56 protein-coding genes, 1 tRNA gene, 1 other RNA gene, 2 pseudogenes and 1 other annotated feature (1 of these 61 only partly in view) are annotated in these 55110 nt (G+C 57.4%); of the genes and pseudogenes, 31 read left to right on the forward strand and 29 right to left on the reverse strand.

From position 1 onward, the window contains the following. From FT726_RS09735 to FT726_RS09760, 6 genes and pseudogenes are all read right to left on the reverse strand, one after another. Positions 1–784, reverse strand: a pseudogene (locus FT726_RS09735) (DNA phosphorothioation-dependent restriction protein DptH); the annotation flags it as partial. After that, positions 765–2087 carry a DNA phosphorothioation-dependent restriction protein DptG gene (gene dptG / locus FT726_RS09740; protein WP_346302758.1) on the reverse strand — a complete coding sequence of 441 codons (1323 nt, stop codon included), beginning with the start codon at positions 2085–2087 and terminating at the stop codon, positions 765–767. The pseudogene FT726_RS09735 and the gene dptG, both read right to left, overlap by 20 nt. A 4-nt stretch (positions 2088–2091) precedes the next feature. Beyond that, positions 2092–3738, reverse strand: coding sequence for a DNA phosphorothioation-dependent restriction protein DptF (gene dptF, locus FT726_RS09745; protein WP_346302759.1), 1647 nt, complete (start codon positions 3736–3738; stop codon positions 2092–2094). Positions 3739–4015: 277 nt separating this feature from the next. Next, positions 4016–5219: pseudogene (locus FT726_RS09750) on the reverse strand (tyrosine-type recombinase/integrase). 174 nt (positions 5220–5393) lie between these two features. Further along, positions 5394–5470 (reverse strand) — tRNA-Arg (locus FT726_RS09755). Between the two features lie 170 nt (positions 5471–5640). Next, positions 5641–6144, reverse strand: coding sequence for a DUF1198 family protein (locus FT726_RS09760; RefSeq protein WP_346302760.1), 504 nt, complete (start codon positions 6142–6144; stop codon positions 5641–5643). Between the two features lie 176 nt (positions 6145–6320). On the opposite strand from FT726_RS09760, the gene folD reads away from it, so the two are divergent. After that, positions 6321–7187, forward strand: coding sequence for a bifunctional methylenetetrahydrofolate dehydrogenase/methenyltetrahydrofolate cyclohydrolase FolD (folD, locus tag FT726_RS09765; RefSeq protein WP_288422863.1), 867 nt, complete (start codon positions 6321–6323; stop codon positions 7185–7187). After that, entirely contained in the window at positions 7187–7399 is a 213-nt protein-coding gene (gene ybcJ, locus FT726_RS09770; RefSeq protein ID WP_010618497.1) for a ribosome-associated protein YbcJ, read from the forward strand. The genes folD and ybcJ overlap by 1 nt, the downstream gene beginning before the upstream one ends. An 82-nt stretch (positions 7400–7481) precedes the next feature. Here ybcJ and cysS read toward each other — a convergent pair whose 3' ends face one another. After that, positions 7482–8867: a cysteine--tRNA ligase gene (cysS, locus tag FT726_RS09775; RefSeq protein WP_346302761.1), complete on the reverse strand. Its 1386-nt coding sequence runs from the start codon at positions 8865–8867 to the stop codon at positions 7482–7484. A 218-nt stretch (positions 8868–9085) separates the two neighbouring features. Between cysS and ppiB the strand changes: the two genes are divergently transcribed. The 4 genes from ppiB to purK all read left to right on the forward strand — a co-directional run bounded on the left by ppiB (position 9086) and on the right by purK (position 12000). Continuing rightward, a complete protein-coding gene (gene ppiB, locus FT726_RS09780; RefSeq protein WP_021508631.1) occupies positions 9086–9580 on the forward strand; it encodes a peptidylprolyl isomerase B in 495 nt (164 codons plus the stop codon). Continuing rightward, positions 9580–10296 carry a UDP-2,3-diacylglucosamine diphosphatase gene (locus FT726_RS09785; RefSeq protein ID WP_262264317.1) on the forward strand — a complete coding sequence of 239 codons (717 nt, stop codon included), beginning with the start codon at positions 9580–9582 and terminating at the stop codon, positions 10294–10296. The genes ppiB and FT726_RS09785 overlap by 1 nt, the downstream gene beginning before the upstream one ends. Positions 10297–10429: 133 nt before the next feature. After that, positions 10430–10939, forward strand: a complete 510-nt coding sequence (purE, locus tag FT726_RS09790; protein WP_058769411.1) for a 5-(carboxyamino)imidazole ribonucleotide mutase — start codon at positions 10430–10432, stop codon at positions 10937–10939. Then, the gene (purK, locus tag FT726_RS09795; protein WP_288422870.1) at positions 10936–12000 is read left to right on the forward strand and encodes a 5-(carboxyamino)imidazole ribonucleotide synthase; all 1065 of its coding nucleotides are present in this window, start codon (positions 10936–10938) and stop codon (positions 11998–12000) included. Before purE ends, purK begins: the two co-directional genes overlap by 4 nt. A gap of 161 nt (positions 12001–12161) precedes the next feature. Here the strand turns inward: purK and ybbP are convergent, their stop codons facing one another. Further along, positions 12162–14579, reverse strand: coding sequence for a putative ABC transporter permease subunit YbbP (gene ybbP, locus FT726_RS09800; protein ID WP_346302762.1), 2418 nt, complete (start codon positions 14577–14579; stop codon positions 12162–12164). Next, positions 14576–15262, reverse strand: coding sequence for a putative ABC transporter ATP-binding protein YbbA (gene ybbA, locus FT726_RS09805; RefSeq protein WP_021508636.1), 687 nt, complete (start codon positions 15260–15262; stop codon positions 14576–14578). Before ybbA ends, ybbP begins: the two co-directional genes overlap by 4 nt. Here ybbA and tesA point away from each other — a divergent pair. The 5 genes from tesA (at position 15230) to FT726_RS09830 (ending at position 19032) form a co-directional block, all read left to right on the forward strand. Continuing rightward, a complete protein-coding gene (gene tesA, locus FT726_RS09810) occupies positions 15230–15856 on the forward strand; it encodes a multifunctional acyl-CoA thioesterase I/protease I/lysophospholipase L1 (protein WP_021508637.1) in 627 nt (208 codons plus the stop codon). The two genes, ybbA and tesA, sit on opposite strands and share 33 nt — an antisense overlap. 31 nt (positions 15857–15887) lie before the next feature. Beyond that, on the forward strand, positions 15888–16661 hold the full coding sequence (locus tag FT726_RS09815) for an SDR family oxidoreductase (RefSeq protein ID WP_058781232.1): 774 nt from the start codon (positions 15888–15890) through the stop codon (positions 16659–16661). A gap of 79 nt (positions 16662–16740) precedes the next feature. Next, positions 16741–17595, forward strand: a complete 855-nt coding sequence (locus FT726_RS09820) for a co-chaperone YbbN (RefSeq protein WP_021508639.1) — start codon at positions 16741–16743, stop codon at positions 17593–17595. A gap of 64 nt (positions 17596–17659) precedes the next feature. Next, complete coding sequence (locus tag FT726_RS09825; protein WP_021508640.1) at positions 17660–18574, forward strand: SPFH domain-containing protein; 915 nt, start codon at positions 17660–17662, stop codon at positions 18572–18574. Then, on the forward strand, positions 18574–19032 hold the full coding sequence (locus FT726_RS09830; protein ID WP_058775251.1) for an NfeD family protein: 459 nt from the start codon (positions 18574–18576) through the stop codon (positions 19030–19032). Before FT726_RS09825 ends, FT726_RS09830 begins: the two co-directional genes overlap by 1 nt. Here the strand turns inward: FT726_RS09830 and cueR are convergent. Continuing rightward, on the reverse strand, positions 19008–19424 hold the full coding sequence (gene cueR / locus FT726_RS09835; protein WP_021508642.1) for a Cu(I)-responsive transcriptional regulator: 417 nt from the start codon (positions 19422–19424) through the stop codon (positions 19008–19010). The genes FT726_RS09830 and cueR overlap by 25 nt on opposite strands. 95 nt (positions 19425–19519) lie before the next feature. On the opposite strand from cueR, the gene copA reads away from it, so the two are divergent. The 3 genes from copA to ybaK all read left to right on the forward strand — a co-directional run bounded on the left by copA (position 19520) and on the right by ybaK (position 23541). Then, complete coding sequence (gene copA / locus FT726_RS09840) at positions 19520–22030, forward strand: copper-exporting P-type ATPase CopA (protein ID WP_346302771.1); 2511 nt, start codon at positions 19520–19522, stop codon at positions 22028–22030. 68 nt (positions 22031–22098) lie between these two features. After that, the gene (locus FT726_RS09845; RefSeq protein ID WP_346302763.1) at positions 22099–22899 is read left to right on the forward strand and encodes a TraB/GumN family protein; all 801 of its coding nucleotides are present in this window, start codon (positions 22099–22101) and stop codon (positions 22897–22899) included. A gap of 162 nt (positions 22900–23061) precedes the next feature. Next, positions 23062–23541 (forward strand): Cys-tRNA(Pro)/Cys-tRNA(Cys) deacylase YbaK, encoded by a 480-nt coding sequence (gene ybaK / locus FT726_RS09850; RefSeq protein ID WP_021508645.1) that lies wholly within the window; start codon positions 23062–23064, stop codon positions 23539–23541. On the opposite strand, the gene FT726_RS09855 is transcribed toward ybaK, so the two are convergent. Then, positions 23538–24407: a LysR family transcriptional regulator gene (locus FT726_RS09855; RefSeq protein ID WP_021508646.1), complete on the reverse strand. Its 870-nt coding sequence runs from the start codon at positions 24405–24407 to the stop codon at positions 23538–23540. The genes ybaK and FT726_RS09855 overlap by 4 nt on opposite strands. 90 nt (positions 24408–24497) lie before the next feature. Between FT726_RS09855 and FT726_RS09860 the strand changes: the two genes are divergently transcribed. Then, a complete protein-coding gene (locus FT726_RS09860) occupies positions 24498–24929 on the forward strand; it encodes a multidrug/biocide efflux PACE transporter (protein WP_021508647.1) in 432 nt (143 codons plus the stop codon). 34 nt (positions 24930–24963) lie between these two features. On the opposite strand, the gene ushA is transcribed toward FT726_RS09860, so the two are convergent. Further along, a complete protein-coding gene (gene ushA / locus FT726_RS09865; RefSeq protein ID WP_346302764.1) occupies positions 24964–26715 on the reverse strand; it encodes a bifunctional UDP-sugar hydrolase/5'-nucleotidase UshA in 1752 nt (583 codons plus the stop codon). Between the two features lie 164 nt (positions 26716–26879). Here ushA and FT726_RS09870 point away from each other — a divergent pair, with 164 nt between their 5' ends. Together FT726_RS09870 and ybaL are read left to right on the forward strand one after the other, a co-directional pair. Then, positions 26880–28079 (forward strand): MFS transporter, encoded by a 1200-nt coding sequence (locus tag FT726_RS09870; RefSeq protein ID WP_058769404.1) that lies wholly within the window; start codon positions 26880–26882, stop codon positions 28077–28079. A gap of 219 nt (positions 28080–28298) precedes the next feature. Then, positions 28299–29987 (forward strand): YbaL family putative K(+) efflux transporter, encoded by a 1689-nt coding sequence (ybaL, locus tag FT726_RS09875; protein WP_021508650.1) that lies wholly within the window; start codon positions 28299–28301, stop codon positions 29985–29987. A gap of 188 nt (positions 29988–30175) precedes the next feature. On the opposite strand, the gene FT726_RS09880 is transcribed toward ybaL, so the two are convergent. The 4 genes from FT726_RS09880 to FT726_RS09895 form a co-directional block, all read right to left on the reverse strand. Further along, positions 30176–31477 carry an inosine/guanosine kinase gene (locus tag FT726_RS09880; protein WP_021507224.1) on the reverse strand — a complete coding sequence of 434 codons (1302 nt, stop codon included), beginning with the start codon at positions 31475–31477 and terminating at the stop codon, positions 30176–30178. A 58-nt stretch (positions 31478–31535) separates the two neighbouring features. After that, entirely contained in the window at positions 31536–32495 is a 960-nt protein-coding gene (gene hemH, locus FT726_RS09885) for a ferrochelatase (RefSeq protein WP_021507223.1), read from the reverse strand. A gap of 115 nt (positions 32496–32610) precedes the next feature. After that, complete coding sequence (adk, locus tag FT726_RS09890) at positions 32611–33255, reverse strand: adenylate kinase (protein WP_021507222.1); 645 nt, start codon at positions 33253–33255, stop codon at positions 32611–32613. A 151-nt stretch (positions 33256–33406) separates the two neighbouring features. After that, complete coding sequence (locus FT726_RS09895; RefSeq protein WP_288423015.1) at positions 33407–34234, reverse strand: DUF6024 family protein; 828 nt, start codon at positions 34232–34234, stop codon at positions 33407–33409. Between the two features lie 189 nt (positions 34235–34423). Here FT726_RS09895 and FT726_RS09900 point away from each other — a divergent pair, with 189 nt between their 5' ends. Next, positions 34424–35293, forward strand: a complete 870-nt coding sequence (locus FT726_RS09900) for a LysR substrate-binding domain-containing protein (protein ID WP_058769402.1) — start codon at positions 34424–34426, stop codon at positions 35291–35293. A 172-nt stretch (positions 35294–35465) separates the two neighbouring features. Here FT726_RS09900 and htpG read toward each other — a convergent pair whose 3' ends face one another. The 6 genes from htpG to FT726_RS09930 all read right to left on the reverse strand — a co-directional run bounded on the left by htpG (position 35466) and on the right by FT726_RS09930 (position 41737). Next, positions 35466–37340: a molecular chaperone HtpG gene (gene htpG / locus FT726_RS09905; protein WP_346302765.1), complete on the reverse strand. Its 1875-nt coding sequence runs from the start codon at positions 37338–37340 to the stop codon at positions 35466–35468. A 100-nt stretch (positions 37341–37440) separates the two neighbouring features. After that, positions 37441–38046 (reverse strand): recombination mediator RecR, encoded by a 606-nt coding sequence (gene recR, locus FT726_RS09910; RefSeq protein ID WP_031279660.1) that lies wholly within the window; start codon positions 38044–38046, stop codon positions 37441–37443. Continuing rightward, a complete protein-coding gene (locus FT726_RS09915) occupies positions 38046–38375 on the reverse strand; it encodes a YbaB/EbfC family nucleoid-associated protein (RefSeq protein ID WP_010616869.1) in 330 nt (109 codons plus the stop codon). Before FT726_RS09915 ends, recR begins: the two co-directional genes overlap by 1 nt. A gap of 49 nt (positions 38376–38424) precedes the next feature. Further along, positions 38425–40404 (reverse strand): DNA polymerase III subunit gamma/tau, encoded by a 1980-nt coding sequence (dnaX, locus tag FT726_RS09920; RefSeq protein ID WP_132466464.1) that lies wholly within the window; start codon positions 40402–40404, stop codon positions 38425–38427. After that, positions 39022–39083 (reverse strand) — a sequence feature (DnaX frameshifting element). (Overlaps the previous gene by 62 nt.) Positions 40405–40651: 247 nt before the next feature. Further along, positions 40652–41203, reverse strand: a complete 552-nt coding sequence (gene apt, locus FT726_RS09925; RefSeq protein ID WP_031279659.1) for an adenine phosphoribosyltransferase — start codon at positions 41201–41203, stop codon at positions 40652–40654. A 150-nt stretch (positions 41204–41353) separates the two neighbouring features. Then, positions 41354–41737: a DUF454 family protein gene (locus FT726_RS09930; RefSeq protein ID WP_021507215.1), complete on the reverse strand. Its 384-nt coding sequence runs from the start codon at positions 41735–41737 to the stop codon at positions 41354–41356. A 58-nt stretch (positions 41738–41795) separates the two neighbouring features. Between FT726_RS09930 and priC the strand changes: the two genes are divergently transcribed. From priC to rsmS, 3 genes are read left to right on the forward strand one after another with little or no spacing between them, the layout of a single operon-like run. After that, on the forward strand, positions 41796–42305 hold the full coding sequence (gene priC, locus FT726_RS09935; RefSeq protein ID WP_021507214.1) for a primosomal replication protein PriC: 510 nt from the start codon (positions 41796–41798) through the stop codon (positions 42303–42305). A 49-nt stretch (positions 42306–42354) separates the two neighbouring features. Then, positions 42355–42600, forward strand: a complete 246-nt coding sequence (locus tag FT726_RS09940) for a GlsB/YeaQ/YmgE family stress response membrane protein (protein WP_010616865.1) — start codon at positions 42355–42357, stop codon at positions 42598–42600. Between the two features lie 8 nt (positions 42601–42608). Further along, complete coding sequence (rsmS, locus tag FT726_RS09945; RefSeq protein ID WP_072209946.1) at positions 42609–42764, forward strand: pleiotropic regulatory protein RsmS; 156 nt, start codon at positions 42609–42611, stop codon at positions 42762–42764. Here the strand turns inward: rsmS and acrR are convergent. Beyond that, on the reverse strand, positions 42761–43399 hold the full coding sequence (acrR, locus tag FT726_RS09950; protein ID WP_031279658.1) for a multidrug efflux transporter transcriptional repressor AcrR: 639 nt from the start codon (positions 43397–43399) through the stop codon (positions 42761–42763). The two genes, rsmS and acrR, sit on opposite strands and share 4 nt — an antisense overlap. A 142-nt stretch (positions 43400–43541) precedes the next feature. Here acrR and FT726_RS09955 point away from each other — a divergent pair, with 142 nt between their 5' ends. From FT726_RS09955 to ykgO, 4 genes are all read left to right on the forward strand, one after another. Continuing rightward, positions 43542–44732: an efflux RND transporter periplasmic adaptor subunit gene (locus FT726_RS09955; protein ID WP_058757947.1), complete on the forward strand. Its 1191-nt coding sequence runs from the start codon at positions 43542–43544 to the stop codon at positions 44730–44732. Positions 44733–44749: 17 nt separating this feature from the next. Next, positions 44750–47899: a multidrug efflux RND transporter permease subunit AcrB gene (locus FT726_RS09960; RefSeq protein WP_021507209.1), complete on the forward strand. Its 3150-nt coding sequence runs from the start codon at positions 44750–44752 to the stop codon at positions 47897–47899. Between the two features lie 160 nt (positions 47900–48059). Further along, the gene (locus tag FT726_RS09965) at positions 48060–48317 is read left to right on the forward strand and encodes a type B 50S ribosomal protein L31 (RefSeq protein WP_021507208.1); all 258 of its coding nucleotides are present in this window, start codon (positions 48060–48062) and stop codon (positions 48315–48317) included. Between the two features lie 15 nt (positions 48318–48332). Continuing rightward, positions 48333–48473 (forward strand): type B 50S ribosomal protein L36, encoded by a 141-nt coding sequence (gene ykgO / locus FT726_RS09970; RefSeq protein ID WP_010616859.1) that lies wholly within the window; start codon positions 48333–48335, stop codon positions 48471–48473. 44 nt (positions 48474–48517) lie between these two features. Here the strand turns inward: ykgO and FT726_RS09975 are convergent, their stop codons facing one another. From FT726_RS09975 to FT726_RS09985, 3 genes are read right to left on the reverse strand one after another with little or no spacing between them, the layout of a single operon-like run. Beyond that, a complete protein-coding gene (locus FT726_RS09975; RefSeq protein ID WP_058769397.1) occupies positions 48518–49396 on the reverse strand; it encodes a metal ABC transporter substrate-binding protein in 879 nt (292 codons plus the stop codon). Between the two features lie 21 nt (positions 49397–49417). Further along, positions 49418–50257 (reverse strand): metal ABC transporter permease, encoded by an 840-nt coding sequence (locus tag FT726_RS09980; protein WP_021507206.1) that lies wholly within the window; start codon positions 50255–50257, stop codon positions 49418–49420. Beyond that, positions 50254–50910: a metal ABC transporter ATP-binding protein gene (locus FT726_RS09985; RefSeq protein WP_021507205.1), complete on the reverse strand. Its 657-nt coding sequence runs from the start codon at positions 50908–50910 to the stop codon at positions 50254–50256. The genes FT726_RS09980 and FT726_RS09985 overlap by 4 nt, the downstream gene beginning before the upstream one ends. 327 nt (positions 50911–51237) lie before the next feature. Here FT726_RS09985 and FT726_RS09990 point away from each other — a divergent pair, with 327 nt between their 5' ends. From FT726_RS09990 to FT726_RS10000, 3 genes are all read left to right on the forward strand, one after another. After that, positions 51238–51591 (forward strand): hypothetical protein, encoded by a 354-nt coding sequence (locus tag FT726_RS09990; RefSeq protein WP_031279656.1) that lies wholly within the window; start codon positions 51238–51240, stop codon positions 51589–51591. 145 nt (positions 51592–51736) lie between these two features. Continuing rightward, positions 51737–52114 (forward strand): Hha toxicity modulator TomB, encoded by a 378-nt coding sequence (gene tomB, locus FT726_RS09995; protein ID WP_021313568.1) that lies wholly within the window; start codon positions 51737–51739, stop codon positions 52112–52114. Positions 52115–52138: 24 nt separating this feature from the next. Beyond that, positions 52139–52357: an HHA domain-containing protein gene (locus FT726_RS10000; protein ID WP_021507203.1), complete on the forward strand. Its 219-nt coding sequence runs from the start codon at positions 52139–52141 to the stop codon at positions 52355–52357. 128 nt (positions 52358–52485) lie between these two features. Here FT726_RS10000 and ffs read toward each other — a convergent pair. Next, an RNA gene (ffs, locus tag FT726_RS10005) (signal recognition particle sRNA small type) lies at positions 52486–52582 on the reverse strand. Between the two features lie 175 nt (positions 52583–52757). On the opposite strand from ffs, the gene FT726_RS10010 reads away from it, so the two are divergent. Then, positions 52758–53069, forward strand: a complete 312-nt coding sequence (locus FT726_RS10010; protein WP_021507202.1) for an MGMT family protein — start codon at positions 52758–52760, stop codon at positions 53067–53069. A 167-nt stretch (positions 53070–53236) separates the two neighbouring features. On the opposite strand, the gene FT726_RS10015 is transcribed toward FT726_RS10010, so the two are convergent. After that, complete coding sequence (locus FT726_RS10015; RefSeq protein WP_021507201.1) at positions 53237–53794, reverse strand: YbaY family lipoprotein; 558 nt, start codon at positions 53792–53794, stop codon at positions 53237–53239. Positions 53795–53809: 15 nt separating this feature from the next. Between FT726_RS10015 and FT726_RS10020 the strand changes: the two genes are divergently transcribed. Together FT726_RS10020 and tesB are read left to right on the forward strand one after the other, a co-directional pair. Continuing rightward, on the forward strand, positions 53810–54001 hold the full coding sequence (locus FT726_RS10020) for a hypothetical protein (protein WP_153010201.1): 192 nt from the start codon (positions 53810–53812) through the stop codon (positions 53999–54001). Then, positions 53998–54861: an acyl-CoA thioesterase II gene (gene tesB, locus FT726_RS10025; RefSeq protein ID WP_058757950.1), complete on the forward strand. Its 864-nt coding sequence runs from the start codon at positions 53998–54000 to the stop codon at positions 54859–54861. The genes FT726_RS10020 and tesB overlap by 4 nt, the downstream gene beginning before the upstream one ends. Positions 54862–54933: 72 nt before the next feature. On the opposite strand, the gene amtB is transcribed toward tesB, so the two are convergent. Beyond that, a protein-coding gene (amtB, locus tag FT726_RS10030; RefSeq protein ID WP_058757951.1) for an ammonium transporter AmtB crosses the window boundary here: on the reverse strand, positions 54934–55110 show its 3' portion. The gene runs 1113 nt beyond the window's last position; 177 of the gene's 1290 nt are visible here — the last part of the coding sequence; its start codon lies beyond the right edge, outside the window — the gene reads right to left on this strand; it ends in the stop codon at positions 54934–54936.

Genomic DNA, 55110 nt, shown 5'->3' on the forward strand with positions numbered 1-55110 from the left:
AATCCAGTTCACGCCAGTCATCTTTATCGACAAAATGTTCCTGAATGAATTTTGTACTAAATTCAGTTAATACATTCTCCAACTGCCCACTGTAGCGTTCAACGCTATCTTCTATCTGCCGATACAATTTCCTATTTTCATTCAATCTGGTGCGTAGTTGTTTTTGGCTGTAGTTAAGTAGTTCATCGTCTCTAAAAAGGTGAAGCTCGGAAAAATCCAGATGCCCGTCATCTAGCAGGCGATATAGAGAAGAGAAACCAAATACTGTGGCGCCTTCATCCAATACAGTCGCGAGCTGATCATCTAGCAAGCAGCGAGACAATTCTGAACGGTTACTACCAGCAGTTATGAGTTTTCCAAGTTGGCAGCTGAAGGTTTTTGGGTACCAAATTGCATCCGGGGCCGCCACATCTTTCGTACTATTAATCAGTGTATCAAGCATACTGTTGTGAATAATCAACAGTGCTGTTTTGGCAAAAACACCGCTTCGTCCTGAAACTTCATCACGAAGATGTGAAATATAGTTTTCCGTGAATGCTGGAGCTACAACTCCGTGCAGTACTGGAATAAGCTGAATTCCATTGCAGGATAAGTAGTAAACCTTCTGCCCTGGTGCAATCTCCAACTGATTTCCCTCAGACAGAGAAGCAAATGCCTGCCAGAGTTTTAAACTATTCTCTGGGTCGGGAGATTTGAACTGATAACGTTCACCAGCTTCGATTGTACCCCCAACCCAGTCGATGAAGGTCTCCGCCAAGTAGGTTTCATACTGTTTTACGGACATATACGGCATCTCCACTGTCACTCATTCGTTCTACATTTCCCATACGCTCGTAAAAAGCTACCAATGTTTGCGCCGACTGGTTATCTAGATAAAAACCACGCTTTTCAAAACCGCGTAATAGTTCATGAAGCCGGAGTTTGTCATTTTTACCTACAGTGAGATTAGTCAGTAACAACAAGCGATCTTGATTGAGCACCAACACTTTCCCAGCACGGCCACGCACCTGAATAAAATCATTACAGATCTGATTTTCGAGTTCGTTAACATAATTTCGATTCACGGTAGCACGATCATTTTTTTTACCCTGAAACTGTTCAACCGAAACAGACAATAACTGTTCAAATGCATTTTCAATGTTTGTAGCGAATTCACGATGAGGGAGGCCGCGAACTAAAATAAATTCTTGTAAATAAGAGTTGAGTGCATTTAATACCTGAGAATATGAGTCTGAATGATTAAGTGTATCCTGATAAATCTGCCATAATGGCCGTTTTTTATGTCCTTTCCCCCATTGCAAAACTTCCAGAGCAGAAAGTATTGGAAAAAGCTTTTCGCTTTGACTGGCGAAAAGTTTATAGCCATAACGCTTCACTTTTTCTCGTTCGGAACTGGCTTTCTCGCTATCAAGTATAAAAAAAAGCGATTTGCTTTTCGGTTCACCGTCTTGCCAGTTGTCCACATTGAGTGCCAATTGAGCACACCAAGAAAATGCATATAAGCGCAGAGTATTGGTTAATTCCTGCAAAAGGTATTGCGGGTGTTCAGCCAGAAATGCCAAGTCGTCCTGAAAGCATTCTACCATATATGGGAGATAGGATTGTTCTTCCGCAAACGGCCCTCTTCCCAATAACTTTACTTTTTCATTTAGCTTATTCAGCATTTGCTGCTCAATAAAGTTCAGCCTGTCCTGTATAGGATAATTAAGACTAAAATCCCCCATTAAGTTAGCAAACAACGTGCCAAGACGTTTATCCGCAGTTGACCCTGCACTTATTTTTTCGCCAGAATATTGAGCATGAAAGAGCAAAAAAAGTGGAGAAACTCGGAAAATATCTTGGTTAGAAAAATACATACGCTCTAACACCGGCCAAAATTCAGGCTCATCAAGCAGCTCCTGAATGTGAGCTTTACAATCATCACGGAATTGGTCGGGTTCATAAGCTTCAATTTTGCGTTTTAAGGCATAGCTAAGGGCTAAGCCGGTGACAAATTGCCAGCTAATATCGTTATTTTTATTTCGCACTGGCAGATAACTATCTAGCTGATTGTTACCTACTTTTAATTCGGTTGCGATAGGATACATTTTACTATCCCTCCATGCCGCTAATAGTGATCATATCGTCATCCGCCTTGGCACGATAAATTCGTTTTCCGCCATCGTAAAATTTAATTTCTTTACTTGATTTAGCCTGTTCAGCAATAAGCTCTACAATTTCATCCAGCAGTATAATGGCATTTTTATCATATTTATTTGGCCGATAGCCATTATTCAGTTTGTCCAACAGCTCAAAAAGATTAAGGCCGATATGGACATACGGTAATGAGGTTTCACCAACTTTTAAATAGACATCAAAGCCGGTTGAGTGAGCAGTATGTTTGTTGCGAATTGCATCCCAGTCGGGTCTTACTTCTACAGGAGCAGTTATTTTGACGCCACCAAACTCTCCCAGAAAGAAATCTTCTTTATGTATACTTAATTCAGGTGCTTTACGGTTGGCGTAGCGCTGAATGCCAGCGATAAGTTCGAATGCATAAAAACGATTCAATATTTTTTTCTGTTCTGAATCTGCAGTGTAATTTTTATGCTGGTGCCAAATTTTTGAGTAGCGTTCGAACAGTGATTCGTTGAAAAATGCGGAAAACTTTCGATGATAGTTATTTCCCAGTGATTCGTGTTGTAATAGCCAAAAAAGTCGAATCAAAGAGACAGCATCCCCGGGCTTGACGTTCTGCCGGTCAAACTTAATGTGCAAAGGTTCAAGTTCGGTCAGAAAATCATCAAGTTCGTCGTCAACCAGCCCAAGCTCATAGCGCAAAATAAACTGATCCAGTTCATAGCTGTGCAATCTGGAGGGATCAAAATCGGAAACTTTTTTGATCAGATCATTTTCTTCACTATTAAAGAGGTTATCAAATAAATAACCGGGACCAGTTAGCAGATGATGCAAAAAATCCAACAATGTTCTTGTTGTAACAAACTGGTCTTTAATTAATCGAGACTTAAATAGCTGAGTAATTAAAACATCCTGAACTCCAGACATGCAAAGCAGATTAAAGTTAGCAACTGTAATCAAATCAGATTGCGTTGCTTCATTTCGTCTAAAAATAGTATAAAACAAATTACCATCATCTTTTCCAGTTAACTTAATTAGCAGTTTTTTTATAAATGATGAATACTGTCCTTCTTCATTAAATTGGAATTTTGGGTAATTTTCAAAATCAGAAAAATAACAATTCCCACTATTAAATGGACCGCTGTTTTTTGTCTGCTTAGATAAAAACTCATCAATGACTAAGCGAAGCGACTCATGACGATCAGTACCCTCTCTGGCAAAATTGGCCAGCATCCCTGTATTGACGCCTATCAACAATGGACATGATTGCTGATGGTTGTCGAACAAATTGTTCAAAGCATCAATGGCAGTTTGTTGAGGCGCAAAACTGTGAGTAGCATCAAGATGAAAAGCAAATCGTTGATTATATTTTAAATTTGACTTACATCGAGTTAAAATTTCAGATTTACCATCCCCGCTGCTGCAACACAAAAAAATTATTTCATTGGGTTTGGCTACATCCAAATGACGCAGCAAATCTTCTTCAATATCTTGTTGAACAAAGAGTTGATCCTTTAACTGATCAAACACGTCTTTTTGGCGCTGTCTTACCGTGGTGACTGAAAACGAAGATGACTTCGCGAGTACACCCAACGCCTTGCGTAATGTGATTGCGTTCATAACTTCATGTTCTCAATACAAGAATTATCTTATTGTATACAAGCTAATCTCTGATCACTATAACCTTTTGCTCTCTTTAGATGTGAGCCTCTTTAGCATCACCGCATCCCTATGTGGCTAACCACATTAGCTATACTGACCATTTCTTAGATGAGGCCTACTATTGAAACATCATTAACTTTCATAAAGCACCAAAATCAGGATAATAAAAAGACGCCCGAAGACGCCTATTAAGATTCTAATCGTATTGAAATCTGGTCCTAAGTAACGTTCCCCATCATGCACTTTTCCATATTTTGATTCTTTTTACATTAGTATTGAGCACATCAATATGATCCCCATACCACTGCAACATCTCCCTTCTTTGCTCCAGATACTGCGCGTGGTTATAGGTCCCGCGAATTGTGTTCTTGTCCACATGTGCCAACTGTAATTCGATCCACGTAGTGTTATAGCCCTGCTCATGCCGGATGGTGCTCATAGTGTGCCGGAACCCATGTCCAGTAGCCTTCCCATGATATCCAATCCGCTTTAACACTTGGTTGATACTTGCTTCACTCATCGGTTTGGTTATGTCATTCCGTCCTAGAAATACCAGCGAAAAACGACCGGTAACCGCTTGGATCTCGCGCAGCGCCTCAATCACCTGAGTGGATAACGGCACCATATGTTACCGCCGCATCTTCATGCGTTCTTTAGGCGCTTCCCAAATCGCTTTATCAAGATCAAACTCTTTCCACTCCGCCAAGCGTAACTCAATGGTGCGCACACCGGTCAGCATCAGAATAAGGGTTGCAAGCCGAGTGATTGGGCTACCTGAATAGGCTTCTAACGCCTGCAAGAACTCAGGCAACTCTTCCGCGAGTAGATGAGGGAAATGCTGTGACTTCGGCGTTGCCAAAGCACTTGATAGCTCAGAAGCAGGATTACTCTCCGCCCGGCCAGTAACAATCGCGTATCTGAACACCTGATTACACGCCTGTCGGATTTTGCGCAATTTGTCGAGAACACCGCGCTTTTCTAACTTACGCAGCGTTGTCAGCATCTCTAGCGGTTTTATCTCTGCAATGGGTCGCTTGCCGAGATCTGGGAAGATGTCGTTCTCAAACGCTTCCATCAAGTCATCAGCGTAGCCCTTCGACCATCCGGTACGCTTATATTCATGCCATTCCAGCGCGATAGCTTTGAAATTATTTTCAACACTCGCCTTCTGAGCCAGTTTTTCAACTCGCTTCTCTTCGCTTGGATCTCCGCCTAACGCGACAACCTTACGTGCTTCCTCTCGCTTCAAGCGAGCATCTGCCAATGAGATATCCGGATAAACGCCGATAGAGAGCTTTTTCTCTTTACCCAGCACGCGATATTTCAACCGCCAATATTTCGCACCGTTGGGTTTGATCAGCAGGTAAAGCCCGCCGCCGTCAGCCAGTTTGTATTCTTTTTCTCTTGGTTTTGCAGTGTTGCCGTGCATTTAGTGGCATAGGGGGCCCCTAATTTCCATTGAACGAGATGAGCCTCCGCAAAGGCCCCCAGACACCACTTGATTTGGGTAGGACTAAGTAGACTTTGATTGAGCTCGCGACAGAAAAATCCAGCTATATCAGGGAGTATAAAGCAAAGAAAGAGAGTTCAGTAGAAGTGTGTTGACTTGAAAATGGCACGCCCTACAGGATTCGAACCTGTGACCTACGGCTTAGAAGGCCGGTGCTCTATCCAGCTGAGCTAAGGGCGCATAGTGGTTGCGTCGGATTATACGTTTGCACGCTCTCGCGTCAACGTTTTTGCCGCCCTGCGGCTCCAGAGTGTTGAATCATTGAACAATTCGTCCTGAAGACCGAGTAGTACGCCCCACGTCGCACGCCATCCGCCCTCAATGCCCATGCTCAACACTACCCCTGCCCCTCAATGCCGCTTACGCCACTCACTCATCGACACCAAATTACTCACCTCGCCAGCCTCTCCTTCCAGCTCGATCCCCTGCTGCGTAAACCGCGCATTATACTGCTCCCGCAGCGCATGCAATTCCGCACTCTCCGGCTCCAGCTGCCGCAGAAATCCCAACGCCAGCAACAGCTGCTGCCGCGAAATCAGCCCTGAGAATCCAGCCTTCGTCAGAATCCCGTGCCAGCGCACCGCGTTCTCGTCGCTGCCATCGACAATCAACACCTGCCAGATCAGCATCACCGCGGCGCCGTTGCCCAAATGGGTTTCATTATCGCCCGCGATGTAATCGGTGAACTCTTTGGCCGCGTCCTTACCCATCAGCGACAGCATCGATTCGATGTGCACCGGCGGCAGTTGCAGCCGTTTACTCAGCCCTTGCGCAGCATGGCGCGAACCGGCTGTCAGTAGTTGAAACCCTACAACAAACACCACCGCCAGCGTGGCGAGTATTAACCAAATCATCACGGCATCCACATAATTTCCTGAGGGACATAATACGCGTTAAGGCGGCCTCACGTCACTGCGGAAAGTCGTGAAACGCACAGACGAAATGAATCTCTACCTGACAGCCGGACGCGCTTCTGACAGAATAGGCGCCAATCCCCGATTTAACTCTCTACAGATGGATTTCCTCTCTGATGGCAGCAAAAATTATTGACGGTAAAACGATTGCGCAGCAGGTGCGCCTTGAGGTTGCCGAAAAAGTACAGCAGCGTCTCGCTGCCGGCAAACGCGCCCCTGGCCTGGCCGTGGTGCTGGTCGGTGAAAACCCGGCATCGCAGATCTATGTCGCTAACAAACGCCGCGCCTGCGAAGAGGTCGGTTTTGTGTCTCGCGCTTATAACCTGCCCGCCAGCACCAGCGAAGCCGAGCTGCTGGAGGTGATCGATGAGCTGAACAATGACGACGCTATCGATGGCATTCTGGTGCAGCTGCCGCTGCCGGCCGGGATCGATAATGTCAAAGTGCTGGAGCGCATCACGCCGGATAAAGACGTTGATGGCTTCCATCCTTATAACGTCGGTCGTTTGTGCCAGCGCGCCCCTAAGCTGCGTCCGTGTACGCCACGCGGCATCGTGACGCTGCTGGAGCGCTATAACATCGATACTTACGGCCTGAACGCCGTGGTGGTTGGCGCATCGAATATCGTCGGTCGTCCGATGAGCATGGAGCTGCTGCTGGCCGGCTGCACCACCACCGTCACGCACCGTTTCACTAAAGATCTGCGCCATCACGTTGAGCATGCCGATCTGCTGGTGGTGGCGGTCGGTAAGCCGGGCTTTATCCCGGGCGACTGGATCAAACCAGGTGCGATTGTGATTGATGTCGGTATTAACCGGCTGGAAAGCGGCAAAGTGGTCGGCGATGTGGATTTTGTGTCAGCCTCTGAGCGCGCGGCTTACATCACGCCTGTACCAGGCGGCGTTGGCCCGATGACGGTCGCCACGCTGATTGAGAACACGCTGCTGGCGTGCGAGCAATATCACGATGTGGAGCAGGCATAATGGCGAGTTTTTCACTGGGTAAACATGCGCACGTTGATTTATGCGATCTGCTGAAGCTGGAAGGCTGGGTGGAGAGCGGCGCGCAGGCCAAAGCGGTGATCGACGAAGGCGAAGTGCGCGTTGATGGTGCTATTGAGACGCGTAAGCGCTGCAAGATTTTTCCCGGTCAGACGGTTGAGTTTGCCGGTCAGCGCGTAACGGTTGTGGCCTGATTAGCCAGGTGCGCATGAATGCGCACCCTACACCCGTTGATCGCTGATGATAAAAAGGGCGAACCGCAGTTCGCCCTTTTTATTATTTACGGCGCCAGCTTGATCCCTGCGGGCCATCTTCCACGATAACGCCCAGCTCGTTCAGCTTGTCACGTGCGATGTCCGCCTGCGCCCAGTCTTTTGCGGCACGCGCATCGGCGCGGGTTTTCACCCAGTGTTCAATCTCCGCCACTTCATCGGCATTCACCTGTGCGCCACTCTGCAGGAACTGCTCCGGATCCTGCTGCAGAATACCCAGCACATCGGCCAGCTGACGCAGTTTCGCGGCCAGCGCATCGGCGGCGGCTTTATCTTCACCCTTCAGGCGATTGACTTCACGCGCCATATCGAAGAGCACCGAGTAAGCTTCCGGCGTGTTGAAATCATCGTCCATGGCGGTACGGAAGCGGGCTTCAAACGCCTCACCGCCAGCCGGCGTCGCGCTGGCATCGGTATGGCGCAGCGCGGTGTAAAGGCGCTCCAGCGCCGCGCGTGCCTGATTCAGGTTATCTTCGCCGTAGTTGAGCTGGCTGCGATAGTGGCCGGACATCAGGAAGTAGCGCACGGTTTCCGCATCGTAGTGCTGCAGCACATCGCGCACGGTGAAGAAGTTGCCGAGCGATTTTGACATCTTTTCCCGGTCAACCATCACCATGCCGGAGTGCATCCAGTAGTTCACGTATGGGCCATCGTGTGCACAGGTCGACTGCGCCACTTCGTTCTCATGGTGCGGGAACATCAGGTCTGAACCGCCGCCGTGGATGTCGAAATGGGTGCCAAGCTGTTTGCAGTTCATCGCCGAGCACTCAATGTGCCAGCCCGGGCGGCCGTTGCCCCACGGTGAGTTCCACGCCGGCTCATCGGCTTTGGACATTTTCCACAGCACAAAGTCCATCGGGTTGCGCTTCACTTCCGCCACTTCCACGCGCGCGCCGGCCTGCAGCTGTTCGAGATCCTGACGCGACAGCGCGCCGTAATCTTTATCGCTCAGCACATCAAACATCACGTCGCCGTTATCCGCCACGTAGGCATGGCCGCGATCGATCAGCTTGCCGACCAGTTCGATGATCTCCGCGATGTGGCGCGTGGCGCGCGGCTCGAGATCCGGCGGCAGAATCCCCAGCGCGGAAAAATCTTTGTGCATTTCGGCGATCATCCGGTTGGTCAGCGTTTCGATGCTTTCCCCGTTTTCGTTGGCACGTTTGATGATCTTGTCATCGATGTCGGTGATATTACGCACGTATTTCAGTTTATAGCCCACGTAACGCAGGTAACGCGCGACCACGTCGAATGCCACAAAGGTACGCCCATGGCCGATATGACAGAGGTCGTAAACCGTGATTCCACACACGTACATACCGATTTCACCGGCATGAATGGGTTTAAATTCCTCTTTCTGGCGACTCAGGGTGTTATAGATCTTTAGCATTGAACGATTCCGTTGTTTACGTGTGCGGGATACGCCTTCTTGATGTAGCCGGTTATTGTGCCGTATTTTTCCGACTTGTGCATCGCTCGCTTCGCAACTGCCGTTGCCTTACTGACGCGTTATTGGAAATTGTGATATAAGAGGCGTCTACAAAAATGCCCCGCCGCCTTGCCGGTGCGGCAGTTGATACTGACGACAACCTCCACAGGACGAATATAATGGTCACTTTCCAGACGAACCATGGCGATATCGTAATCAAAACCTTCGATGACAAAGCGCCGGCTACCGTACAGAACTTCCTGGACTACTGCCGTGAAGGTTTCTACGACAACACCATTTTTCACCGCGTGATCAACGGTTTCATGATTCAGGGCGGCGGTTTCGAGCCGGGCATGAAGCAGAAAGCCACCAAAGCAGACATCCGCAACGAAGCCAATAACGGCCTGAAAAACACCAAAGGCACGCTGGCGATGGCGCGTACCCAGGCACCTCACTCGGCTACCGCACAGTTCTTCATCAACGTTGCCGATAACGACTTCCTGAACTTCCGTGACGAAAGCCTGCAGGGCTGGGGTTACTGCGTGTTTGCTGAAGTGGTTGAAGGCATGGACGTGGTCGAAAAAATCAAAGCAGTGAAAACCGGCCGCAGCGGCATGCACCAGGACGTGCCGGTTGATGACGTGATCATCCAGAAAGTGACCGTCAGCGAGTAATGTCGCGCACGCTGTTTATCGCAGATTTACATCTGTGTCAGGAAGAACCGGCAATCACTGCCGGTTTTCTGCATTTTTTGCAGGGGGAAGCGCAGCAGTGTGATGCGCTTTACATCCTTGGCGATCTGTTTGAAGCCTGGATTGGCGATGACGATCCTAATCCGCTGCATCAGCAGATCGCCGACGCCCTGCGTGCCCTGCCGGTGCCAAAATTCTTTATTCACGGCAATCGCGACTTCCTGTTAGGTCAACAGTTCGCCCGCGCCAGCGGCATGACGCTGCTGCCCGAAGAGCAGGTGCTGGAGCGCTATGGTCAGCGCGTGCTGATGATGCATGGCGACACGCTGTGTACTGACGATCACGGTTATCAGCGTTTTCGCGCCAAAGTCCATCAGCGCTGGCTGCAGCGGCTGTTTCTCGCGCTGCCGTTGCGTCTGCGCATGCGCATTGCTGCGCGGATGCGGGCCGACAGCAAGCAGGCCAACCAGCACAAGTCACTGAGCATCATGGACGTCAACCCGCAGGCGGTAGCCGCGGCGATGACGCGCCAGCAGGTGCCGATCCTGATTCACGGCCACACCCATCGTCCGGCGATTCATCAGTTCGAGCTCGCCGGCACGCCTGCGCAACGCGCGGTGCTGGGCGCGTGGCATGAGCGCGGATCAATGATTCAGCTGGACGCACAGGGCGTGCAGTTAATCGAATTTCCTTTCTGAGTTTTTGCGGCGGAAATGCCGGTTTTCCGCCTACGCAACCGTTTTCCTTGCCGCTGTCTCGTGCTATTCTCTGTGCCCTTCTTTACCTGCCCGCCCGGCCAGGTTCGTTTGATTATTCACAGGAGTTGACCGCATGTCATCCAACGCCGCCCCGGCCCGTATCGCCATCGTCATGGGTTCCAAAAGTGACTGGGCTACCATGCAGTTCGCCGAGGAAATCCTTAACAGCCTGGATGTCCCGTTCCACGTTGAAGTGGTCTCTGCGCACCGTACGCCAGATAAGCTGTTCAGCTTCGCAGAGCGCGCAGCCGACAACGGTTTTCAGGTGATCATCGCCGGTGCCGGCGGTGCGGCGCACCTGCCAGGCATGCTGGCGGCGAAAACCCTGCTGCCGGTGCTGGGCGTACCGGTACAGAGCGCAGCGCTGAGCGGCGTGGACAGCCTCTACTCCATCGTACAGATGCCGCGCGGCATTCCGGTCGGTACGCTGGCCATCGGTAAAGCCGGTGCCGCCAACGCCGCACTGCTGGCGGCGCAGATCCTGGCAATTCACGATCGCGAGCTGGCTGCACGCCTGGCCGCCTGGCGTCAGAGCCAGACCGATGAAGTGCTGAATAATCCGGATCCGCGGGAGGACGCATGAAGCCAGTTTGCGTACTCGGCAACGGTCAGCTGGGCCGCATGCTGCGCCAGGCCGGCGAGCCGCTGGGCATCGCCGTGTATCCGGTCGGACTGGACGCGGAGCCGTCAGCACTGCCGATCGCGCAAAGCGTGATTACGGCGGAAATCGAGCGCTGGCCGGAAACCGCGCTGACGCGCGAGCTGGCCAACCATCCGGCGTTCGTTAACCGCGATATTTTTCCGCGCCTCGCCGATCGCCTGACGCAAAAGCAACTGCTCGACCAGCTCAACCTGGCAACCGCGCCGTGGCAGTTGCTGGCTGATAAAAGCGAGTGGCCGGCGGTATTTAGCACGCTGGGCGAGCTGGCGATCGTCAAGCGCCGCACCGGCGGCTACGACGGCCGCGGTCAGTGGCGCCTGCGCGCCGACAAAACCGCAACGCTGCCGGATGAGTGCTACGGCGAGTGCATCGTTGAGCAGGGTATTAACTTCAGCGGTGAAGTCTCGCTGGTGGGCGCGCGCGGGCACGATGGACGCACGGTGTTTTATCCGCTGACGCACAACCTGCATCAGGACGGCATTCTGCGCACCAGCGTTGCCTTCCCGCAGGCTGATGCCGCGCAACAGCAGCAGGCAGAAGCGATGCTGAGCGCGATCATGCATGAGCTGAAGTACGTGGGCGTGATGGCGATGGAATGTTTCGTCACACCGCAGGGCTTGCTGATCAATGAGCTGGCACCGCGCGTGCACAACAGCGGCCACTGGACGCAGAATGGTGCCTCAATCAGCCAGTTTGAACTGCACCTGCGTGCGGTGCTCGGTCTGCCGCTGCCGCAGCCGGTGGTGTTTGCGCCGTCGGTGATGGTCAACCTGATTGGCACCGACCTCAATACCGACTGGCTGCAGCAGCCGCTGGTGCATCTGCACTGGTACGACAAAGAAGTCCGCGCCGGACGTAAGGTCGGCCACCTGAATCTGACCGACAGCGATCCGGCACGCCTCACCGCCGCACTCAATGCGCTGGTGCCGCTACTGCCTGACGCCTACGCGAGCGGTATTGCGTGGGCCGTGGCGAAGCTGTAGTTCTGCGGTGTTCCCCTCACCCTTGCCCTCTCCCACAGGGAGAGGGGATTATACGGTGCGATCTTTAAGTTTGACGCTCACCTGAACGTTCTGAAGTGCAAAATCACGCATACGGGCTCGATCGGCCCCCTCTCCCGTGGGAGAGGGCCGGGGTGAGGGCATCAGGCAGCATCAAACCGTCTGAACAGCGCTTTCCCCTTCAGTAAGCGGACACCCAGCCAGCCGCCGCACAGCGACAGCAATGCCGCGCCACACAGCGGCAGCGCCAGCCACAGCGTCCAGTCCGGCTGCCACGGGAAATCAAAAATCTTGCGCTGAAGCCCCCACAGTGCCGCTTCCGCCCCCAGCGCCGCCGCGATACCCGCGACCACGCCAAGCAGCGCAAACTCACACCACAGCGTGCCGCGCAGCAGGCGCTGGCTGGCACCGAGCGTGCGATACACCACCAGCTCCTGCCGGCGCTGGCGCATGCCGACCTGGATCTGCGCCAGCAGCAGCAACACACCGCAAACCGTCACCAGGATCACCATGATCTCCAGCGCCTGGCTCACCTGCGCCAGCACCTGTCCAATCTGCTTCAGCATGCTGCCGACATCCAGCAGGCTCAGCGTCGGGAACGCGCGGTTGAGCTGCGCCAGCAGCGCGGGATCGTTCGCCATGCGGAAGCTGGTCAGCCAGGTCTGTGGCTGCTGATCGAGCGCGCCCGGTGGGAAGATAAAGAAGAAGTTTGGCCGCAGGCTCTCCCAGTCGACCTTGCGCAGACTAGTGATCGTCGCGCTGAACTGCTGCGTATCGCCGCTGAATGTCAGCCTGTCGCCGAGCCTGACGCCCAGACGATCGGCCAGCTCGACCTCCATCGAGACTTCACCGGCTTTCGGCGGCCAGCTGCCGGCCACCAGCGGATTGTGATCCGGACGCTCCGCCTGCCACGTCAGATTAAGCTCGCGATTCAGCGCGTTATCCAGCCTGGGATCGGCTGGCTTGCCGTTCAGCTCAGTGAGCCTTGCCCGCACGATCGGATAGAAGGTTCCGGCGTTAACCTGATGCTGCCGCAGGAACTCGTCTACCTGCGGCACCTGCTGCTGGGTCAGATTGAGCAGAAAATAGTTGGGCGCATCCGCCGGTAATTGCTGCTGCCAGCGATCGAGCAGATCGCCGCGCATCACCAGCAATAACGCCAGCAGCATAAAGGAGAGCGAAAACGCCGCCAGCTGGCTGAGCGTCATGGCTGGCTGACGCAGCAGACGGTTGATCGCCAGGCGCAGCGCCAGATTACGCACCACCAGTCTGCGCAGCAGCAGGAGCGTGCCCCAGCCGAGCAGCGCCAGCAGCAGTGCCAGCATCACCACGCCAGCCAGCAGCGCCCACAGCATTTTGCTGCCGCCCATCAGCAGCGCAAGGAGCGCTACCACCACCAGCGCCATCACCGGCAGATAAATACGCAGCGGCCACAGTGTGGCTACCGCATCACGACGCAGCACGCGCAGCGGCTGTGTGGCCATCAGCAGACGGTACGGACGCAACCCGACCAGCAGCGAGATCAATACCAGCGCACCAATCGCCCACAGCCACGGCCAGACGCTGGCAGCCGGTAAAGCGGCGGGCAGCACCGGTTTGAGCATTATCAGCAGCGCGACTTCAATGCCCTGCCCCAGCGCACTGCCGGCGATGGCCGCCAGCAGCAGCACGGCCAGCCACTGACCGATAATCAGCCGCTGCAGCGATTTACGCGTGGCACCCAGCGTTTTCAGCACCGCCACCAGATCGTAACGGCTGCGGCAGTAATGACTCATGGCGACGGCCACTGCGGCAATCGCCAGCAACAGGGTTAATAGCGCCGAGAGCAGCAGGAACTGCTGCGCCCGCTGCATTGAGCGGCCCAGCGCATCCTCCGAGTTTTCCACGCTGATCCAGCGCTCGCCGGCCTGCAGCTGCGGCTGAATCCAGCGGTCATAGCGCGCCAGCGGTGCCGACTCGCCGGAGAATTTGTAGCGCCAGCTCAGACGGCTCCCCGGCTGGATGGCGCCGGTTTTCTCTACGTCGGCAAGATTCATTAACAGACGCGGCGCCGTCTGAAACGGATTGAATCCGCCGTCCGGCTCCTGAATCACTTCGCCGGCAATGCGCAGCGTGGTATCGCCCACGTCAATGCGGTCACCGACCTTAAGGTTAAGCAGCGCCAGCAGACGCGGTGCGGCCAGCACCGTTCCGGCCACCGGACGCAGGCCGGGCGGATCCGTCTGCAGGGTGCCGAACATCGGGTACGCATCATCGACCGCTTTGACATCGGCCAGCTGCGGTGTCTCCTGCGCAAAGGTCATGGTCATAAAGCTGAGCTGCCGGCTGACCGCCAGCCCCTCTTCGCGCGCTTTGTCCAGCCACGCATCCGGTGCCGGTTTACTGCTGCGCAGCGTGCGGTCGCCGGCCATATAGTCACGGCTCTGCTGGCTCAGCCCTTTCTCCATGCGATCGCTAATGGAGCCCAGCGCCAGCACGCAGGCCACCGCCAGCGTTAGCGCCAGCCAGACAATCAACAGCGAGGGCGAACGCCACTCGCGCCAGAACCAGCGCCAGATCATGCTTCCTCCCACAACTTGCCGTCGCGCAGCCGCAGGCGACGATCGCAGCGTGCCGCCAGCTGCTCATCGTGCGTCACCAGAATCAGCGTGGTGGCGAAGTCGCGGTTAAGGGAAAACAGCAGATCGGCGATGCGATCGCCGGTTTTGCGATCGAGGTTACCGGTCGGCTCATCGGCAAACAGCAGGCCGGGACGGCCGCTGAAGGCGCGTGCCAGCGCCACGCGCTGCTGTTCGCCGCCGGAGAGCTGGGCCGGCAGATGGTGCAGACGATCTTTCAGTCCGAGCTGCGTCAGTAATTCAGTGGCCTGCGCGCGACTGTCGCGATCGCTGTCTCCGCGCAGCAGTGCCGGAAGCTGCACGTTCTCCAGCGCGTTGAGCGTGGGCACCAGCATAAAGGACTGAAACACAAAGCCGACCTCACGCGCACGTAACGCGGCGCGCTGCTCTTCGTTCATCTGGTGCAGCGGCTGGCCCAGCAGATGCACTTCGCCGCTGCTGCCATCATCCAGTCCGGCGAGAATACCCAGCAGGGTGGATTTCCCGGATCCCGACTCGCCGATCAGCGCCAGCGTCTCGGCTGGTTTGACAACCAGCTCAACTCCGGTAAGGATGGTCAGCTGATGCTCTCCCTGACCGACGGACTTAGTAAGATGATGAACTGCAACAATGTTTTCCGCTGGCATTATTCCTTCCTGTTGTTATTGCTGCTGCTGGTATCGCGCATCGCCGCCGCCGATACCCTGCTGATTCTCGGCGATAGCCTGAGTGCCGGCTATCGCATGTCTGCCACCGCCGCCTGGCCGAGCCTGCTCGACAAAACCTGGCAACAGCAGCCCAAAGTGGTTAACGCCAGCATCAGCGGTGATACCGCCGGTCAGGGGCTGGCGCGGTTGCCGGGCCTATTAAAACAGCATCAGCCGCAGTGGGTGTTAATCGAATTGGGCGGTAACGATGGGCTGCGCGGCTTCCCGCCGCAAAACATCGCGCAGGATCTGAGTAAAATTATCGATCAGGTCAAAGCCGCTAACGCCCAGCCGCTGCTGATGCAAATTCGTCTGCCGGCTAATTATGGCCGACGCTACACCGACGCGTTCAGCGCGCTCTATCCGCGCCTCGCGCAGCAGTATCATATTCCGCTGGTACCGTTCTTTATGGAGCAGGTTTATCTGAAGCCGGAGTGGATGCAGCAGGACGGTATTCACCCCAATCCTGATGCGCAGCCGTTTATCGCCAACCTGATGGCTGAACAACTGGCTCCGCTAGTTAAGCATGATTAACGCCGCGACGAGCCCAATGACAGGTAAAGATATGCAAAAGTCTGTATTAATTACCGGCTGCTCCAGCGGCATCGGTCTGGTGGCGGCCAACGATCTGCTGGCGCGCGGCTATCGCGTGCTGGCCGCCTGTCGCCGTGCTGACGATGTGGCGCGCATGGATGAGCTCGGCTTCACCGGCATCCTGCTGGATCTTGACGATCCGGCCAGTGTGGATGCCGCCGCCGATCGCGTGCTGGCCCTCACCGATCACTGCCTGCACGGGCTGTTCAATAACGGCGGCTTCGGCCAGTACGGTCCGCTGACCAGCGTGTCGCGTCAGCAGCTGGAGCAGCAATTCTCCACCAACTTTTTCGGCACCCACCAGCTGACGCTGCGCCTGTTGCCGGCGCTGCAAAATAGCGGCGACGGGCGGATTATCAACACCAGCTCGGTGCTCGGCCTGATTTCCACGCCGGGCCGCGGCGCTTATGCCGCCAGTAAATGGGCGCTGGAGGCGTGGAGCGATGCGCTGCGCATGGAAGTACGCCCCAGCGGCGTGCGCGTCAGCCTGATTGAGCCGGGCCCGATTACCACCCGGTTTACCGAAAACGTGCAGCAGGGCGAACGCGATAAGCCCGTGCGCAACCCCGGTATCGCCGCACGCTTTAGCCTGCCGCCGGAAGCGATTCTGCCGAAACTGCGGCATGCGCTGGAGAGTAAACATCCGCGCCTGCGCTATCCGGTGACGCTGGTCGCCTGGGCGATGAGTCTGCTCAAGCGACTGCTGCCGGGCTGGATGCTGGATCGCATTTTACGCAGTAACTAAACTGCAAGCCGGAATTGAACTTGAAGCCGGGGCGTTTGCCCCCATATCCTCAACACACTTTCTGCCAAGAGACGTATTCATGTCACACGCTTTGATTATCGACATCAACGAATCCAACCTGCAGCAGACGCTGGAGCAATCAATGCAGCTGCCGGTACTGTTCTACTTCTGGTCGGAGCGCAGCCAGCACTGCCAGCAGCTGACGCCGGTGCTGGAGCGTCTGGCACAGGAGTACGCCGGCCAGTTTATTCTGGCGAAGCTGGATTGCGATAAAGAGCAGCTGGTGGCATCGCAGTTTGGTCTGCGCTCTCTGCCGACCGTCTACCTGTTCCAGAACGGCCAGCCGGTCGATGGCTTCCAGGGCCCGCAGCCGGAAGAGGCGATCCGCGCGCTGCTGGAGAAAGTCCTGCCGCGTGAAGAGGAGTTAAAGGCGCAGCAGGCGATGCAGCTGATGCAGGAAGGCAAGCCGCTGGATGCGCTACCGCTGCTGAAAGACGCCTGGCAGCTGAGCAATCAGAACAGTGAAATCGGTTTTCTGCTGGCAGAAGTCCTGATCACCCTGAACCGCAGCGAAGAAGCCGAAGCGGTGCTGGCTGTGGTGCCGTTGCAGGATCAGGATACGCGCTATCAGAGCCTGATTTCGCAAATCGACCTGCTGAAACAGGCCGCCGACACGCCGGAGATCCAGCAGCTGCAGGAGCAGATGGCAAGCGAACCGGACAACGCCGGTCTGGCTGCTAAACTTGCGTTACAGCTGCATCAGGTGGGCCGCAATGAAGAAGCGCTGGAACTGTTGTTAGGTTTTCTGAAGCGCGATCTCAGCGCCGGTGACGGCGAAGTGCGCAAAATGTTCCAGGAGATTCTGGCGGCCCTCGGCACCGGCGATGCCCTCGCCTCGCGCTATCGTCGCCAGCTCTACTCGCTGCTGTACTGACCGGTACCGCGCGGTAAACGGGCCGAAGCGACTCGGCCCGACAATCTGACAGCCAGGAGGTTATATGTTAACAGTGATTCCCGTCATCATCGTGCTCGCGCTGGTTACCGTGTGGGCCGGTGTCAAAATTGTGCCACAGGGCTACCAGTGGACGGTGGAGCGCTTTGGCCGCTACACCAAAACGTTGCCGCCCGGTCTGAATTTAGTCGTGCCGTTCATGGATCGTATTGGTCGCCGGATCAATATGATGGAGCAGGTCCTCGATATTCCCTCGCAGGAGATCATCTCCAAAGATAACGCCAACGTCACCATCGACGCAGTGTGCTTTATTCAGGTGGTGGATTCGGCGCGCGCCGCTTATGAAGTCAGCAATCTTGAGCTGGCCATCATCAACCTCACCATGACCAATATCCGCACCGTGCTCGGCGGTATGGAGCTGGATGAGATGCTGTCGCAGCGCGATAACATTAATACCCGCCTGCTGCACATTGTTGATGAAGCGACCAATCCGTGGGGGGTAAAAATCACCCGTATTGAAATCCGCGACGTGCGCCCGCCGCAGGAACTGATAGCGGCCATGAACGCGCAGATGAAAGCCGAGCGTACCAAACGCGCCGATATCCTCGCCGCCGAAGGCGTACGCCAGGCGGCCATCCTGCGCGCCGAGGGCGATAAGCAGTCGCAAATCCTTAAAGCGGAAGGCGAACGTACCTCCGCCTTTTTGCAGGCGGAAGCGCGCGAGCGTCAGGCCGAAGCCGAGGCCAACGCCACGCGGATGGTGTCAGAAGCTATCTCTGCCGGAGATATTCAGGCGATTAACTACTTCGTGGCGCAGAAATACACCGATGCCCTGCAAAAAATTGGCGAAGCGAATAACAGCAAAGTGGTGATGATGCCGCTCGACGCCAGCAGCCTGCTCGGCTCGGTGGCCGGTATCAGCGAGCTACTGAAAGAGAGTCGTCAGGAGCGCAAACCGTGATGCTGATGGAGCTGATTGCGCATCCGCACTGGTTCTGGCTCACGCTGGGCGGTTTACTGCTGGCAGCGGAGATGCTCGGCACCAGCGGTTACCTGCTGTGGAGCGGCGTGGCGGCGGTGCTGGTCGGGATCATTGAGTGGCTGTTTCCGTTCTCGTGGACCAGCCAGGGCATGCTGTTCGCCACTCTGACGCTGCTGTGCGTATTTCTTTGGTATCGCTGGATGCGCTTTCGCGAAAGTGCGCAGCAGCCCAATACGCTCAATCAGCGCGGCAGCCAGCTGATTGGCCAGCACCTGACGTTAGACAGCGCGCTAAAAGACGGCGTCGGTCATGTGCGCATTGGTGACAGCAGCTGGCGCGTGCAGGCGCAGGAAGATTTGCCGGCGGGCACGCCGGTGATCGTGACCGGCGTATCAGGCATCACGCTGCTGATTCAGCCGCGTTTGCCGCCTTCCTGATGACCGCAGCCCGCCAGGTGATTGATGATAGGACATTCGGCACCGTCATCGCCCGGGCAGGCTGCAGCCAGTTCCAGCAGACGCGCGCGCATCGCGTGCAGCTCTTCAATATGCGCCGCGATCTCATCCGCCTTCTGCAGGGTGCGCGCTTTAACATCGGCACTGTGGCGCGCCGGGTTATTAAACAGTGCGACCAGTTCGCGGCACTCCTCGAGCGTGAAGCCCACCTGCCGCGCCTGGCGCAGAAAATTGAGCTCATCCAGGTGGTGCGCGCCATAACTGCGATAGCCGTTGTCACTGCGTAACGGCGGCGTAACCACCCCTTTCTGTTCGTAAAAACGAATCGCTTTGCTGGTCAGCCCGGTTTTTTTTGCTACATCGCTGATGTTCATCTCTGCCCCTTGACCTTCCCCTGAATGGAAGGTTTAGGCTTTATAACTAATGCAAACCTTGCAGCGAGTCAAACCTGATAAACGAGGAGTTGATGATGTCACACACACAATTACTGGCTCTGGACGGCTTGTCCTGTGGCCACTGTGTTAAACGCGTTAAAGAGGCGCTGGAGCAGCGCAGCGATGTGGAACAGGCCGAGGTAACGCAGCAGGAAGCGCGCGTCACCGGCGCAGCCAGCGCCAGCGATCTGATTGCCACCGTTGAGCAGGCTGGTTATCACGCCACGCTGAAAAATGAGGCGTCCAGCCCAAAGCCTGATCCGTTGCCAGCTCAGGAGCCGCAGCCGGAGGCGCTGACAACGGAGTCGCAGCCGGCAGAAGAGAATCTTGCGGTGCACCATTTGCTGATAGGCGGGATGAGCTGCGCCAGCTGCGTCAGCCGCGTCGAGCAGGCGTTACAGAAAGTGCCCGGCGTGAGCCAGGCGCGCGTCAATCTGGGTGAGCGCAGCGCGCTGGTGCTGGGCGATGCCGTACCCTCAGCGCTGGTCAGCGCCGTAGACGAGGCGGGTTATTCTGCGGAAGTGATCGAAGATGAACAAACCCGGCGCGAGCGCCAGCAGGTCAGCGCACAGCAGGCGATGCGCCGCTTTAGCTGGCAGGCGGCGCTGGCGCTGATCGTCGGCGTGCCGATGATGGTCTGGGGCATGCTCGGTGATCACATGATGCTAAACGACAGCAATCAGACGCTCTGGCGCGTGCTCGGTGCCGTCACGCTGGCGGTGATGGCGCTCGCCGGCGGCCACTTCTATCGCAGCGCGTGGCGCAGCCTGCGTCATGCTACCGCCACCATGGACACGCTGGTGGCGCTCGGTACCGGTGCGGCCTGGATTTACTCAATGAGCGTCGCGCTGTGGCCGGCATTTTTCCCGCCGAAGGCGCGCCATCTTTATTTTGAAGCCAGCGTGATGATCATCGGCCTGATTAACCTCGGCCATGCGCTGGAACAGCGCGCGCGCCAGCGCGCCTCACAGGCGCTGGAGCGGCTGCTGGATTTAACCCCGGCGCAGGCCTGCGTGATCACCGCCGAAGGGGAAAAGCCGCTGCCGCTGAGCGAAATCGCACCGGGCATGACGCTGAAGCTGGTGACCGGCGATCGCGTACCGGTGGACGGCGAAGTCAGCCGCGGCGAAGCCTGGCTTGACGAAGCAATGCTCACCGGCGAAGCGCTGCCGCAGTCGCGCCGTCCTGGCGATAAGATTTATGCCGGGACGCTGGTGCAGGACGGATCGCTACAGTTCACCGCCCGCGCCACCGGCAGCCATACCACGCTGGCCCGTATTATCAATCTGGTGCGTCAGGCGCAGAGCAGCAAGCCGGAAATGGGCCGGCTGGCCGATCGCATCTCGGCGGTGTTTGTGCCGGTGGTGGTGGCGATTGCCCTGCTCAGCGGAGCGGTCTGGTATGTTGTCGGACCGCAGCCGCAGCTGGCCTATACGCTGGTGATTGTCACCACGGTGCTGATTATCGCCTGTCCGTGTGCGCTGGGCTTAGCCACGCCGATGTCGGTGATCGCGGGCGTCGGCCGCGCTGCCGAGCTGGGCGTGCTGGTGCGCGATGCCGATGCGCTGCAGCGGGCCAGTGAAGTCGACACCATTGTTTTTGATAAAACCGGCACCCTGACCCGGGGCACGCCGCAGGTCAGCGAGGTGCTGCTGTACAGCGACTGGGATCGTCAGCAGGTATTGCAGGCCGCCGCCCAGCTGGAGCTGGGGTCGGGGCATCCGCTGGCGAAGGCCATCGTCGCCGCCGCACCGACCGTCAGTGACGCCCGCGTTGCGCAATTTCGTACAATACGTGGCAAAGGCGTGAGTGCTACTGTCGCTGACAGAACGCTGCTGCTGGGCAATGCGGCGCTGCTGGAAGAGCAGCACATTGACCTGCGCGCCGCACAGCAGGATATCGCGCGACTTGCTGCGCAGGGCGCCACGCCGGTGCTGCTGGCGGATCAGCAGCAGCTGCTGGGCCTGATCGCCCTGCGTGACCAGCTGCGTCCGGAGAGCCGTGCGGCGCTACAGCGGCTGCATCAACTGGGCTACCGTCTGATCATGCTGACCGGTGACCATCAGACCACTGCCGAAGCCATCGCTGCCGAAGCAGGTATCGATGAGGTGATCGCCGGCGTGCTGCCGGACGGTAAAGCGCAGGCGATTGCGCAGCTGCAACAGCAGGGGTGCAGCGTGGTGATGGTGGGCGATGGCATCAACGACGCCCCGGCGCTGGCGCAGGCGGATGTGGGGATCGCCATGGGCGGCGGCAGCGATGTGGCGGTTGAAACCGCGGCGATGGCGCTGATGCGCAACGATCTGCATTGCGTGGCCGACGCGCTGGCGATGGCCAACGCCACGCTGCGCAATATGCGGCAGAATCTGCTGGGTGCCTTTGTCTATAACAGCCTGGGCATTCCGATTGCTGCCGGCGTGCTCTATCCGTTTACCGGTGTGCTGCTCAGCCCTATCGTCGCCGGTGCCGTCATGGCGCTGTCGTCGATCACCGTGGTGAGCAATGCTAACCGTTTGCTGCGCTTTAAACCGGCGCAGCGGCAATAGCAACCTCTGCCCTGTCTTTCGCTGAGCGAAATCGCTAGCATGGATTTTTGACTTAAAAAGGACACGGCATGAGACGCAGTGTGTGGCACCGCCTGCAACAGCTGGCCAGCAGCCTGTTCCCCGTCAGCTACAGCTGGCCCGCCATGGATATCAGACTCGGAGACCGCCGTCTGCATCTGGCTGGCAGTATTCATATGGGCACGCGCGATATGCAACCGCTGCCGGCCGGCTTGCTGCGCCAGCTGCAGAAAGCCGATGCGCTGGTGGTGGAAGCGGATATTACCCGCGGCAGTTCACCATTCAGTGAGGGTGAAGCATATCCGCCGCTGGCAACGCGGCTGACGCCAGAGACGCTGCAACAGCTGACGGCGCTGTGCGATGAGCTGTCACTGAACATCGCGCTGTTTGATAGCCTGCCGTTCTGGCAAATTGCGCTGATGCTGCAGGCGCAGCAGGCGCAGCGGCTGGGGCTGCGACCGCAGTACGGTATTGACTATCAGCTGCTGCAGGCAGCGCAGGCGGCAGGAAAACGCATTATTGAGCTGGAAGGGCCGGAAACGCAGATCGCGTTGCTGAAATCACTACCGCAGGATGGCCTGGCGCTGCTGCTGGATACGCTGCAACACTGGCACACCAACGCGCGACTGCTGCAAACCATGATCAGCTGGTGGCTGGATGCGCCGCCCGCCAGTCAGCCGGTGGCGCTGCCGACTACGTTCAGTAGTGAACTGAACGATACCCTGATGCGCAACCGTAATCAGCACTGGCGCGAGCTGCTGCTGGCGTTGCCGCGCGGGCGCTATGTGGTGGCGGTCGGTGCACTGCATCTGTACGGCGAAGACAATTTGCCGCAGCGGCTGAAGGCATAAAAAAGAAGGCCAATATTGCTATCGGCCCGTCAAAGAGGAATTTGTTTATGATTTTGGTTATCGCCAGGGTGACTGGCGCCGGCCAATTTTCGCGCAAAGTTCAGATTTTCGCCAGTACTTTCACGCAAACCGAGATAAGAATTTTCGTAGCAAGGACTGAATATGACACCCGCCGTAAAACTGCTGGAAAAACAACAGGTCGCTTTTACCCTGCATCCCTACGAGCATGACAGCCATGAAACGCACTTCGGTGACGAGGCGGTGCGCAAGCTCAACCTGGATGCGCGCCAGGTGTTTAAAACCCTGCTGGTGGCGCTTAACGGTGATGGCAAAGCGCTGGCAGTGGCGGTGACGCCGGTCTCCTCACAGCTGGATTTGAAAAAAGTCGCCAAAGCGCTGGGGGCGAAGAAAGCGGACATGGCCGATCCGCAACTGGCGCAGCGCGTCACCGGCTATCTGGTGGGTGGCATCAGTCCGCTGGGGCAGAAAAAGCGGCTGCCGACGGTGATCGATCAGCAGGCCAGCGAATTCCCGACCATCTTTATTTCCGGCGGCAAGCGCGGGCTGGATATCGAACTGGCCGCGCAGGATCTGGCACGGTTGCTGGATGCCACGCTGGCTGACGTGGCGCGCCGCGATTAATCAGGCTGCTGCGCGCACAGCTGGTCGATCATCCAGCGCCCGGCCGGGCCCGGCGGATTGCGCCGCGACCAGATGACATCCACCGCGATGTGCTGCGGCCAGCCCGGCACCGGCAGCTCGCGCAAGACCTGATGACCAAACTGCTGCACCAGCCAGCGCGGCAGTACGCTCCAGCCAAACCCCTGCTCCGCCATCTCCAGCAATAAAAGATAGGTTGGGGCCGACCAGGTGCGGCCCGCCGGCAGCGGCTGGCGGGTTTCCACCCAGGTATTGAGCCGCAGCTGACGCAATTCGCCCAGCTGCGCCTCGCTCACCTGCGAACGGGCTGCCAGCGGGTGATCCTGATGCAGGAAAATCGCCATTTGCGCTTCAACCTGCAGTCGCGCCACCGCCAGATCCGGCGGCAAACGCGGCTGGGCGCGCACCACGCCAAGGTGTACGCGCCCGGCCTGCAGTAAATCCAGCACATCCTCATCTTCCGCAATCATGCATTCAAACTCGATATCCGGATAGCGTGCCTCAAAGCGCGTCAGCAGATTTTCATGGTGATCAGCCTGCCAGAAGTCGGAAATGGCCAGGCTGAGACGCGGCTCAACGCCCTGCGACAGCCGCACCGCCAGTTCATCCAGCCGCTGGCTGGCAGCAAGAATTTGCTGCACCTGCGCCAGCGCGCGCTGGCCCTGAGCGGTCAGCACCGGCTGGCGACCGCTGCGATCAAACAGCGCAAAGCCTAAGTCATCTTCGAGATTGGCCACCGCGCTACTGATGGTGGACTGACTTTTTGCCAGCGCACGCGCCGCTGCGGAAAACGAGCCGCTGGCGACGGTCTGGACAAATGCCTCAAGGGATTCTGGTGAGTACTTCATGCTGAACCATCGCTTTTATCGATAGGTAATCATTTTATCTTAGCATTGTGCAGTGAGAAAATGCGTGGCGTTACTCAAAAGGAGGTTTATATGCGTACCCGTTCACTGAAAGAACGTTTTTGTCATGCCGCAGGCTTTGAAGGGTTAGCGATCGTCACGGTTGCGCCGCTGGCCGCCTGGGTCATGGATAAACCGCTGTTTCAGATGGGCGCGCTGGCGATTATGCTGTCGACCGTCGCCATGCTGTGGAACATCATTTATAACAGCGGTTTTGACCGCCTCTGTCCGCCGCAGCGCCAGCGCGGTCTCGGCCTGCGCGCGCTGCATGCGCTCGGTTTTGAGGGCGGCTTTATCCTTATTGGCCTGCCAATTGCCGCGTGGATGTTACACATTTCGCTGCTGGACGCTTTCCTGCTGGAAGTGGCGTTCTTTCTGTTCTTTCTGCCCTACACCATGGCTTACAACTGGGCATGGGATAAGCTGCGCCAGCGCTGGGTGAGCCAGAAATCCTGCCGCGCCTGAAAAACTGCGGGCGGCTGAAGTGCCGCCCGTTTTGTCACTCGTGCGCCGCGCGCGGCCAGATCCACGCCAGGATCATCTGCGGATAGCTGCGCTTCTTTTGCTTCTCCAGCGCTTTGTCGCGCTCCTCAACCTGCTGCGGTGTCAGGTGCACAATCTGCGGTGGCGCATAATCGGCGACGCGCAGCGGTGAGTGCTGACTGACATAGCTGCGCAGCACCTCGGCATCACGCAGGCCGCTGTTGCGGAAACCAGCATGGCCATCAATCACCGGATAGCCGTCGCCGCCGCTGGCGTTAAAGCTGTTAGTGGCCATGCGATAGGTTTTATCCAGCTGCAGCGGCTCGCCATTGATTTTCACTGCGCTGACGCTTTTGCCATCGGCCACCAGACTGATGTTGCTGAACTGCGCGAAACCGCCGGAATCGGCTTTGATATTCGCCACCGTCGCCAGGTAGTTCAGCAGCTCTTTGCCCGTCAGCGTCACGGACACCACCTGATTGCCAAACGGCTGGATCTGCAACAGATCGCGCCAGCTGATCTCGCCCTGCGCCAGCGAGGTGCGAATACCGCCGCCGCTGATAACAGCAAAATCGGCCTGAGTAGCCGCCATCTGCGCGCGCAGAATCAGCTGAGCCAGCGGCATTTGTTCAAAGCGCACCTTGCTGCGGTCGCCATCAAACACGCTGTCGCTGCTGCCCACCTTAACCGCCAGCTGCTTGCCGGCACGCAGCTGATACGGCGTCAGCAGCTTCATCATTGCGCCGTTCTGCGCTATCGCTTCCTGATACGGCAGCCAGGTTTCGCTACCATCAAGGTTCTTCACCTTGTGCTTAAGGTTGACCGGAATCAGCTGATAGTTATCCAGCGTCAGCTCACCGTTGCGGAAGGTGAAATCGCCGCGACCGACAAATTTTCCCCACTCTTTCGCCTGCACGATCCACACGCCGTTCTGGCGATCCGGTTGGCACGGCTGTCCGGGCTGATAATCCGCCACGCTGACGTTCTCTTTTGCCATGCACACCGCATCGTGCGAATGACCGCCGACGATCACGTTAACCGTGCCCGGCGGCAGGCTGCGCGCCAGTTCCACATCGCCCGGTGCGTTGCTGCCATGCTGCCCGTCGTCGTAGTGGCCCATGTGCGTCAGCGCGATAATTACATCCGGCTTGTCGCTGGCGCGCAGTTCCGCCACCGCTTTTTCCGTCTCTTTCACCGGATCGCGAATCTCTATCTGCGCCACGTTCTGCGGATTGGCGATGCGCAGCGTATCAGTGGTGGTCAGGCCGATCACCGCAATTTTCAGCCCCATACGATTGAATATCGCCCACGGCCTAAACAGGCGCTTATCGCTGCCTTTGGCATAAATGTTGGCGGCAAGAAAAGGAAACTTCGCCCATTTCTGCTGCTTTTGCAGCACGCTGAGCGGTTTGTCGAACTCGTGGTTACCGAGCGCCATCGCGTCATAGCCGATGAGGTTCATGCCGCGAATGTCCGGCTCGGCGTTCAGCACATCCGATTCCGGCACGCCAGTATTGACGTCGCCCGCCGACAGAATCAGCGCGCCGCCGCCTTTGGCCTGTACATCATACCGCTGCTGATCCATTAGCGTTTTCTGCGCGGCCAGACCATATTCACCCTGCGCGTTGGCCCAGAAGTGGCCGTGATGATCGTTGGTGTGCAAAATGCTGAAGCGATAGCTGCGGTCCGGCTGCCACGCCTGTGCCAGTAGCGGCAACAGCAGCATAATCAGCGCCAGCCAGCGCCCTCTGTGCGGTGATAACAACAAAGCCGATCTCCTTATTCTGCGTTTTTTACCGGGCGGTGCGCCTGATGTGCTTTTTCGCCCTTCTGTGTCGCACAGTTCGCCCTTTAACTCAAGGCCAAAGGCGAATACAGTCATGCATGACGTAACAATCTGATAACGAAATTCCCACCCCCTTCAGGATCTTTATGGCAAGTGAACAGACGTTAACCCCGACGCGGCGCACCGGGCGTACCGCTTTTGGCATTCTTGGTGCCATCAGTCTCGCGCATCTGCTGAACGATATGCTGCAATCGCTGTTACTGGCGATCTATCCGCTGCTGCAGAAAGATTTCAGCCTCAGCTTTGTGCAAATTGGTTTGATTACGCTGACGTATCAGGTTACGGCCTCATTATTACAACCGCTGATTGGCTATTACACCGACAAATATCCGAAACCCTGGTCACTGCCGGTCGGGATGGGGTTTACCCTGTTCGGTCTGGTGCTGCTGACCTTTGCCAGCACTTATCCGCAGGTGCTGCTGGCCGCAGCGCTGGTTGGCTGCGGCTCATCGGTGTTTCATCCGGAATCGTCGCGCGTGGCGCGTATGGCCTCCGGCGGCCGCCACGGGCTGGCTCAGTCGCTGTTTCAGGTCGGTGGTAACTTTGGCAGCGCACTCGGGCCGCTGCTGGCCGCCATTATCGTCGCGCCCTATGGCAAAGGCCATCTCAGCTGGTTCATGCTGGCCGCGCTGCTCGGCATCATTGTGCTGCTGCAGGTGAGCCGCTGGTACAGCCACCAGCAGCGCGCCACGCAGGCCAGCGCTGCCAGCAGGCCGCGTAACCCCCTGCCGCGCAATAAAGTGGCGCTGGCCATCGGTATTCTGCTGCTGCTGATATTCTCCAAGTACTTTTATCTCACCAGCCTGAGCAGCTATTACACCTTCTATCTGATGCACAAATTCGGGCTGTCCGTGCAGGCCTCGCAGTTCCATCTGTTTGCCTTTCTCGGCGCGGTCGCCGCCGGCACCATTATCGGTGGGCCGATAGGCGATAAAATCGGACGGAAATATGTCATCTGGGGATCGATTCTCGGCGTGGCGCCGTTTACCCTGCTGTTACCGCACGCCAGCCTGATGTGGACCAGCGTGCTGAGCGTAATTATTGGCCTGATCCTGGCCTCGGCGTTTTCCGCCATTCTGGTCTATGCCCAGGAGCTGCTGCCCGGGCGTATCGGCATGGTTTCCGGGCTGTTTTTCGGTTTTGCTTTTGGCATGGGCGGCCTCGGCGCGGCGGTGCTGGGCGTAGTAGCCGACCACACCAGTATCGAATGGGTGTATCAAATCTGCGCCTGGCTGCCACTTATTGGCCTGTTGACCGCTTTCTTACCTGATCAGCAGCAGCGCTGAGCCCTTTCGGGGGGCAACTATTTTTCTCTGCCCCCCTCCATTCTGCATAAATCCTGCCGATATGCTGAGATAACTGAGGAAAATAGCGCTTCGGCTGCGTTTTTGTCTCATTTTTTCAATTTTTTCGTCTTTCACCGCTCAAATGTTTAAACGCGGCGAACGATTGTGCATTACACTAGGTTGTTACAAGCGGATACATTTGCACACAAGGAGACAGGCATGCATCACACTACCCCGTTGATCACCACCATTGTCGGAGGTCTGGTCCTCGCATTTCTCCTTGGTATGCTGGCGAATCGCCTGCGCATCTCGCCGCTGGTCGGCTATCTGCTGGCCGGCGTGCTGGCGGGTCCTTTTACCCCGGGCTTCGTCGCGGATACCAATCTGGCCCCCGAACTGGCTGAACTCGGCGTCATTCTGCTGATGTTCGGCGTCGGTCTGCACTTCTCGCTTAAGGATTTGATGTCGGTAAAGTCGATCGCCATTCCCGGTGCCATCGCGCAGATCGCGGTCGCCACGCTGCTGGGAATGGGTCTGTCATGGGCGATGGGCTGGTCATGGATGACCGGCCTGGTGTTTGGCCTGTGTCTCTCTACCGCCAGTACCGTGGTGCTGCTGCGTGCGCTGGAAGAGCGTCAACTGATTGATAGCCAGCGCGGGCAAATCGCCATCGGCTGGCTGATTGTCGAAGACCTGGTAATGGTGCTGACGCTGGTGCTGCTGCCGGCCATTGCCGGCATGCTGGAGCAGGGAAATGCCAGCCCGACGCTGCTGGCGTGGGACCTGTTACTGACCATCGGCAAAGTCGCTGCCTTTATGGTGCTGATGATGGTGGTCGGCCGCCGCGTGGTGCCGTGGATTCTGGCCAAAAGCGCCGCCACCGGTTCACGCGAGCTGTTTACGCTGTCGGTACTGGCGCTGGCGCTGGGTATCGCGTTTGGCGCGGTGGAATTCTTTGATGTTTCCTTTGCCCTCGGCGCCTTTTTTGCCGGCATGGTGCTGAATGAATCAGAGCTCAGCCACCGGGCAGCACACGACACGCTGCCGCTGCGCGATGCGTTTGCCGTGCTGTTTTTTGTCTCGGTCGGCATGCTGTTCGACCCGATGATCCTGCTGGAGCAGCCGCTGGCGGTGCTCGGTGCGCTGGCCATTATCGTGCTGGGCAAATCGATTGCCGCCTGGCTGCTGGTCACGCTGCTCGGCCACTCGCGGCGCACCGCGCTGACCATCTCCGTCAGCCTGGCGCAGATTGGCGAATTCGCTTTTATCCTCGCCGGACTGGGGATTTCGCTCGGCATGCTGAGCGACGAAGGCCGCAACCTGGTGCTGGCGGCGGCGATCCTCTCCATCATGCTTAACCCGATTCTGTTTACCGTGCTGGAGCGTTATCTCGACAAAACCGAGACCATGGAAGAGCAGACGCTGGAAGAGGCAATTGAAGAAGAGAAGCAGATTCCGGTGGATATCTGCAATCATGCGGTGATTGTGGGTTATGGCCGCGTCGGCAGCCTGCTGGGACAGCAGCTGATGGAAGCTGATGTGCCGCTGGTGGTGGTGGAGAATTCGCGCCCGCGCGTCGAAGCGCTGCGCGAACAGGGCATCAAAGCCGTGCTGGGCAACGCGGCGCGAGTCGATACCATGGATTTAGCGCGTCTTGACTGCGCGCGCTGGCTGCTGCTGACCATCCCCAACGGCTATGAAGCCGGGGAAATTGTTACCGCCGCGCGCGAAAAGCGGGCAGATATTGAGATTATCGCCCGGGCGCATTACGACGACGAAGTGGCCTATATCATGGAGCGTGGCGCCAATCGCGTGGTGATGGGCGAGCGGGAGATTGCCAACAGTATGTTGCATGTATTGCAGGAAGAGATCGCGCAAAACCCGATTGTGCGCGAGTGCCCGATTTAAGACGTTATTAATTTGCCAGGTCGCCATGAATGGCGCCCCTACCATAAGGTGCGCCGCCATGGAGACCCAACGTAGGGTGCGCATTCATGCGCACCGTTTCACACAGCGCAGATATCCATCACGCATTCATGCGCACCGTTTCGCAAAGCGCAGATATCCATGACGGATAGCTGGTCAACCCGCCGTTATTACCTGTCCCAGTAAGACTCTTCTAAACTGTCTTCCCGCTCCGGCAGCCCGCGCGTCAAACGCGGTGAGTGCTGGTTCAGCACCTGATAACTGACGCGGTTGGCATATTTACACACCTGCGCCAGCGACGAGTAGGTCAGGTATTCGCGGGCGTGTTTGCTGGAGTTTGGCACTTTCTGACGATGGAAATTGTTGGCGGTAATATCGTGCAGCAGCGCCGCCAGCGCGCCATCACCGGCACCGTTGGTGTTCATGATCTTCTCCGGACCACCCATGTAAGGCGCAATGTGCGAGAAGATCCGCAGCGGTTGCTGGCAATCCTGATGGCGCATGGCGCGGCTGAACTCAAACTGGTTGAACTCGGCAATCGCCCCCGGCAACAGCGGATGATTGGTTTTGCGCTTAAACGCCTCTTCGGTGAACCCGGCCATATACAGCCCGGTCGGTCCGGCGGTGCACAGCACCAGATCGACCCAGTCGAGCGCCATGTTAGAGGCCAGCAGCGGATCCGCTTCGCCGGTCAGCGCGAACGCTTCCTCTTCATTCATCGCCACAATCGAGACGTGTTCGCGCAGGAAATCGCGCCAGAACTGCGGGTTATCCTGAATCACATATTTGGTACCGAGCGTCAGCACCACCGGTACATTGTGCTTTTTGGCGAACTCGATGGCCCGCAGCGTCGCTTCCGGCATCGGTTCGCCCGGCTGACAGCGCACCAGGTAGGATGTCAGCACCAGTGCAGACGCACCGGCAATCACCTCTTCCGGAATACTGGCAGCCTGCAGCTGGTTCATCAGGCCAGGGCTGATAGCAAAAGTGCGCTCGCCCTGCTCGCCGATCAGAGTAAAGCAGCGGCCAATGGCGCCATCGACGCCCTGCAGGAAGTTAAGGTCCATGCGGCTGGAGGTGTTGCACAGGTAGCGATAGGCGTAACCGCCAATCTGGATGTTGTTACACATCACGCCGAGCAGCACCGAACGGTCATCGGCCAGCACCGAGTAGTTGTGCAGCGTATTACCGATGGTGCCGCCGGCAAACTGGTGGCTGATCAGCTGCTCGCGCATCAGCTCGTTATACAGCGCTTCGGCGGTCGCATCGTCGATGACCAGCGAATGACCGGCGCTCAGGCCATAGCGCTGCAGGAAGTCGTCATCGACTTTGGCTTCGATATCCACCAGCGTCTGGTCGATACCCACCACCCAGCTGCCCTCTTCCTGCTCCTGCTGGGAAGCCTGCAGCAGCGGATCGCGCGCGTTGACGGGGAAATAGTGTTTGGATTTGCGTTTGCCGGGAAATTTCATGAAAGCTGCCGTCAGGGAAAATCAGGCAGAGAATGATATCACATTCTCTGCCGCACCCTTAGCGGCGCGCTTGTACCAGCTGCACCATCATCTCGATGTGCTCATCATCCGCATTAAGCGCCGGAATGTATTCAAATTTCTCGCCGCCAGCGTGCAGGAAGATTTCGCAGTTTTCGCCGCTGATCTCCTCCAGCGTCTCGAGGCAGTCCGCCGCAAAGCCCGGACTCATCACCTGCACATGTTTGATCCCTTTAGCCGGCAGGCTTTTCATGGTCTCATCCGTGTACGGCATCAGCCATGGCTCGCGGCCAAAGCGCGACTGGAAGGTCATCATGATTTTATGCGGCGCAATGCCGAGCGCGGCGGCCAGGGCGTCGGTGGTGTCTTTGCAGCGCAGCGGGTAGTCGTCGCCTTCATTGGCGAAGCGCTGCGGAATGCCGTGGTAAGAGAGCACCAGCAGATCCGGCTCGCCGTGTTGGGCAAACGAGCGCTCCACCGAGGCCTTCAGCGCGGCGATATAGGCCGGATGTTCGGCGTAATCGCGGATAAACGCCACTTCCGGCAGGGAACGCAGCGGTTTAAAGCTGGCCGCCAGGCCATCCCACACTGCCGCCACCGTGGAGCAGGAGAACTGCGGATAGAGCGGCAGCACGATGAATTTGGTGACACCCTGCGCCAGCAGACGCTCAACCGCACCGTTGAGGCTCGGCTGGCCGTAACTCATGCCCAACTCTACTGGCATATCCAGCCGCTGCGCCAGCGCGGCACGCTGCCGCTTGCTGAACACCATCAGCGGGGAACCTTCGTCCATCCACACCGATGCGTACAGCTTCGAAACACGCGGCGAGCGGAATGGCAGAATGATGAAATTGAGAATCGGCCACCACAGCCAGCGCGGCGTATCCACCACGCGCGGATCGCCGAGGAACTGTTTCAGATAGCGTTTCACCGCCGCGGTGGTCGGTGCGTCTGGTGTACCTAAGTTAACCAGTAAAACCCCAGGCTTATCTTGCCTCATTGTATTTCCTTGATGTCGCAGACAATGGTTCTGAATCGGGGGAAATTGTAGCGGAAAAAGCGGAGGGGGAAAGCAATTGCTGCAAAAGGGCCGGACAACCGGCCCTGGTCACCACTTAGCCGAGGATATCGGCCAGCTGTGCACTCACTTCGGTCACCTGGCGGGTGCCGTCGATTTTGTGGTATTCGGTGTTACCGGCTTCGGCTTCTTTGCTGTAGTAAGCAATCAGCGGCGCGGTCAGCTGATGGTATTCCACCAGACGCTTACGCACGGTCTCTTCCTGGTCGTCTTTACGCGTGGTCAGCTCTTCGCCGGTCACGTCATCTTTACCTTCCACTTTTGGCGGATTGTATTTGATGTGGTAAACGCGGCCTGACGGCGCATGCACGCGGCGGCCGACAATGCGATCGACAATCAGTTCGTCCGGTACGGCGAACTCGAGCACGTAATCCACCTTGATGCCCGCCTCTTTCATGGCGTCAGCCTGCGGAATGGTGCGTGGGAAACCATCGAGCAGGAAGCCGTTTTTGCAGTCTTCCTGCGCGATACGCTCTTTAACCAGCGCAATCACCAGCTCGTCCGTTACCAGTTTACCGGCATCCATGATGGCTTTCGCCTGCTGGCCCAATTCGGTGCCGGCTTTAACAGCCGCACGCAACATGTCGCCCGTGGAGATCTGCGGAATACCGTATTTCTCCATGATGAATTGAGCCTGAGTGCCCTTACCTGCGCCCGGTGCCCCGAGCAGAATAATACGCATTGCGTAATTCCCCTTGCGAATCGCATTGATCAATCTGAGAAGGCCAAGAACATACCATTATGACCCGCACACCACAAGGCAACGGGCCCCCGGGCGCTGAAAGGCTTACTTTGACCTGCTTTAGCGCGGTGCGCCAGTAGCAGGCGTATTTTTAAGAATTTCGGCTGTCTCTGAGCACCTCGCGCAGCCGTTTTTTTAGCGCAGCGGTGACGTTCTGCGGCTTATTGCCGTTGCCGCGTACGCTGACCGGCAAAAACAGGCGATGCGGCGCGGGCAGCAGCTGCATATCCGCGGGCAACGCGGGCAGCGCACTGCCGGGCGGCAAGGGCAGCAGCGCAAACGGCAGGCCGGGCTGGTGAATCGACTGCAGCGTGAAGGGCGTATCCAGCGTCAGGCTATCGACACTGGCAACGTTGAAGGGTTGCCAGTCGTCCTGCGCCATGCACTCCAGCGCGTGTTCCGGCGCGTCACCCAGTGCCAGTCCCTGTTCGAACAGCCGCAGTTCGCTGCGCACCAGCGTACTAAAATCATGGGTACGCAGCGCAATCAGCACCAGATCGTCGCTCAGCATCGCATGCTGATTCAGCTGGGTGACAAACAGTCGTGCCTCGCTGATGAGTCGTTTATGCAACACGCTGGCGAAGGAGCCGGACGCGTGCGTCACGCCCTGGCTCTGGCAGGCGTTCAGATTGCGCACCCGGCCCTGCTGCATATCGACGTGATCGACCAGCGCGATATTGCCCGCCATCATCGGCAGGGCTGGCAGCACGCTGAGTTCGCTGACCGGATATTGCGCGGCGTAGCGCGTCTGATTGCGCGCCTGCTCCTGGCGCAGAAACAGTTGCGAGAGCAGCACGCGCGCGATGTGCAGTGAGGGGGCAAAAAACAGATCGTAATTTTCCAGCCGATAGTGACGGGACAGCAAGCCGCGCAGCCGATCGCGCGCCGCCGCCCTGGCAGTAGCCTGTTGTGAAGTCATCACGTGACATTTCTCTGTATTATTCTGCTGTGTGAAGCTGGCGCTGGCAGCGGACATCGTCGCTGCTGTACACAGCGAAGCCGGTCCGTCAACCCGCCAGATTAAGCAGGAAAGGTTAGGTTAATGCGGCTGGACATTAAAATGATATAAACTGACAATCCCTGTTAGGTTTTTACACAGGGGATGAGTATGACCGCGCTTCCGTCGTTACGTGCACTGCACTATTTTCATCAGGCGGCGCTGCATTGCAGCTTTAGCGTCGCGGCCGAATGTCTCCATGTCACCCACAGCGCCATCAGCCATCAGATTCGCCAGCTGGAGAGCTGGATGGGCAAGCCCCTGTTCATCCGCACTAACGGGCGCGTGCGCTTAACCTCTCACGGCGAACGTCTGCTGGTGAGCTGCCAGAAAGCCTTTAGCGAACTTTCTACCACCTGCGTAAGTATTCGCACCGGGATGCGCAATCATCTGAGCGTCGCCTGTACCCCAAGTTTTTTATCCCAGTGGCTGATTCCGCGCATCAGCAGCTTTTACCAGCGCTATCCCGATATTGAAGTGCAATTTCAGCCGCAGGGCGAGATTGCTCAGCTGCGCAGCGAACACACCGATGTGCTGATCCTCAGTTATGAACAGGCGCCGGACGACGACATAGATGCCTCGCTCATCAGCGATGATTACGTCGGCCCGCTGTGCGCCCCACAGTACGCGGCGCGTTTTCACAGCGAGCAGGATCTGGCGTCGCTGCCGCTTTTGCACGCCGATACCCGCCTGCAGGCCTGGGCCGAATGGGCGAAGATCAGCGGCGTGCGCGGTAATTTTTGGCTGGGCAAACATTTCGATAATCTGACGCTGGCGATTCAGGCCGCGAGAAACGGACTGGGCGTGATTGTGGCACCGCGCCTGCTGGTGCGTCAGGAGCTGAACGACGGCACGCTGATTGCGCCGCTGGGGTTTGTGCGCGCCGACCGTGCCACCTGGATGATGACCAAGCGGTCACGCCAGCACGATGCGGAGATTACGTTGTTCCGGGATTGGCTGCGGGATGAAGCGCTGAAGTAAGCAAGGGCGGCATAAATAAAAAAAGGTCGTCATTAATGACGACCCTACGAATATGTGATTTTTTTAGGTCGTCATTAATGACGACCCTACAGAGAGTGGACAGTTGTCGAATCGGTGCCAGGTAACCTGTAGGGTCGGCATTCATGCCGACCGTTCCGATTACCGCACCGCGTTACGCCGTCAGCAACTGATTCATGCGGCGGATAAACTGGTTAGGATCGTCCAGCGTGCCGCGCTCGGCCAGCAGCGCCTGATCCAGCAGCAGTTCAACCCACTCCGCAAAGCGCGCTTCATCCTGGGTATCAGCCACGCGTTTCACCAGCGTATGCTCCGGATTGATCTCAAAGATGTACTTCACTTCCGGCACGTCCTGACCGGCTGCGGCGAACAGCTTCGCCATCTGCGTGGTCATTTCGTTGGCGTCGGTGGTGACAATCGCTGGCGTGTCGGTGAGGCGATGGGTCAGGCGCACCTCTTTGACACGCTCGCCCAGCAGGGTTTTCACGCGATCGACGAACGGCTCCAGCGCTTTTTCCGCTTCCTTCTGCGCTTCCGTCTCTTCGTCCGCCAGCTTGCTCAGCGACTCATCCGCTTTGCTCACCGACTGGAACGCTTTGCCATCGAACTCCGTCAGGTAGCTCATCATCCACTCGTCGATACGATCGGAGAGCAGCAGGACCTCGATGCCTTTCTTACGGAACAGTTCCAGATGCGGGCTGCTCTTCGCGGCGGCATAGCTGTCGGCAGTGATGTAGTAAATCTTCTCCTGCCCTTCAACCATGCGGCTAACGTAATCGTCCAGCGAAACGGTCTGCGCCGCACCTTCGCTCTGGGTGGTGGCGAAACGCAGCAGTTTAGCAATCGCCTCCTGGTTGGCATGATCTTCCGCCGGGCCCTCTTTCAGCACCAGACCGAACTCTTTCCAGAACTGCTGATATTTCTCTGCGTCGTCTTTGGCCAGTTTTTCCAGCATCTGCAGGCTGCGTTTGGTCAGCGCGGCGCGCAGGCTCTGCGTGACGCGGCTGTCCTGCAGGATCTCACGGGAAACGTTGAGCGGCAGATCGCTGGAATCAATCAGGCCACGCACAAAGCGCAGGTAGTTCGGCATGAACTGTTCCGCGTCATCCATGATAAAGACGCGCTGCACGTACAGTTTCAGACCGTGCTTGCTGTCGCGGTTCCACATGTCGAACGGCGCACGCGACGGGATGTACAGCAGGCTGGTGTACTCCTGCTTACCTTCGACGCGGTTGTGGCTCCAGATGACCGGGTCGCTGAAATCATGGGCGATGTGTTTGTAGAACTCGTTGTACTCTTCGTCGCTGATTTCGCCTTTGTTGCGCGTCCACAGCGCCTGGGCTTTGTTGATCTTCTCCCAGGTGACGGTGTCGTTCTCTTCGTCTTTGGTCTCGATCTCCACCGGCAACGCGATGTGATCGGAATATTTGCTGATCACGTTGCGCACGCGCCACGCGTCGAGGAAGTCATCTTCGCCTTCACGGAAGTGCAGCGTAATTTCGGTGCCGCGATCGGCTTTCTCAATCTCCGCCAGCGTATATTCGCCTTCGCCGGCGGATTCCCAGAACACGCCTTCGTCGGCTTTGGCGCCTGCGGCACGGGTGCGTACCGTCACTTTATCAGCGACGATAAACGCCGAGTAGAAACCGACACCGAACTGGCCGATCAGCTGGCTGTCTTTTGCCTGATCGGAACCCATCGATTCCAGAAACGCTTTGGTACCGGATTTCGCGATGGTACCGAGGTTTTCAATCACCTCATCACGGCGCATACCGATGCCGTTATCGCTCAGCGTCAGCGTGCGTTTTTCCTTGTCGACCGAGATACGCACGCGCAGGTCGCCATCGCCTTCATACAGATCCGGCGTCGACAGTGCGCGGAAGCGCAGCTTGTCAGCCGCATCGGAGGCGTTGGAGATAAGTTCACGCAGGAAAATCTCTTTGTTTGAATAGAGGGAATGGATCATCAGGTGCAGAAGTTGTTTTACCTCTGACTGGAAGCCACGCGTCTCTTGTCCTTTCATGGTCATTGCTACCTCAACAGAATCGGGGTTGATCAATTGTTGAGAGTGAAATGGGGATGGTGGGAAGAATTTCAAGCCGGTATCGCAGCAGGATACCGGCAAGTGGTCAGAATTTAATCTTGTGCCGTCCGGCAAGCGAGTGTGACAGCGTTGTGCCGTCGACCATTTCCAGTTCACCGCCGACCGGAACCCCGTGCGCAATGCGGCTGGCGTCAACGCCATACTGGCCGCACAGCTCGGCGATATAGTTAGCCGTGGCTTCGCCTTCCACCGTGGGATTGGTGGCGAGGATCACCTCCTGCAGCGTCTCACGTTCAAGGCGCTGCTCCAGCCGATCCAGGCCAATGTCCTGCGGGCCGATGCCGTCCAGCGGCGACAGATGGCCCATCAGCACAAAGTAGCGACCGCCAAACTGGCCGGTCTGCTCGATGGCGTGGATATCCGCCGGGCTCTCCACCACGCAAATCTGGCCGTTTTGCTGACGGCGGGGATTGGCGCAGATGGTGCAGATCTCCTGCTCGGTGAAGGTGCGGCAGTCGGAACAGTGGCCGATCTCTGCCATGGCGCGGGTCAGCGCCTGCGCCAGACGCATGCCACCGCTGCGATCGCGCTGCAACAGATGAAACGCCATGCGCTGCGCCGATTTCGGGCCCACACCCGGTAAACAGCGCAGCGACTCCATCAAAGCTTCAAGCAGTGGACTGGTTTGCATCAGAACGGCATCTTGAAGCCAGGCGGCAGCTGCATACCGGCAGAGACGGACGCCATCTTCTCTTTCTGCGTTTCATCAATACGGCGCGCCGCATCGTTGAACGCCGCAGCGATCAGATCTTCCAGCATCTCTTTGTCATCTTCCAGCAGGCTGGGATCGACTTCCACGCGGCGGCAGTTGTGCGCACCGTTGATGGTCACTTTGACCAGGCCAGCCCCTGATTCGCCGGTGACTTCCAGTGCGGCGATCTCTTCCTGAACTTTGGCCATTTTATCCTGCATCTGCTGGGCCTGTTTCATCAGGTTGCCCAATCCGCCTTTACCAAACATAGTTTTCTCTCTCTGCTGGGGCTGCGCGCAACGCTGCGCGACAGCGTGATCATACGGGTCGGATACTCTCTTCATCCAGGTCCGCATCAAAGAAGCGACGCAGCGTCTGAATGTGGGTATCGCTTTCGATCGACTGACGCGCCTGCGCCAGTTTCTCTTCATAAATGGCCTGACGCCACTCCAGCGGCGTCAATACCGCCGGATTATCGTCTTCCACGATGGTCAGTTCAACCGGCTGGCCGGCCGCCTGGCTCAGCGCCTCCTGAATCGCCTGGCGCGCCGGGGCAGAGTTGAGATGACGCTGGCTGCTGCGCAAATGCAGCGTCACGCCCTGCTCATTCACCTCTTTCCACGCGTTCAGCGCGACCTGCTGGACCAGCTTCGGCAGCGTCAGCGTGGCGATTTCCGCCGCCCAGGCGTCGCGCTGCAGCGCCTCTTCCGCCAGTTTGAGCGCCAGCTCTGGCGTTTTCTCATGCTCCAGCGCAGAACGCAAGGCTTTTGGCGTCGCCACCGGCTCCGGCTTGATCTCCTCCTGCTGCTGGGCTTTCCAGCGATACGCTTCCGGTTTCGCCGGCGCTTTTACCGCCGGCTCAGACGCACGCTGTTGCACGCGCTCGGTGACGCTTGCCAGACGTTCCAGCGCCGGGTTTGCCGGCCGCGCGGAACGCGCTGCCGGCTCACTCTTTTTTGCTTTGCCGGCTCCCTGACGCAGCAGCTGCGTCCGCGCCTGTAACAGCTGACTGGTGGCGTCGGGCAAGTTATCCGGGGCCGGTGCCATATCGGGATAATCATCGGCCGGCGGTGGCGACTCATCCATCGGCGGTGCCATCTGCGGCTGCGCGGCCACAGCGGGTGCGGCTTTAGTCTGAGGCGCTGGCGCGGCAACGGCCGGTGCGGCCTGCGGCGTCAGCGACGGGCGCGCCACCGGTTCAGCGATGGTGGCCTGCGGATGAAACGCCAGTGCACGCAGCAGCGTCATTTCCACGCCGAGCCGGCGATCCGGCGCCAGCGGCAAATCTTTGCGCCCCATCAGCAGCGTCTGATAATAGAGCTGAACGTCAGCAGGCGGCAGCACGCGCGCCAGTTCGCGCAGGCGCTGCGCCTGGCTGGCATCATCTTCGCCAAGCGAGCTGGGCAGCAGCTGGACCATCGCGATACGGTGCAGCAGACGCAGCATCTCCACCAGCAGCGCCTCCCACTCTACGCCGCGCGATGCGGCCTGATTCAGCAGCGCCATCACCTGTTCGCCGTTGCCTTCCACCAGCGCTTCAATTAGCGCCAGCGGCTGTTCATCATCCAGCGTGCCCAGCATTTGCGCCACGCTGTCGCGCGTGACGCTGCCCTGCCCCATGGCTATCGCCTGATCGGTGAGGCTGAGCGCATCGCGCATACTGCCGTCGGCGGCGCGCGCCAGCAGATGCAACGCGCGCGGCTCGGCGTCAATCTGCTCCTGCTGCAGCACGTGCGCCAGCTGCTGCTGAATCTGTTCGACGTCGAGGGCTTTCAGATGGAACTGCAGGCAGCGCGACAGAATGGTTACCGGCAGCTTCTGCGGATCGGTGGTCGCCAGCAGGAATTTCACGTGCGACGGTGGCTCTTCCAGCGTTTTCAGCAGCGCATTAAAGCTGTGGCGCGACAGCATGTGCACTTCATCGATCAGATAGACCTTAAAGCGCCCGCGCGCGGGTGCATACTGGACGTTATCCAGCAGGTCGCGCGTGTCTTCCACTTTGGTGCGCGAGGCGGCATCGATTTCGATCAGATCGACAAAGCGCCCCTGTTCAATCTCGCGACAGTTATCGCACTGTCCACAGGGCGTGGCCGTGATACCGGTTTCGCAGTTGAGGCCTTTGGCCAGCAGACGCGCAATCGAGGTTTTCCCCACGCCGCGCGTGCCGGAAAACAGATAGGCATGATGGATGCGTCCCAGTGACAACCCGTTGGCCAGCGCCGTCAGCACATGTTCCTGACCGACTACGTCGGCGAAAGCCTGGGGACGCCATTTTCGCGCAAGTACCTGATAGCTCATGTGGATTCAATCACTGGAGTTGTTTAACCTGGCACAGCAGCACGCTCAGTTGCGCCGATTCTGCCGTGGGACTTAGGGGAAAAATGCGGTGACGCAAACCCTGTTTATTTTGACAGGAGTGTAACAGCCACAGCCGGATATGCCTATACCCGTGATACGTTGCGCGCTGCGCTTCAGGGCGGAATACGCCTGTCAGGGAGTGCGAAGAGAGGCGCCGCCGGGCATCAAGGCGGGCGGCGCGATGGCCTTAGTGGCCGGGGAAGTTGACCAGGCTGTAGCAGTCGATACCCAGCGCGTTCAGGCGCGCTTCGCCGCTTAAATCAAACAGGTTGATCACGAACGCGGCATCTTTAACTTCACCGCCCGCACGACGAATCAGTTTCACCGTGGCTTCAAGGGTGCCGCCGGTAGCCAGCAGATCGTCCACCACCAGCACCACATCGCCGGGTTTGATGGCGTCTTTGTGCAGTTCCAGCGCGTCTGAACCGTACTCCAGTTCATAGCTTTCGCTGAAAGTTTCACGCGGCAGTTTACCCGGTTTGCGCACCGGCACAAATCCCACGCCCAGACCCAGCGCAACCGGCGCCCCGAACAGGAAGCCACGCGCTTCGGTGCCCACCACTTTGGTGATGCCTTTATTACGATAACGCTCAACCAGAATGGCGATCGCTGCGGCATACGCCTGCGGATCTTCCATCAGACTGGTGACGTCACGGAACAGGATGCCCGGCTTCGGATAGTCAGGAATGCTTTTGATGCTGTTTTTGATCAGTTCAAGCTGCTGCGCAGTTGCGGTCATAAAGGTTACGCCTGGAAAAATATCTAAAACGCGCAGCTTCCACAGCGCCAATACCCGGAAACCGGGTTAAGCGAAGTCGTTTCTCAAAGGGAAGCCACGCACGAAGATGCCCAAATCTAAGCAAACAGCCGGCTAAATGCAACCCTGATGCTACGGTTCGTGCGGGTTCGCACTTTCTGCTACAACCGGGATGCGCCACAGCATGAGCAGCAGCAGCGCCAGCATCACACCGAGCAGGATGCGCAGCCACAGCAGCTTCACCAGCCAGATTGAAAGCGCAAAGGTGATGACAATCAGCAACATGGCGCGGCTTTTGGCACCGGGCGGCATGGCGCGATGCTGCTGCCAGTGACGCAGATAGCGGCCAAACGGCGAGCGCCACAGCAGCCAGTGGTGAAAGCGTGGCGACGAGCGGGCAAAACACCAGGCGGCCAGCAACACGAATGGCGTGGTCGGTAGTAAAGGTAATACAATGCCCAGCGTGCCCAGCACAATCGCCAGCCAGCCAAGGCTTAACAGTAAAATGCGCTGCATGCCAGATGCCTGAAAAATGTCACAACAGCGCTACGTTAACACAGACGGAATCGAAGTGATGCCTCAACTGCCCGCCCAACAGCGTCTGCACGCAATGATTGACACGTTGCGCCAGCAGATTGCGCAGCAGCCGGACGGTAGCTGCCGTCAGCCGCGCTTTGACGCGCAGCTGTTTCGCTGCAAAGGCACGCGGCTGGCTGACTATCTGCAAGAGCTGCAGCACAATGCGGCGCAGCTCGCGGCGTCCGACAGTGATGCGTCGCGCCGCCAGTGGCTGGCGCAGAAGGTGCTGGACCAGATTGCCGCGCTGCAGCGCGAGTGCAGTAGCCAGCAACTGCGCGTGGTGCGTGAACGGCCGCGGCGCGATCCGCTGCAGCCGAAGCGTGATGAGTACCGCGGCTACGAAACGCGACTGCTGGCCATGCTGCAGCAGCGCGAACAGCACCTGGCGCGCGCTGAAACGCTGAGCGTGCAGCAGCAGCTGATGCGCGAGGTGGAGATTCTGCAGGAGCGGCTGGCGCGCTGCCGCGCCGCGCTGCATAAACTGGAGATCGCGGCGCAGCCGTAAGCCGTTCGCTTTCCTCTATACTGGAAACAGCGCTGACGGGAGGAGAAGCATGACCCTTATCATCTGGATTATTATTGGCCTGGCTGCCGGCTGGCTGAAGCGGAGGGTGTTTCCCGGCCGTCCCGGCGGACTGGTGCCGACGCTGGTGCTGGCGGTGATCGGCGCGCTGATTGGCGGCTACATCGCCACGTATTTCACCACGGGCGACCTCGGTACGCTGCATCCGACGGGCTTTGCCGTGGCGCTGGCGGGTGCCCTGCTGATGCTGCTGGTCGCCGCTAAACTACGTATTTAGGAGACACTATGACGCTGGATACCGCGCCGGACGACATCAAGCTGGCGGTCGATTTAATTCAGCTGCTGGAGGAAAACCAGGTACCCACGGCCACGGTGCTGGCTGCGCTGGCGATTGTCCAGCGCGATTACGAGCAGAAGCTGGCGGCCGAACACACCGCTTAGCGCGTGCCGGCGAGCGTCGGGCTCAGGCGCAGCATATCTATAAATGCCTCGACCACCTGCGGCGCTTCACTCACCAGATCAAAACTTTGCGGATTGAATAACCAGCTTTCCATCATGCCGCTGATGTAGCCGCGCATCAGCAGCGCCGCCTGGCGGGTATTGAGGCTGGCCGGAAGCTGCCCGGCCTCGATACAGCTGCGCAGCACCTCTTCGATGCGGTCATAACACGCCTGCAGCAGCCCCTGCTGCATCGCCATTAACGTCGACATTTCGCCGACGAACTCACATTTATGGAAGATAATCTCCATTAATGCGCGTCTTTGTGGATCCTTTGCTGTGGCTTCAAGGATATAGATCAGCATCGAACGCATTACAGAAAGTGGATCGCCAGGGTATTTTGTCTGATACTCAAGTTCCACATCGTCGAGCCCGGCGTCGCAGCGCAGCCAGATCTCCTGTAACAGATCGGCTTTATTTTTAAAATGCCAGTAGATAGCGCCGCGCGTGACGCCAGCGGCCGCGGCGATATCCGCCAGTGAGGTGGCGGCCACACCGTGTTCAGAAAAGTGAGCTAAAGCGGCATCCAGAATTTGATGTCGCGTTTCAAGTGCTTGCGCTTTGGTTTTTCGTGCCATAGAGGACTGTTTTTACAAACTGGCAAGTTTACATACATTTGTGAATGTATGTACCATAGCACGACCCGTGTTTTAACGCAGCAATGGGTTTAACGGTTTGTGATCCATTGATCTTTTGATATCGGACACTAGAGGTTTATTTATGAATAAAAACAGAGGATTAGCGCCTCTGGCGGCCGCCGTGATGCTTACAGGCAGCTTTTTGTTAACAGGATGTGATGATAATAAATCCCAGCAAGCCGCCCAGCAGCAGCCCCCGGAAGTGGGTGTTGTCACGTTAAAAAACGAGCCCCTGAAAATCACCACCGAACTGCCAGGCCGTACTTCGGCATTCCGCGTGGCTGAAGTGCGTCCGCAGGTGTCAGGTATCATTCTCAAGCGTAATTTTGTTGAAGGCAGTGATGTTAAAGCCGGCGATTCGCTGTACCAGATCGATCCCGCCACCTATCAGGCCGCGTACGACAGCGCAAAAGGCGATTTAGCCCAGGCGCAGGCCAACGCGCGCGTTGCCCAGCTGACGGTGAATCGTTACAAGCCACTGCTGGGTACCAAATATATCAGCCAGCAGGACTACGATAACGCCGCGGCCACCGCCGCGCAGACCGCCGCAGCCGTACAGGCGGCGCAGGCCAATGTGGAAACCGCCCGCATTAACCTGGCGTACACTAAAGTGACCTCGCCAATCAGCGGCCGCATTGGCAAATCCTCGGTGACGGAAGGTGCGCTGGTGTCGAACGGCCAGACCACCGCGCTGGCGACCGTGCAGCAACTCGACCCGATGTATGTCGATGTGACCCAATCCAGTGATGATTTCCTGCGCCTGCGCGGCGAGCTGGAGTCTGGTCAGCTGAAGCAGAACGACGGCAAAGCTAACGTTACCCTGCTGATGCAGAACGGTAGCGCATACAGCCAGCCGGGCACACTGGAATTCTCTGATGTTACCGTGGATGAAACCACCGGCTCGATTACCCTGCGCGCGATTTTCCCGAATCCGGATCATCGTTTGCTGCCGGGCATGTTCGTGCGTGCACGTCTGGATGAGGGCACTAACCCAACGGCGCTGCTGGTACCACAGACCGGCGTAACCCGCACGCCAACCGGTGAAGCCACCGCGATGGTAGTGGGCGCGGATAATAAAGTTGAAGTGCGTAAGATTACCGCGAACCAGGCGTTTGGCGACAAATGGCTGGTGACCGATGGCCTGAAAGAGGGCGATCGCGTGATTACCGTCGGTATTCAGCGTGCTAAACCGGGTGCTCAGGTGACGCCGCAGGAAGTCAAAGATGATGCCAAAGCCGCACCGGAATCTCAGTCTGCTAAATCATCGTCATAAACAGGAGCCGTTGATACATGGCTAAGTTCTTTATCGATCGCCCCATTTTTGCCTGGGTGCTTGCCATCATTATTATGCTGGCGGGTGCGCTATCGATTATCAAACTGCCGATCGAGCAATATCCCAACGTTGCGCCGCCGGCAGTTGAAATCCAGGCATCTTATCCGGGTGCAGATGCGAAAACGCTACAGGATTCGGTAACGCAGGTTATCGAACAGAATATGAACGGCATCGACGGGCTGATGTATATGTCCTCGAGCAGTGACTCTTCTGGTACGCTGACGCTGACGCTGACCTTCCAGTCTGGCACTGACGCCGACATTGCTCAGGTGCAGGTGCAGAACAAACTGCAGCTGGCGATGCCACTGCTGCCGCAGGAAGTACAGCAGCAGGGGATTCAGGTGAAAAAATCCTCCAGCAGCTTCCTGATGGTGGCCGGTTTCGTCAGCGAAGATGGCAGCATGACGCAGAACGACATCTCAGACTACGTAGCGTCGAACATCAAAGATCCGATCAGCCGTACGCCTGGCGTCGGTGATACTCAGGTGTTTGGTGCGCAGTATGCGATGCGTATCTGGCTCGATCCGCACAAGCTTAACAACTACCAGCTGACACCGGTGGATGTGATCAGCGCGCTGCAAACCCAGAACACCCAGGTGGCTGCCGGTCAGCTGGGCGGTACCCCACCGGTGCCAGGTCAGCAGCTTAACGCCTCGATCATTGCCCAGACGCGTCTGACCTCGACCGAAGAGTTCGGCAACATCATGCTGAAGGTCAATCAGGACGGCTCACAGGTGCGCCTGCGCGATGTCGCGAAAATTGAACTCGGCGGTGAAAACTACGAGATCATTGCCCGCTATAACGGCAAACCAGCCTCCGGTATCGGTGTCAAACTGGCGACCGGCGCCAACGCGCTGGATACCGCCGACGCGGTGAAAGCGGAACTGGCCAAGCTGGAACCGTTCTTCCCGGCCGGCATGAAAACCGTTTACCCGTACGACACCACACCATTCGTTAAGATCTCCATTTTCGAAGTGGTGAAAACGCTGTTCGAAGCCATCGTGCTGGTGTTCCTGGTAATGTATCTGTTCCTGCAGAACTTCCGCGCGACGCTGATTCCTACCATCGCCGTGCCGGTGGTGCTGCTGGGCACCTTTGCCATCATCAGTGCCTTTGGCTACTCAATAAACACCCTGACGATGTTCGGCATGGTGCTCGCCATCGGCCTGTTAGTTGATGACGCCATCGTGGTGGTGGAAAACGTTGAGCGCGTCATGGCGGAAGAAGGATTACCGCCGAAAGAAGCCACCAAACGCTCGATGGAACAGATTCAGGGCGCGCTGGTTGGCATCGCGCTGGTGCTGTCAGCGGTATTTATCCCGATGGCGTTCTTCGGCGGCTCAACCGGGGTGATTTATCGTCAGTTCTCGATCACCATCGTTTCGGCGATGGCGCTGTCGGTGCTGGTGGCGTTGATTCTGACGCCAGCGCTGTGTGCCACCATGCTGAAGCCCATCAAGAAAGGTGAACACGGCAAAACCACCGGTTTCTTCGGCTGGTTTAACCGCCTGTTTGATAAGAGCACCAACCATTACGTCGACAGCGTCGGCCACATTGTGCGCAGCACCGGTCGCTATCTGCTGATTTATCTGCTGATTGTGGTCGGCATGGCTTACCTGTTCCTGAAACTGCCTACCTCGTTCCTGCCGGAAGAGGATCAGGGGCTGTTACTGGCGCAGGCGCAGCTGCCTGCCGGTGCGACTCAGGAACGTACGCAGAAGGTGCTGGATCAGGTTACGGATTACTTCCTGACCAAAGAGAAAGACAGCGTGAATTCGGTGTTTACCGTTAACGGCTTTGGCTTCGCCGGTCGTGGACAGAACACCGGTATCGCCTTCGTCAGCCTGAAGCCATGGGATGAGCGTGGTGATGCCAGCCTGAAAGTGCCGGCGATTGCCGGACGTGCGATGCAGGCGCTGGGTCAGATCAAAGATGCCATGGTGTTCCCGTTCAACCTGCCGGCCATTATCGAACTGGGTAACGCCACCGGTTTCGACTTCCAGCTGATCGATCAGGGTAACCTCGGCCATGAGAAGCTGACCGCCGCGCGTAACCAGCTGTTTGGCATGATCGCCCAGCATCCGGATACGCTGGTGGGCGTGCGTCCAAACGGGCTGGAAGATACGCCGCAGTACAAACTGATTATCGATCAGGAAAAAGCGCAGGCGCTTGGTGTGTCGCTGTCCGACATCAACACCACGCTGGGTGCGGCCTGGGGCGGTTCTTACGTCAACGACTTCATCGACCGTGGTCGCGTGAAGAAAGTGTACGTGATGGGTCAGGCCGACTCGCGCATGCTGCCGGATGACATCAGCAAATGGTACGTGCGCAACAGCGCCGGGACCATGGTGCCGTTTTCTGCCTTCTCTTCGGCGAAGTGGCAGTATGGTTCACCGCGTCTGGAGCGTTACAACGGTCTGCCATCAATGGAGATCCTGGGTCAGGCAGCACCGGGCAAGAGCTCGGGTGATGCCATGAACCTGATGGAGAGCCTCGCCTCGAAGCTGCCTGCGGGTATCGGCTACGACTGGACCGGCATGTCCTATCAGGAACGCCTGTCCGGCAACCAGGCGCCTGCACTGTACGCCATTTCGCTGATTGTGGTGTTCCTGTGTCTGGCCGCGCTGTATGAGAGCTGGTCGATTCCGTTCGCGGTCATGCTGGTGGTGCCGCTGGGTGTGATTGGCGCCCTGCTCTTCACCACGCTGCGCGGTCTGAGTAACGACGTGTACTTTGTGGTGGGTCTGTTGACCACCATTGGTCTCTCGGCGAAGAACGCCATCCTGATCGTCGAATTCGCCAAGGATTTGATGGAGAAGGAAGGCAAAGGGCTGGTCGAGTCGACGCTGGAAGCCTCACGTATGCGTCTGCGTCCGATTCTGATGACGTCGCTGGCGTTCATCCTCGGCGTACTGCCGCTGGCGATCAGCAGCGGTGCCGGCTCCGGCGCACAGAACGCCGTCGGTACCGGCGTGATGGGCGGGATGGTGACGGCCACCGCGCTGGCGATCTTCTTCGTGCCGGTGTTCTTCGTGGTGGTGCGCCGCCGTTTCAGCAAGAACAAGTCTGAGCTGGAACAGGGCCATCCGGTCGATCACCCTCACTGATAGTTTCTCTCTGCTAAAAGGCCGCGCAAGCGGCCTTTTTTATTGCGCACTCCCCTGCTCCGCACGTTCCATGACAAATCCGCACCGGACGCGTGGTTGCAATCCTGCGGCGTGAGGTTCATAATATTGTTATATTATAACATTACACGAGAGCACTATTATGAAACCAAACATTCATCCGCACTACCGTCCTGTGGTGTTCCATGACACCACCGTCGACGAATACTTCAAAGTCGGCTCAACGATTCAGACCGACCGTACCATCCAGTTTGAGGGCGAAGAGCTGCCGTACGTCACGCTCGATGTGTCGTCGAAGTCGCACGTTTACTACACCGGTAAACAGAAAGAGTTTGCCAAAGAGGGCAGCGCCGCACGCTTCAACAAGCGTTTTGGCAGCTTCCTGACGCGCAGCAAATAACCGGAGTTCAGCCACATGCAAGTTGTCAGTTCATTGCGGTCTGCCAAGACCCGTCACAAAGATTGCAAAGTCGTGCGGCGTAAAGGTCGTATTTATGTGATTTGCAAAACCAACCCGCGCTTTAAGGCGGTGCAGGGAAGAAAGAAAAAACGTTAGGAAAGTGTCGTGATAATTGGCCGGGATGCTCCCCGGCCTTTTTTTTACTTCATGCTGTGCAGCAGAGTTTCCACATTGTGCTTAAACGCCGCCTCATAGGTGGGCGCCGGCCCGCTGGCCGCTGACAGCGCTTCCGGATAGAGCTCGCCACCGGGTTGCGCACCGGTTTCACTGGCGATCTGTTTCACCAGACGCGGATCGGTCTGATTCTCCATAAAGTAGGTGGTGATGTGCTCGGCCCGGAGCTGTTTGATGATAGCGGCGACATCGCTGGCGCTGGCTTCCGCTTCGGTTGAGAAGCCCACCGGCGCGAGGAATGTCACGCCGTAGCGCTGGCCGAAATAGCCAAAGGCATCATGGCTGGTGAGTACCTTGCGTTTACTTTGCGCCACGCCGGCAAATTCACTTTTGGCCCAGCTATCCAGCTTTTGCAACTGCTGAATATAGCGTTCACCGCTGTGACGGATGTCGGCAGCATCGTCCGGATCGGCTTTGATCAGCGCGTTCATCACGTTGGTGGCGTAGATCACACCGTTGTGCATGCTGTTCCACGCGTGTGGATCGGTGATGGTTTTGCCATCCTCCTCCATTTTGCGCGTATTGACGCCGTTCGAGGCGACCACCACCGTGCCCTTGTAGCCGGACGCGCTAATCAGCCGGTCCATCCAGCCTTCCATGCCCAGCCCGCTGACGAACACCACATCGGCCTGCGCCAGCGCCTGGCTATCCTGCGGCGTCGGCTCAAAGGTGTGCGGATCGCCATCCGGCCCCACCAGCGATTTCACCTTAACGTGATCGCCGCCGACCTGTTTAACGATGTCAGCCAGCACGGTAAAACTGGCTACGGCATCAACAGTTTTTGCCAGCGTCAGCGGGCTAATCAGCATCGCGCCAATCGCCAGACTCAACGGTAACTTCTTCATACCTATCCCCTTGTCATCTTATTATCGACGGCGCAGCAGGCCGCCACATGGTCCTGTCAACACAGACAGCAAAAACAGTACGGCCGCACTCAGTACCACCGCCGGTCCGGCAGGCAGGGCATAGTGCCAGGAGAGCAACAGGCCGATAAAGGCGGCGATCAGCGCCAGCAGCATGGCAATCGCCAGCATGCGCGTAAGGTGACGGCTCCAGAAGCGCGCGCTGGTGGCGGGCAGCATCATCAGCCCAACGGACATCAGCGTGCCGAGCACCTGAAAACCCGCCACCAGATTCAGCACCACCAGCGTGAGGAAAATGCCGTGCACCAGCGGTGCGCTCCATTTTCCCTGCGCACGCAGAAAATCAGGATCAAAGGCATCAATGACCAGCGGCCGGAAGATCACGGCCAGCATCAGCAGGGTGAACGCGGCGATGCTGCCAACCAGCACAATCGCGCCGTTATCCACCGCCAGCAGCGAGCCGAACAACACGTGCAGCAGATCGACACTGGAACCGCGCAGTGATACCAGCGTGACGCCGAGCGCCAGCGAACCCAGATAGAAGCCGGAAAAGCTGGCATCCTCCTTCAGGTGGGTGTAACGGCTGACCGCACCGGACAGCAGCGCCACCGCCAGCCCGGCAATCAGGCCGCCAATGCCCATCGCCACCAGCGACAGGCCGGACACCAGATAGCCGATGGCGGCGCCCGGCAGTACCGCATGGGACAGCGCATCGCCCACCAGGCTCATACGGCGCAGCGAGAGAAAGACGCCGAGCGGCGTTGCACTGATCGCCAGCGCCATGCAGGCCACCAGCGCCCGGCGCATAAAACCAAACTCAATAAACGGCTGGAGTAACGTCATGACGCCACCCGGCACAGCCGCGGTTGCTGCGCACTGTCACGCTCATCCAGCGACAGCACGTCACGAAAATGGCGCGCCACCAGCAGCTTGTCGTGCAGCACCACCAGCAGCGTGGTGCCCGCCCGCTGCTGCTGTTCGAGAATCGACATCAGTAAGGTTATCGTCGGCGTATCAATGCCGTTGAAGGGTTCGTCCAGCAGCCAGAGCTGACTGCGCTGGAGCATCAGGCGCGCAAACAGCACGCGCTGCAACTGCCCGCCGGAGAGCATCGCGGGCTGCGCAGTGGCGAAGTCGCGCATCTGCACCGCCTCCAGCGCGGCATCAATCTCCTGCCTCAGCGCACGCGTGATGCCACCGAACCAGCCACAGCGCGGCCAGCAGCCCATTGCTACCAGCTCATAGACGGTGAGCGGGAAGCGGGTGTCCAGCTCGCTGCGCTGCGGCAACCAGCCCAGCGCTTTTCGCGGCAGCTGCAGTTCACAGCGTCCCGCCACTGGCGGCAGCAGTCCGGCGATAGTTTTGAGCAAGGTTGATTTGCCTGTTCCGTTGGCCCCGACCAGTGCCGTCATACTGCCGGCCGCCAGTTCGCCATTCACCACCGGCGTCACCGCCCTGCCCTGATAGCCGCCCTGCAGACGATGAAAACGCATCATTGGTGCAGGCCCCAGACGATGGCTAGAGCCAGCAGGCTACTCAGCAGTAGCGCTACCAGCAGGCGCCCGCCAAGCGAGAGAAGTAATCCACTGTGATTCATGACACGCCACCAAAATGTTATAACATAACAATATACTACCTGATGGCGTCATCGTGACGCGCGGAGGAAAGTGTTTCAAAAGTTGATCAGTGGCGATACGCCTGGGCGATTTGTGCCATCAAGCCAGCGCCCATCGCAGCAATCGCCCTTTCTGTTTACCAATGGCTTGCAATGTCCGGGCTGAAAGCCAATGATAGAACTCTCCTTGCTTTTTACGGGATGCAGAATGCAGTCTATTATTCATAGTGATATTGATGTGAATGAGGATGATTGCGGCAAGTTACGCCAGATTATCCAGGGGAATATTCTCAAAATAGCCCAGGACCTTGCCGGCGATTTACAGTGGTATTCTCAAAACGCGCAATTAGTTCCGGACAGTTTTACCATTATTTCCATTCAGCCCGTCGGCCACAAACGATTTAAAATGCTTTACGATTTCACGTGGGATTTATTTAATCCCTGCCTTGATTTAAATGAAACCTTTACCCAACGTGAAGAAGTTATGTTCCAGACAACGCCCGGTGCACTGGTGTTTGAGGTGATAGACAATACCCGCCCGTCACCGTGCGACGAATTGTAATATTTAGTAATTGGGTGAGCAAAACTAATGATTGTGGATTATATTTAAAAGGTCGCTGAATTCTTTTTATTCGTGATCGCTCCCTGGTAGCTTTTCCAAATCTCGCCGCGTCGCGGTAACTGTGCTCGCTATGGAGGGGAAAAAGATGGACGAATACTCACCGAAACGGCATGATATTGCCCAGCTTAAATTTCTGTGTGAGAACCTGTTTGACGAAAGTATGGCGACGCTAACCGACAGCCATCACGGCTGGGTTAATGATCCTACTTCGCCAGGCAATTTACAGCTCAACGATTTGATTGAGCATATCGCCTCTTTCACGATGAATTACAAAATTAAGCATGTTGAAGATGAAGCGCTGATTACGCAAATCGATGAATATCTTGATGATACCTTTATGCTGTTTAGCAGCTATGGAATCAATACGCAGGATCTTCAACGGTGGCAACGTTCAGCAAAACGCTTATTTAATCTGTTTGCCGAAGAGTGCGCTTATCTCCAGCAACCCAGCCATTCCTTTTAGCATCAGAGTGAGACCGGTTTATTTATGAGCAACCCAGCCTTAACCAAAACAGACTATTTGATGCGACTGCGTCGTTGTCGCTCAATTGACACCCTTGAACGGGTGATTGAAAAGAACAAGTATGAATTACCCGATGATGAGTTAGCGGTATTCTACTCCGCAGCCGATCACCGTCTGGCCGAGCTGACCATGAACAAGCTCTATGACAAAGTGCCCGGATCTGTCTGGAAGTACGTCCGCTAAGTTTTCTCCCCGCAGGTCGTTTCGTTACTCACCTTTATTTCCACGGATGACAGGCAGGCAAAGGAGTGCCGACAGGGTGCTGTGCCGCATTGCGCGCAGGGATTTTGCATGGGCAGAAATGGTGGAGGCCCTGCCAGCTACATCCCGGCACACGCGTCGCCTGCTGCGGCTGCTTCCTTCCGGACCTGACCGAGTTCACAAGTTAGCGTTGCGGGAGAACCAACAGGGCCCCCATTGACGAGCTCTCATGTTGAGAGCGCTGGCATTATCGGGGAAGCCCCTGGCAATTGCAAGCGCAGGCCGGGCAACCGTTGGTTTCTTGAACAGGCCGGCGGCAAAACCCTGCTGATAGCCGCAATCGCATGCTAAAGTGGCGCTTTTCCCGCAGACGAGGTGCACAGTGAGTGAACAGAGCAATTTTTCCGAGCGCGTCTGGCAAATTGTTGCCGCTATTCCTGCCGGTAAAGTGACGACCTACGGCGATGTCGCGCTGCTGGCCGGTTCACCGCGTGCCGCACGTCAGGTGGGCGGCGTGCTGCGGCGCCTGCCGCCAGGCAGTAAACTGCCGTGGTTCCGCGTGATTAATCGTCATGGTCGTATTTCGCTGCAGGGCGATGATCTTTTTCGCCAGCGCGATGCACTGGAAGCCGAAGGTATTGAAGTGAGTGATGCGGGAGAAATTGAACTGGCGAAGTATCGCTGGGAGTATTAATGCTGACAGGCCGCACTCCCTTTAAAGCGCGGGAATGACACTGCAGAAAGTAAAGCGTCACACGCCAGGGATGGCGTGTGCCGAGCGATCAGGGACGAGACAGCGCCTTTACTTTCTGCAGTGCCATTCTGGCGCAGCTTCCGTAACGCGCTGTCTCCCGTTTCAACTTACAGACTGGTTGGTGCCGGCACGGAGGCTGACGGCGTAACCTGGGTTGGCGACGTCGAAGGCACAGTGGTAGCAGCGCCCGGCTGGGTTGGCATCGCCATATTGGTCACCGGTACCAGCAGCAGTTCCGCTTTCGTTCCACCCTGATTAATCACCGGTTTCACCGTATCGGTGATAAACGCCAGCTTGCCGTCGATGGTGATCGCTGCGCTCAGCAAAATGCGCGCGTTCGGCTGGATATCGGCCGGGTTAAAGGGCAGCACAAACTGGAACGGTGCCTGCTTGCCCTCGGTGCGAACCACACGCTGTGACAGCACTTTGGACGGCGCGTCCGCCAGTGACGCATCGGCCAGCGTCACGGTCAGCACCGCATCCGGCGGCAGCGCAATACGCTGGCGAATATAGACGGAACCGCTTACGTTCGGCTGGGCAATTGCCGACGGCTGCCCGGCCACGCTGGCGCCTAAAGTTGGCGTCGGCACGGGTTTACTGTGATCGGCACAGCCTGTGATTGCCACCGCCAGTGTCATACCGCTAATTACATGCCAGAGTTTCATCGATGTCGTCTCCTTATGAACACTATGATTGTCGGCGGTAAATTTATTGGCTGGGTTTTCCACCGCCGATTGCTGTTAATTCTGGCACAAAAATCCCCTTTGCGCCTGAAGCCCCGCCATCCTGCTGAAAACCGGGTAAAAGCGTTGCGCAAACTGGTCGGATCTTTCACACTGACGCCATTGGCATCACTGAGGAATCCGTTATGAGCCAGGCACTGCACAACCTGCTTAATTTATTGAATCTGGAAAAACTGGAAGAGGGTCTGTTTCGCGGCCAGAGTGAAGATCTCGGCCTGCGCCAGGTGTTTGGCGGCCAGGTGGTGGGACAGGCGCTGTATGCGGCAAAACAAACCGTGCCGGAAGCCCGTATCATTCACTCCTTCCACAGCTACTTTCTGCGCCCGGGCGACAGCCAGAAAGCCATTATTTACGATGTGGAAACCCTGCGCGACGGCAAAAGCTTCAGCGCCCGCCGCGTCAGCGCCGTACAAAACGGTCAGCCGATCTTCTACATGACCGCCTCCTTTCAGGCACCGGAAAATGGCTTCGAGCATCAGAACAGCATGCCGCAGGTGCCGGGACCCGATAACCTGCCCTCCGAGCAGGATCTCGCCCACCGACTGGCTGCGCACCTGCCGCTCAAGCTGAAAGAAAAATTCCTCGCCGAGCGCCCGCTGGATATCCGTCCGGTGCAGATCCACAATCCGCTGAAAGGCCACGTTGATGAGCCGCTGCGCCAGGTCTGGGTGCGTGCCAATGGCCAGCTGCCGGACGATCGCCGCATTCATCAATATCTGCTGGGCTACGCTTCCGATCTCAACTTTCTGCCAGTCGCGCTGCAGCCGCATGGCAAAGGCTTCCTTGAGCCGGATATGCAGGTGGCGACGATTGACCACTCCATGTGGTTCCACCGTCCATTCGATCTCTCGGAGTGGCTCCTGTACAGCGTGGTAAGCACTTCAGCGTCCGGCGCGCGCGGCTTCGTGCGCGGTGAGTTCTTCAGCCAGGACGGCACGCTGGTGGCGACGACGGTGCAGGAAGGGGTGATGCGTCAGCGCGAAGCATAAAAAAAGGGGCGATTATCTCGCCCCTTCCTCATCATTATAGTTATAGCGCACTGCTCTTCTGCCAGCCGGCACTTACTGGTTGTAAGCGTTCTCGCCGTGGCTGTTCACATCCAGACCTTCACGTTCCTGTTCTTCCGGTACGCGCAGGCCAACAATCATATCTGCCAGCTTGAAGCCGATGAAGGCAACCACGCCAGACCAGACGATGGTCAGGCCACAGCTGAACAGCTGAACCCAAACCTGATGGCC

Origin of the sequence: Pantoea sp. Morm, assembly GCF_016643525.1 — a bacterium.
GTDB classification, from domain to species: Bacteria; Pseudomonadota; Gammaproteobacteria; order Enterobacterales; family Enterobacteriaceae; genus Pantoea; species Pantoea dispersa.

Excerpts from the sequence above, each read along its gene's own strand:
- FT726_RS09930 (WP_021507215.1), bottom strand. The coding sequence starts at position 41,737 with ATGCAGCGCATTTTACTGTTAAGCCTTGGCTGGCTGGCGATTGTGCTG.
- FT726_RS09855 (WP_021508646.1), bottom strand. The coding sequence starts at position 24,407 with ATGAAGTACTCACCAGAATCCCTTGAGGCATTTGTCCAGACCGTCGCC.
- FT726_RS09940 (WP_010616865.1), top strand. The coding sequence starts at position 42,355 with ATGACCCTTATCATCTGGATTATTATTGGCCTGGCTGCCGGCTGGCTG.
- recR (WP_031279660.1), bottom strand. The coding sequence starts at position 38,046 with ATGCAAACCAGTCCACTGCTTGAAGCTTTGATGGAGTCGCTGCGCTGT.
- tomB (WP_021313568.1), top strand. The coding sequence starts at position 51,737 with ATGGACGAATACTCACCGAAACGGCATGATATTGCCCAGCTTAAATTT.
- FT726_RS09860 (WP_021508647.1), top strand. The coding sequence starts at position 24,498 with ATGCGTACCCGTTCACTGAAAGAACGTTTTTGTCATGCCGCAGGCTTT.
- folD (WP_288422863.1), top strand. The coding sequence starts at position 6,321 with ATGGCAGCAAAAATTATTGACGGTAAAACGATTGCGCAGCAGGTGCGC.
- dptF (WP_346302759.1), bottom strand. The coding sequence starts at position 3,738 with ATGAACGCAATCACATTACGCAAGGCGTTGGGTGTACTCGCGAAGTCA.
- FT726_RS09975 (WP_058769397.1), bottom strand. The coding sequence starts at position 49,396 with ATGAAGAAGTTACCGTTGAGTCTGGCGATTGGCGCGATGCTGATTAGC.
- FT726_RS09880 (WP_021507224.1), bottom strand. The coding sequence starts at position 31,477 with ATGAAATTTCCCGGCAAACGCAAATCCAAACACTATTTCCCCGTCAAC.
- FT726_RS09825 (WP_021508640.1), top strand. The coding sequence starts at position 17,660 with ATGTTAACAGTGATTCCCGTCATCATCGTGCTCGCGCTGGTTACCGTG.
- ppiB (WP_021508631.1), top strand. The coding sequence starts at position 9,086 with ATGGTCACTTTCCAGACGAACCATGGCGATATCGTAATCAAAACCTTC.
- FT726_RS09895 (WP_288423015.1), bottom strand. The coding sequence starts at position 34,234 with ATGACTTCACAACAGGCTACTGCCAGGGCGGCGGCGCGCGATCGGCTG.
- purE (WP_058769411.1), top strand. The coding sequence starts at position 10,430 with ATGTCATCCAACGCCGCCCCGGCCCGTATCGCCATCGTCATGGGTTCC.
- priC (WP_021507214.1), top strand. The coding sequence starts at position 41,796 with ATGCCTCAACTGCCCGCCCAACAGCGTCTGCACGCAATGATTGACACG.
- ybaL (WP_021508650.1), top strand. The coding sequence starts at position 28,299 with ATGCATCACACTACCCCGTTGATCACCACCATTGTCGGAGGTCTGGTC.
- ybbP (WP_346302762.1), bottom strand. The coding sequence starts at position 14,579 with ATGATCTGGCGCTGGTTCTGGCGCGAGTGGCGTTCGCCCTCGCTGTTG.
- FT726_RS10020 (WP_153010201.1), top strand. The coding sequence starts at position 53,810 with ATGAACACTATGATTGTCGGCGGTAAATTTATTGGCTGGGTTTTCCAC.
- FT726_RS10015 (WP_021507201.1), bottom strand. The coding sequence starts at position 53,794 with ATGAAACTCTGGCATGTAATTAGCGGTATGACACTGGCGGTGGCAATC.
- FT726_RS09815 (WP_058781232.1), top strand. The coding sequence starts at position 15,888 with ATGCAAAAGTCTGTATTAATTACCGGCTGCTCCAGCGGCATCGGTCTG.
- FT726_RS09980 (WP_021507206.1), bottom strand. The coding sequence starts at position 50,257 with ATGACGTTACTCCAGCCGTTTATTGAGTTTGGTTTTATGCGCCGGGCG.
- FT726_RS09845 (WP_346302763.1), top strand. The coding sequence starts at position 22,099 with ATGAGACGCAGTGTGTGGCACCGCCTGCAACAGCTGGCCAGCAGCCTG.
- purK (WP_288422870.1), top strand. The coding sequence starts at position 10,936 with ATGAAGCCAGTTTGCGTACTCGGCAACGGTCAGCTGGGCCGCATGCTG.
- tesB (WP_058757950.1), top strand. The coding sequence starts at position 53,998 with ATGAGCCAGGCACTGCACAACCTGCTTAATTTATTGAATCTGGAAAAA.
- FT726_RS09990 (WP_031279656.1), top strand. The coding sequence starts at position 51,238 with ATGCAGTCTATTATTCATAGTGATATTGATGTGAATGAGGATGATTGC.
- cysS (WP_346302761.1), bottom strand. The coding sequence starts at position 8,867 with ATGCTAAAGATCTATAACACCCTGAGTCGCCAGAAAGAGGAATTTAAA.
- dptG (WP_346302758.1), bottom strand. The coding sequence starts at position 2,087 with ATGTATCCTATCGCAACCGAATTAAAAGTAGGTAACAATCAGCTAGAT.
- FT726_RS09900 (WP_058769402.1), top strand. The coding sequence starts at position 34,424 with ATGACCGCGCTTCCGTCGTTACGTGCACTGCACTATTTTCATCAGGCG.
- FT726_RS09760 (WP_346302760.1), bottom strand. The coding sequence starts at position 6,144 with ATGATTTGGTTAATACTCGCCACGCTGGCGGTGGTGTTTGTTGTAGGG.
- rsmS (WP_072209946.1), top strand. The coding sequence starts at position 42,609 with ATGACGCTGGATACCGCGCCGGACGACATCAAGCTGGCGGTCGATTTA.
- dnaX (WP_132466464.1), bottom strand. The coding sequence starts at position 40,404 with ATGAGCTATCAGGTACTTGCGCGAAAATGGCGTCCCCAGGCTTTCGCC.
- FT726_RS09830 (WP_058775251.1), top strand. The coding sequence starts at position 18,574 with ATGCTGATGGAGCTGATTGCGCATCCGCACTGGTTCTGGCTCACGCTG.
- FT726_RS09955 (WP_058757947.1), top strand. The coding sequence starts at position 43,542 with ATGAATAAAAACAGAGGATTAGCGCCTCTGGCGGCCGCCGTGATGCTT.
- FT726_RS09820 (WP_021508639.1), top strand. The coding sequence starts at position 16,741 with ATGTCACACGCTTTGATTATCGACATCAACGAATCCAACCTGCAGCAG.
- FT726_RS09870 (WP_058769404.1), top strand. The coding sequence starts at position 26,880 with ATGGCAAGTGAACAGACGTTAACCCCGACGCGGCGCACCGGGCGTACC.
- ybbA (WP_021508636.1), bottom strand. The coding sequence starts at position 15,262 with ATGCCAGCGGAAAACATTGTTGCAGTTCATCATCTTACTAAGTCCGTC.
- ybcJ (WP_010618497.1), top strand. The coding sequence starts at position 7,187 with ATGGCGAGTTTTTCACTGGGTAAACATGCGCACGTTGATTTATGCGAT.
- FT726_RS09965 (WP_021507208.1), top strand. The coding sequence starts at position 48,060 with ATGAAACCAAACATTCATCCGCACTACCGTCCTGTGGTGTTCCATGAC.
- adk (WP_021507222.1), bottom strand. The coding sequence starts at position 33,255 with ATGCGTATTATTCTGCTCGGGGCACCGGGCGCAGGTAAGGGCACTCAG.
- htpG (WP_346302765.1), bottom strand. The coding sequence starts at position 37,340 with ATGACCATGAAAGGACAAGAGACGCGTGGCTTCCAGTCAGAGGTAAAA.
- copA (WP_346302771.1), top strand. The coding sequence starts at position 19,520 with ATGTCACACACACAATTACTGGCTCTGGACGGCTTGTCCTGTGGCCAC.
- ybaK (WP_021508645.1), top strand. The coding sequence starts at position 23,062 with ATGACACCCGCCGTAAAACTGCTGGAAAAACAACAGGTCGCTTTTACC.
- apt (WP_031279659.1), bottom strand. The coding sequence starts at position 41,203 with ATGACCGCAACTGCGCAGCAGCTTGAACTGATCAAAAACAGCATCAAA.
- FT726_RS09785 (WP_262264317.1), top strand. The coding sequence starts at position 9,580 with ATGTCGCGCACGCTGTTTATCGCAGATTTACATCTGTGTCAGGAAGAA.
- FT726_RS09985 (WP_021507205.1), bottom strand. The coding sequence starts at position 50,910 with ATGATGCGTTTTCATCGTCTGCAGGGCGGCTATCAGGGCAGGGCGGTG.
- acrR (WP_031279658.1), bottom strand. The coding sequence starts at position 43,399 with ATGGCACGAAAAACCAAAGCGCAAGCACTTGAAACGCGACATCAAATT.
- hemH (WP_021507223.1), bottom strand. The coding sequence starts at position 32,495 with ATGAGGCAAGATAAGCCTGGGGTTTTACTGGTTAACTTAGGTACACCA.
- FT726_RS09915 (WP_010616869.1), bottom strand. The coding sequence starts at position 38,375 with ATGTTTGGTAAAGGCGGATTGGGCAACCTGATGAAACAGGCCCAGCAG.
- tesA (WP_021508637.1), top strand. The coding sequence starts at position 15,230 with ATGATGAACTGCAACAATGTTTTCCGCTGGCATTATTCCTTCCTGTTG.
- FT726_RS10000 (WP_021507203.1), top strand. The coding sequence starts at position 52,139 with ATGAGCAACCCAGCCTTAACCAAAACAGACTATTTGATGCGACTGCGT.
- FT726_RS09960 (WP_021507209.1), top strand. The coding sequence starts at position 44,750 with ATGGCTAAGTTCTTTATCGATCGCCCCATTTTTGCCTGGGTGCTTGCC.
- cueR (WP_021508642.1), bottom strand. The coding sequence starts at position 19,424 with ATGAACATCAGCGATGTAGCAAAAAAAACCGGGCTGACCAGCAAAGCG.
- ykgO (WP_010616859.1), top strand. The coding sequence starts at position 48,333 with ATGCAAGTTGTCAGTTCATTGCGGTCTGCCAAGACCCGTCACAAAGAT.